Source organism: Pseudonocardia kongjuensis (genome assembly GCF_039526905.1).
GTDB classification, from domain to species: domain Bacteria; phylum Actinomycetota; class Actinomycetes; order Mycobacteriales; family Pseudonocardiaceae; genus Pseudonocardia; species Pseudonocardia kongjuensis.
In genome coordinates, this window is record NZ_BAAAJK010000027.1 from 1 (window position 1) to 57,671 (window position 57,671).

The window sequence follows — 57,671 nt, forward strand, 5'->3', positions numbered from 1 at the left end:
CGCCCGGGTCGTCCGGGTGGCCGGCGGGGCCGACCGGATCGGCGGGGCCCCGCTGTGGTCCGCCGTCCGGCCCGGCCGGTCGGCCGGGCTGCGCCGCGCCGGTGTCGTACGGCGCGCCGCCCGGGCCGGGCGTGACGGGAGGTCCGGGATCCCCCGGGGCCGGGGGTGCGCCCTGCGGGGCCGGCGGGCCGGCGCCGCGGACCGGGGCGCCGGCGGAGGCATCGGCCGCGGGGACACCCGCGGGGCCGGCCGCGGCCGCGGCGACGCCCTCCGGGCCCGCGGTGTGCGGGGGTGCCCCGGCGCCGCTGCCCGGCGGGGCCGGGTGCTCGGCGTGCCGTCCGCGCGGCGCCTCGCCCGGCCACGGATCCGTCCCGGGTGGGAGATCCGCACCGCCCGAACGCGGCTCCGCGCCCGGCGGGAGATCCGCACCCCGGCCCCGCGGGTCGATGCCGGGTGGCGGGCCGGCGCCGGGGCTCCGGGGGTCCGTGCCCGGCGGCGGGGGCTCCTGGGCCGGGTCGCCCGCCGGGGGCCCGCCGGGTTCGCCGGGGACCGGCTCGCGCAGTGGGTCGCCCGGACCGGCCACGCCCGCGTCGCGCTGCGCGGTGACGGCGGCGTCGGTGCCGTCCCAGTCGGCGTCGCGCTCGTCGTCGCTGCGGCCGACGATCCGCTCCTTGATCTCCCCGGCCAGCCTGGCCGCGCGGCTCTCGGGCCGGTGTCCGGAACGGTCGCTCATGCGCTCGTCTCCCGTCGTGTGTCGTGTCCGGTCTGCGGCTGCTGCGGCGGAGGTCCGGCGGGGTCGCGCTGCGGGGCGCGCGGGTCGACCGGGATGCCCTGCGGGTCGGTCCGGCCGGTGCGCGGATCAGCCTGGGCCGTGCGGGGGTCGATCCGGCCGTTGCGGAGATCGGGTCCGGCGGCGCGGGGATCGGGCTGCACTGCCCGCGGGTCCCCCTGCGCGACCCGCGGATCGGCCTGCGCAGCTCGCGGATCCCCCTGCACACCATGCGGATCGGGCTGCGCAGCTCGCGGGTCGGCCTGCGCTGCCCGTGGGTCGGCCTGCGCTGCCCCCGGCCCCGCCGGCGCCGCTGTCCCGGCCACCGTCGCGCCGGTCCCGGCCGCCGGCGCGGCGCTCCCCCGGGCGGCGGCGTCGCCGGGCCCCCCGGCCGTGTCGCCGGGCCCCCGGGCGGCGGCCCCGGCCCCCTGGGCACCCCGGTCGCGCTCGTCGCCGGTGTCGTCGAGCAGCGCGTCGACCAGCGCCCGGTAGCTCGTCACGGCCTGCCGCAGGTCCTCGGTACCGGCCCGCCCCGCGGCGTGCTCACGGGAGATCCCGCGCGCCTCCCGGTAACGCTGGGTCAGCACCGGGTAGGCGACGGACAGGTCATCGGCCTGCTGGTCGAAGTCCTCGACCGGATAGCCACGGGCGGACATCACCTCGGCGACCAGGCGGTCGGCCTCCCGGACCGCGCTCGCCGGGTCGTCGACGAAGCCCTGCTGCACCTGGGTCCAGCGGCCGCGGTAGCCCGCGCGTTCCTGCGGGTCGAGATCGCGCAGCCGCAGCGAGCGGTGCCGCCTGCGCCGCTCCGCGAGGTCCTTCTCGGCGTCCCGCGGGTCGTCGGCGCCGCGCACCGCGCGGTCGTACTCGGGACCGAACTGCTCGCGCAGCGCGGCCGATCGGCGTCGGCGCGCCGCCGCGAGCGCGGCGGCCACGATCGCCACGAGGACGATCACCACCACGGCCACGATGATGATCGTTGTGATGTCGGTCATATCGGTCTGTACCCGTTCGTGCGGCACGAAAACACGCCTGGCCTGCCCGTGATCACGGATCGTGAACACGGAACCCGCTTGACCTGCACCGGGGTGCAGGTCGCAGGCTGGACGCGTGGTGGAGACCGTCCCGGGACGTGGCGCAGGGAACGAGCCGGGTGTCTGGTCATCCGGGCGGGCCCCGACCACCGTCGGCATCCTGCTGCTGATCAGCCTCACCGCCTTCGAGGCGATGGGGGTCGGCACCGCGATGCCGGCCATCGTGGACGACCTCGGCGGGCTCGCGCTCTACGCCTGGCCGTTCGTCGCGTTCCTGGCCGCGGCGGTCTTCGGGACGGCCTTCGGCGGCCGCTGGTGCGACGCCCGCGGGCCGCGGGCCCCGCTCGTCGTCGCACCGACGGTGTTCGGGATCGGCCTGCTCGTCGCCGGCTCGGCGACGACGGCCGCCGAGCTGCTCACCGGCCGGGTGCTGCAGGGCCTCGGCGCCGGCGTGCAGGGCGTCGCGGTGTACGTGCTGGTCGCCGCGGTCTACCCGAGCCGGCAGCGGCCCGCGGTGTTCGGGCTCATCTCGTCGGCGTGGGTGCTGCCCTCGCTCGCCGGCCCGCCGCTGGCGGCGGTCGTCACCGAACGGTTCTCCTGGCACTGGGTGTTCCTCGGGCTGCTCCCGGTCGTCGGCCTCGCCCTCGTCCTGATCATGCCCGCCGTGCGGGGGCTCGGTCCGCCGCGCGAGCGCACGACCGGCGGCGGCACCGGGCTGGTGATCGCCGCGCTCGGCGCCGCACTCGGGGTGGCCGGGCTCAGCTGGGCGCTGGAGAACCTCGACGCCCGCGGCGCGGTGGTCGGCGCGGTCGCGGTGCTCGCGCTCGTCCCCTCGCTGCGCAGGCTGCTGCCCGGCGGGGTCGTCGCGGCACGGCCGGGCATCGCCTCGGTGGTCGCGGCCCGCGGCCTGGTGGCGGGGGCGTTCTTCACGGTGGTGTCGTTCCTGCCGCTGATCCTCACCGCGACGCACGGATGGTCACTGACCGCGGCCGGCGTCCCGCTGATCGTCGCGTCACTGGGGTGGTCGGCGGCCGCCGCCTGGCAGGCCCGCCATCCCGACAGGGACCGGTCGGTGATGTTGCGCGCCGGCTTCGCGACGATCGCCGTCGGCCAGCTCGGGCTGCTGCCGGTCGCCGCGGGATGGCTGCCCGGCTGGCTCGCGATCGGGTTCTGGGGGCTGGCCGGGCTCGGGATGGGCGTCGCGTTCTCCGCGATCGCGTTCCTGACCCTCGCCCACTCGACGGCGACCGACGTCGGATCGCACTCGTCGGCGGCGCAGCTGCTGGACCAGCTGGCGACGGCGGCGTTCGTCGGGCTCGGCGGGGCGCTGCTGGCGATGCTCACCTCGCCCGCCGTCGCGATGCCGGTGCTGCTCGCGGTGGTGGCGGTGCTGGCGCTGACCGGCGCGGCGACGGCGCCGCGCACCCGGCTGCCGGCCTGACCGGCCGAGGTGGGCGAGCCGGTCCGACCGGTCCGCGGGCGGGCCCCGGCGGCCGGTCAGCGCAGCAGCGCCCGCAGGACCCGCGCGTTGCGCTCCGGATCGGGCTCGCCGCCGGTGATCGCCGGCGTGTGCACGAACGACTCGGCGATCCGCACGGTGGCGTAGGCGAGCTCGGCCGGTTCGAGGTCGATGGTCACCCGGCCGGTCTCGACGTCGTGGGTCAGCATCGTGGTGACCAGCCCGATCAGCCGGCTCTGGAACTCGCTCGCCTCCCGGGTGAGCAGCCGGGCGAGCAGCTCGCCCTCGTCGGCCTGCATCCGCCGGAACCCCGGGTGCAGCAGCACGTCGGCCGCCCACCGGCTGAGCGTCTCGGCGGTCAGGCTGTGCGTGGGCCCCTCGTCCCGCACGGTGTCCCACACGGCGGCGAGCGCGCGGTCGGCGGTGAGCCACAGCACCTCGACCAGCAGCTGGTCCCGCGTCCCGACCCAGCGGTGCAGCGTCACCCGGCTGATCCCGAGCTCCTTGGCGAGCGCCTGGATGTCGATCCGGCGGCCCGCGCGGAACCACCGGAGCGCGACCGTCAGCGCGTCCAGCGGGGTCGCCCTGGTGCGCACCGGGACGGCACGCAGCTGCCGCTGCAGCGGGGTCACCGCCGCGGAGCCCGCGCGGGCCGCCGCGCCCCGGTCACCGGTCACCGCTCCTCCGCTCCCCGCCCGGGACGTACCCACGCACCCGACATCGGATGCAACGCGATACCCCGACTGTATCGGACAGGTTTCGCCCGGCTCCGTCCTGCCACGCAGGATATTCGCAGTTCAGGAGCGCTGCATGCCCGAGTCGCGTTCGCCCGAACGGCATTCTTGTGTGACACACGTCGTGCTCTGTAGCTTTTCGGGGGTGCACGTCAGAGGTGCGCGACCGCGCTCAACGAGGAGCAGGACATGACCGACACGACGACCCACCGGCCGGTCGGCCGGCTGGGGGACCCCGCACTCAGCCTGGCGGACGATCCGCGCGCCGATCCCCGGATGATCGCCGTCCTCGGCGCCTTCGGCGTGACCGGGCACGCCGACGACGCGCCGATGGACCGCACCGCGGGCCGCGAGGCACTGCTCGCGTTCGTCGCGGCCGTCGAGGAGGGCTTCGAGGGCTTCTTCACCGCGCTGGCCGAGCCGTGGGCTCCGGTGCCGGGGATCGTGCGGGAGACCCGCGAGCCGGCCCCCGGCGTCACCCTGCACGTGCACCGCCCGGAGGGCGCCGACGGCCCGCTGCCGGTGGTGTACCAGATCCACGGCGGCGGGATGGTCATGCTCGGCGCGACCGGGCAGGCGTACGTGCACTGGCGCGACGAGCTCGCGGCGGCCGGGGCGGTCGTCGTCGGCGTCGAGTACCGCAACGGCGGCGGCCGGCTCGGCGCGCATCCCTTCCCGGCCGGGCTCGACGACTGCGCCACCGGGCTCCGCTGGGTGCTCGACCACCTCGACGAGCTGGGCGGGACGCACGTCGTGGTCACCGGGGACTCCGGCGGGGCGAACCTCGCGCTCGCGGTCGCGATCCGGGCCCGGCGGGAGGGCTGGAGCGACCGGATCGCCGGCATCCACGCGCTGTGCCCGTACGTGCTCGGCACCTGGGACCGGGCCCCCGAGCACCTGCACTCGCTGCGCGAGAACGACCGGTACTGGCTCAACCGGCAGCTCTTCCCGCTGCTCGCCGAGGTCTACGACCCGGGAGCGGGCAACGTCGACGATCCCACCTGCTGGCCGGCCCGGGCAGCCGTCGACGACCTGCGCGGCCTGCCGCCGCACCTCATCTCGTGTGCGGAGCTCGATCCGCTGCGCGACGAGGGCATCGCCTACCACCGGCTGCTCCTGCAGGCCGGTGTGCCGTCGGTCGGGAAGGTCGACCTGGGGCTCTGCCACGTCGGGCAGATCCTGTTCCGGGACGCGATGCCCGACGTGTACGCCGCCGCGGTGCGCGAGGTGGTCGGGTTCGCGGAGTCGGTGCGCCCCTGACGCCGGGCCCGTCCCTGCACGGGCGGTGCGCTCGTGCAGGGACGGGACGGGATCAGATGCCGGCCGGGCTCGCCGGGGGCTCGGCGGCGGCACCGAGCGCGGCGGGCGTCACCGTCGTCCAGCGGCGTCCCGGCCGAACGGGGTCACGAGGACACCGCGCAGCTCCCCCGGTCCTTCCACACCGGTCCGGACGCGGACGGGCGGATGTCGTCGTCGAAGATCGCGGTGGGCAGGTAGAGCGAGCAGCAGGCGTTCGGGATGTCGACGACGCCCGAGACCCGGCCCTCGATCGGTGCCGACCCGAGCAGCAGGTAGGCCTGCGGACCCGAGTAGCCGAACTTCTCCAGGTAGGTGACGGCGTTGAGGCAGGCGTTGCGGTAGGCGACGGTGGCGTCGTTGTAGAGGTTGGTGTCGGTGGTGTGGTCGACGCCGATCCCGATGAAGGTGACGAACTCGGAGTAGCGCGGTTCGACGTTGCCGGGCATCAGGATCGGGTTGGTGGTGACGCCGTAGGTCTCCATCCCGCCCTTGATCAGGTCGACGTGGAAGTCGATGAACCCGCCCATCTCGATCGCGCCGCAGAAGGTGATCTCGCCGTCGCCCTGGGAGAAGTGCAGGTCACCGCCGGAGAACAGGGCGCCCGGCACGTGCACCGGGTAGAAGACGCGGCTGCCGCGGGTGAAGTTCTTGATGTCGTGGTTGCCGCCGTTCTCCCGGGGCGGCACGGTGCGGGCACCGTCCCGGCCGATCCCGGCGAGCGCGTCGCCGGTCGCGGTGCCGCCGAGCACCTCCTCGTCCAGCGGCGGGAGGGCGAGCGCGGGCACCCGGTCCGGGTCGGTGGCGATCAGCGCGCGTTCCCGGGCGTTCCAGCGGGCCAGCAGCTCGGGCGACGGCGCGGTGCCGAACAGTCCGGGATGGGTGATCCCGGTGTAGGAGACGCCGGGGATGTGCCGGGAGGTCGCCTTCTGGCCGGAGAAGTCCCAGATCGCCTTGTACGCGTCGGGGAAGGTGTCGGTGAGGAACCCGCCGCCGTTCTGCTTGGAGAAGATGCCGGTGTAGCCCCAGCCCTGACCGGGTGCGGGACCGGTCTCCTGCGGCACCGGACCGAGATCGAGGATGTCGACGACGAGCAGGTCGCCCGGCTCGGCGCCCTCCACCGCGATCGGGCCGGAGAGCATGTGGGCGCCGCGCAGGTCGACGTCGCGGACGTCGTTCGCGGAGTCGTTGTTGCCGATCTGGCCGTCGGTCCACTCCCGGCACTCGACGCGGATCGAGGTGTCCGGGCGGACGGTGACGGCCGGCGGGATGTCGGGATGCCAGCGGTTGTGGCCGGGGACCGCCTGGTCGCGCATGGACCTGGCCTGGTCGACGGTGAACACGACGTCGGGCACGGTGGCCTCCTGGAGCTCGGTGGGGTGCGGGGATCAGGGCCGGGGCAGCCGGGCGTGCCGCGGGTCCCGGGTGACGGGCGTGGCGCGCCGGGAGCGGCCCGGCACCGACGAGACGACCTGCGGCGCGCCGGCGCTGGCGCCCGAGGCGTCCAGCGCGCGGCGCAGGCCGGGATCGACGCCGCGCAGCGCGGGCGCCCCGAAGATCCGCGACGAGCGCGATCCGCAGTCCGGGCACTGCGCCTCCCGGCCGGCCGCGGACATCGGCCGGACCTGGTCGAACTCGCCGCAGACGGGGCAGCGATGGGTGTAGGTGGGCACGGACACCTCCAAAGTACTGTCATATGAAAATATCTCCACTGACAGTATGGGTGTCAAGCCAGGCGGGCCAGAACGTCGAACGACAGGCCGTCGGCCCGGGCCAGGTAGACGTCCTGCCGCAGGTGCCCGCCGCGCAGCGAGACCGCACCCCGGGGACCGTCGAAGCCGGTGTCCTCGGCGACCGCGAGCAGCGCCGCGGGCTCCACCGATCCCGCCCGGCCGGCCAGCCTGCCGAGCAGCGTGATCGCCTCGAAGCAGGACTCGGCGAGCGCGCCCGGCACCGGGGCGTGCACGCCGAACCGGGCGGCGTAGCGGGCCGAGAAGTCCAGCGACGACGCGGTCGCCAGCGTCTCGAAGTAGCCGGCCGCCGCGTACAGCTCGCGGGTGGCCTCGGCGCCGGTCGCGAGCAGCATGTTCTCCTCCATCAGCGGGGAGAGCCGGACCCGGTGGCGGTCGGCGCCGGACGCCGCGAAGGCACGGTTGAACCGGACCGCGTCCGAGCCGACCAGGAACATCAGCACGCCCTGCGCGCCGGAGCGCTGCACCCGGGTGACGACGGGGCCGAAGTCGTCGGTGCCGAGCGGGACGAACACCTCGTCGAGCACCCGGACGTCCGGGCTGGTCCGCACGAAGCGGCGCACCGCGCGGGCCGAGCCGCGCGGCCACACGTAGTCGTTGCCGACCACGCACCAGGTCCGCACGCCCAGCTCCGCCGACATCCAGCGCAGCGCGGGCAGTACCTGGGTCTCCGGTGTCTCACCGGTCAGGAACACCCCCGGCGTCGTCTCGCCGCCCTCGTAGAGCGGGGCGTAGACGTAGGGCACCCGGCCGGCCACGGCCGGGGCGAGTGCCTGCCGGACCGCGGAGATGTGCCAGCCGCTGACCGCGGCCACCCGGCCCGCGTCGAGCAGGTCCCGGACGGCCGCGGCGACCTCGGACGGCGGCCGGCCGCCGTCCACCGGCAGCAGCCGGACCTCGCGGCCGAGGACCCCGCCCGCGTCGTTCAGCTCGGCGGCGGCCAGGTCACCGCACGCCTCGCAGGCCGGGCCGAGGATCCCGGCCGGGCCGCTGCGGGGCACGACGAAGGCGACGTCGAGCACTGCGGGGGCCGTGGACACGTCACCTCCCGGTCAGTTGAAGGTGACAGTGTTTACGATGACAGCGATCTCGTCACTACCCCGAACGCGCCAGCCCGGAGGATGCCCGTGCCCGCCGCCGAACCCCGCACCGGCGCCCCGGCCGCCGCGGCCGTGCTCGGCCGCGCCGCGCACCGGGTCGAGCGGCGGATCGAGGAGGCCGTCCGGCCACCGGACGGGCCGGGCCTGGACGGCTGGCGGGTGCTCGATCTGCTCGCCGACGGCGCGGGGCACCCGATGTCGGACATCGCGGTCCACGCGATGGTCCCGGCGCCGACCCTGACGAAGATCATCGACCGGATGGTGGACCGGGCACTGGTGTACCGCCGGCCGGACGACGCCGACCGCAGGCGGGTGCTGGTGTTCGGCACCGACCGCGGCCGGGAGCTGCACGCGGCGTTGCAGCCGGGCGTCGCGCGGGTGGAACGGGAGATCCTGGACGCGTTCGGCGCCGACGCCGGGACGGTGCTGGCGGCACTGTCCCGGCTCGGCTGACGGTCGGGGCGGGCTACCCGTCGGCGGCGGGCCGGTCCGGCGCCGCCGGAACGCCCTGCTGCGTGTTCTCGGCCCGGAGCAGATCGAAGTCGTACGCCGTCGCGAGATCGGGCGTCGCTCCCGAGCCGTCCGTCGGTGCGATCGAGTTCTCCAGCGCCTCGGCCGAGGCCAGGCCGTCCGGGCTGACGATGCGGACCATGGTCGGCAGGGCCTCCAGCACGACGTCCTCCTCCGTCCCGGTCGCCTCCGAGATGATCCGTGCGGACTCCTCCGGTTCGGCCGCCATGTGCTCCAGCGCCCGCCGGGTCGCCCGGATCATCGCGGCGATCTGCTCCGGGTCCTCCGCGAGCTTGATGTCCGAGACCCCCAGACCGGTGAACGGGATGAGCAGCTCGTCGGTCGTGTCGTAGAGCCGGGTCAGCCCGCGCCGCTCGGCGATGATGTCGTCGGGCAGGGTCAGCGGGGTCGCCGCCACCTGGTCCGTCTGGATCGCGGTGATCCGGCCCGCCGGGCCGCCGCCGCCGAGCTGGATGATCTCGACGTCGGTCTCCGGATCGAGCCCGGAGGCGCGCAGTGCGTGGCGGAGCGCGACGTCGGTCGAGCTCCCGAAGCCGGACACCCCGACGGCCTGGCCGCGCAGGGCCGCCATGTCCTGGAAGCGGCTGTTCCCCATGATGACGAAGGGGGTGCGGTCGAACCACACCATGGCGACCTTCACCGGCACCCCGGTCGCCGCCTGGCGGGCGACCGAACCGATCGTCGCCACGTAGTCGATCTGGTCGCTGGCGAGGCCGGCGACGGCGACGTCCGGCTTCAGCGTCTGGATGTCGACGGCGAGGCCCTCGTCGGCGAAGTAGCCCATCCCGTCCGCGACGTAGAGCGGGGCGAACGACAGACCGGGATCGGCCTGGGCGACCGTGACGGTCTCGGTCCCGTCCGCGCCGGCACCACCGCCGCACGCGCCCAGCAGGAGCGCGGCGACGACCGTGACACCGGCCGCCAGCACCCGTACGGACCTGCGCTTCATGATGTCCTGCCTCCGTCCGGACCGGTCGGGGCGGCGGCCAGCGGCTCGCGCTCCTCGTGCCGGTCGATGTACGACTTGATCTCGTCGACGAGATCGACGTACCGCGGGTCCCGTTGGAGCGCGTCGGCCGACCGCGGCCGCTCGAAGGGAATGCGGACGTCGTGCTTCACATGGCTGGCCGGCCCCCGGGAGAGCACCAGCACCCGGTCGGCGAGCAGCACCGCCTCCTCGATCTGGTGCGTCACGAAGATCGTCGTCTTGTGCGTCTCCTCCCAGATCCGCAGCAGCTCGGCCTGCATCACCTCCCTGGTCTGGGCGTCCAGGGCGGCGAACGGCTCGTCCAGCAGCAGCAGCTCGGGATCGGCGGCGAGCGCGCGCGCCAGGTTGACCCGTTGCTGCATGCCTCCGGACAGCTCGCGCGGATAGTGGCTCTCCCGGCCCGCCAGGCCGACCAGCTCGATCAGCGGGAGGCACCGTCGCCGGATCTCGTCACGACGGATCTTCCGGAGCTCCAGGCCGTAGCCGACGTTCCCCAGGACCGTCCGCCAGGGCAGCAGCGCCGGGGACTGGAACACCATCGCCCGGTCGTGTCCGGGGCCCCGCAGCTCCCGGCCGGCGAGCCGCAGGCTGCCGCCCGCGATCGGGAGCAGCCCGGCCACCGAGCGCAGCAGCGTCGACTTGCCGCAACCGCTGGGTCCCACGACGCAGATGAACTCGTCGGCACCGATCCGGAAGCTGACGTCGTCGACGGCGCGATAGCGCCGGTGCGATCCCGCCCTCCGGTACTCGATGGAGACGTGCTCGGCCACCAGCACGTCGGAATCGGTCATCGCACTCATCACCACACCCTGTTCCTGAGCAGTTCTGCCTGGTCCTGGTTCAGCCGCGCAGCGAGGGTCGCCAGCGCTCGGCGCGGCGCTCCAGCAGCCGCAGCAACTGCGAGAAGGCGATTCCGAAGAGACCCAGGATGATGGTCCCGAGGAACACCCGGTCGGTCTGGAACGCCGCGCTGGACTGGGCGATCATGTGTCCGATCCCGGCGCGCGAGGAGAACAGCTCCCCCACCGCGACGCCGATCAGCCCGAGACCGACCGCGACCCGGATGCCCGCCAGGATCGACGGCGTCGCGCTAGGCAGCACCACCGTCCGGAACAGGCCGAGACCGGTGGCGGTGAACGAACGCGCCATGTCCAGCAGGTCCCGGTCGACCGACCGGACACCGGTGGTGGTGTTGATGATGATCGGGAAGACCGCCATCACGAAGATGAGCGCGACCTTCGACGAGACCCCGATCCCGAACCAGATGATGAACAGCGGGATGAACGCGATCCGCGGGAGCGAGTACAGGAAGCTGGTGAGCGGGTCGAGCAGCTGGAACAGCCAGTCGTACCAGCCCATGAGCAGCCCGACCGTCAGGCCGACCGCGATGGCGAGGCCCAGCCCGCCGAACAGCCCGGCTGCGCTGACCGCGAGGTCCTCGGCGAACTGGGCGGTCGGCAGGTAGTCCGCCGCAGCGGCCAGCACGCCCAGCGGCGAGCTGGTGAACAGGGGATTGACCAGACCGGTCGACGCGGCCAGCTGCCAGGCCCCGAACAACAGGACGAATCCGCCCACCCCGAGCAGCGCCCGGGAGCGCTCGGCCACCGTCCGGCCGACACCACCACGCCGCTCGACGGGTGGGTCCGACGCCGGGTCACGCCCGGCTCCGCCCTCGGGTTCGATCCGATGATCGACCGTCACATCCGCCTCCTCGACCACGGTGTCCACGAGTGCTTTCGTTATGCGAATTACATTCGCATCGCACAGTAGGTCGCCCTTACCGCGCGGTCAAGGCCGTTCCCCCCTGCCGCCGCAGCCGCGCACCGACCCGGTCCGGATGCACCGCGGCAGCGGGCTGCTCGGCCGGGTGCGGCTCGACGGGTACGGCGACCACCTGCCCGGACGGTGGTCCGGCGGCATGCGCAAGCGGGTCGCGGTGGCCCGGGTGCTCGCCGCAGATCCGGACCAGTTCCTGATGGACGAGCCGTTCGGCCCGCTGGACGCGCTCACCCGGCGTGCTGTGGGCGATCCGCGGCGGTGCGCTTCACCGAGCCGTTCCGCGAGCTGCCTGCCCGACGCGGTCTCGGGCACCGTCGGCACCCGGGGCGTCGCCACGAGCCCCGCCGCGAAACCTAGAACCCCATGAGGTCCGGCAGCCAGTTCGACAGCACCGGCAGGTAGGTGACGGCCAGCAGCACCACCAGCCCGGCGAGGAAGAACGGCCGGATCCCGCGGAACGCCTCGTTCAGCGAGGTCCGGGCGATCCCGGCAGCGACGAACAGGTTCACCCCCACCGGCGGGGTGATCAGCCCCAGCGCGAGGCCGACGGCCATCATCACACCGATGGTCGTCGGGTCCACGCCGACGGCGAGCAGGACCGGCGCCACGATCGGCACCAGCAGGTACAACGCCGAGATGGCGTCGACGAACGCGCCGACGAGCAGCAGCAGGACGACCACCAGCAGCAGGATGAGGGCCGGGTTCCCGGTGACGCCGAGCAGCGCGTCGGCGAGCGTCGCCGCGATCCCGTTCACGGTGACGACGTAGGCGAACACCGACGCCATCCCGACGATCAGCATGATCACCGCGGACTGTGCGGCCGCGGTGACCAGGACCCGGAAGAGCATCGACGGGCGGAGCTCGCGGTAGACGAGCAGGCCGATCAGCAGCGCGCAGAACGCGGCGACCACGGCCGACTCGGTGGGCGTCACGATCCCGCCGTAGATGCCTCCCAGGATGATCACCGGGAGCAGCAGCCCCGGCAGCGCCCCCAGGAAGGCGCGGCCGAACCCGGTCCACGACGTCCCGGCGGCGAGCGGCGCGGGGTCCGCGCCGGCACCGGCGGGCGGTGGTGCGCCGGCGGTCACCGGCTCCCGGACCGGGGCGGTGCGCGGCAGGAACAGACAGGCCACCATCAGGGCGGCCGCCAGCAGGATCCCGGGCACGATCCCGGCCACGAACAACCGGGCGATCGACACCCCGGCGAAGTCGCTGACCACGACCGCGAACACGATGAACACCACGCTCGGCGGGATCACCAGCCCCATCGAGCCCGAGCTCGCGACCATCGAGGCCGCATGTCGGCGGGTGTAGCCGGCGCGGACCAGCGCGGGGATCAGAATGGTGCCGATCGCGGCGACCGTCGCCGGGCCGGAGCCGGAGATGGCGGAGAAGAAGAACGCGGCGAGCACCACCACCGCGGCCAGTCCGTGCGTGCGCCGGCCGACGCAGGCGCTCGCGAAGTCGATCAGTCGCCGGGAGATCCCGGCGTACTCCATGATCACCCCGGCCAGGATGAAGAACGGGATCGCCAGCAGCGTCTCCGACGACACCGACGCGGTGAACACGCTCGGCAGCACCGCGAGATCGGCCGGCCCGCCCGAGGCGAGCAGGCCGACCGCTGCGGCGAGACCGAGCGCGAACGCAACCGGGACACCGAGCAGCAGCAGCGCGAAGAACGATCCGAACAACACCAGTGCGATCACCGGCCCACCCCCGTCAGCCGGTCGGACGCCGAGCCCTCGGTCCGCAGGGCGGTGCGCGCGGCCTGGACGGTGCGCACGATCCCGAGCGTCGCCCCGACCGGGACCGCGAGGGTGAACAGCCACTGCGGTACGCCGATCGACGGTGTCGCGCGGCCCCGGTGGTGCTGCGCGAGGGTCATGTCCAGCCCCTGCACGAACAGCACCCCCAGCGTGACGAGGACGGCTCCGGCGACGAGCACCGTGTGCACCTGCCGGGCCCGGCCGCGAGTCCGCTCGGCGAGCGCGGTGAACCCGAGGTGCGCGCCCTCCCGGATGCCGATCACGGCCCCGATCATCACCGTCCAGACCACCAGGTTGACGGTCAGCTCGGTGGTGAAGGCGAGCGAGAGGTTGAAGAAGTAGCGGGTCAGGACGTTGACGAAGGCGATCACCGCGACGATCGCGAAGGGCACCGCGGCGAGCGTGTTCTCCACTGCCGTCAGGACCGACCCGGCCCGCCCACCGGGGTGTGCGGCGCTCATCGGGCGGTGCCCGGGGCGAGCAGCCCGGAGAGCTCGGCGCCCCACACGTGCTGCTCGTAGTGGTCGTGCAGCGGGTCCACCGCCGCCCGGAACCGGTCGATCTCGTCGGGCGCCAGGACCACCGTGTCCATCAGCTCGAGCTGCTCGGCCTGCTGACGGGTCTCGCGCTCACGGTTGAGGGCGATCTGCAGCTCGTTCGTCTCGGCCGCGGCCTCCCGAACGAGATCCTGGTCGCCGGGGTCGAGCCCGTCGAACAGCTCCTTGTTGATGCCCAGGATCAGCGGGTCGTACACGAAGTTCCAGACGGTCAGGTACTGCTGGACCTCGGCGAGCCCGGCCGAGGAGATCACATCGATCGGGTTCTCCTGACCCTCGATGGTGCCCTGCTGCAGGGAGGTGAAGACCTCGGCGAAGTTCATCGTGGTGGGGTTGGCGCCCAGCTCGCGGAAGACGTCGGTGAACAGCCCGATGCCGGGGATCCGGACCTTGATGCCGGCGAGGTCGTCGGGCGTCCGGACCGGCCGCTCGTTGTTGGTGAGCTGTCGGAACCCGCTCTCGCCGAAGCCGAGCAGCTCGATACCGAACTCGGCGGCCATCACCCTGTACGCCTCCTGCGCCGGTCCGTCGAGTCCGGCCTCCGCCTCGGCGTAGCCGGTGTAGCGGAACGGGGCGTTCACGGCACCGAACCGCGGGTCGATCCCGGCGTAGATGATCGTCGAGTTGTAGGACAGATCCTTGGTGCCCGACATCAGCTGCTCGACGCCGGCCGCGGGATCGCCCGCGGAGAGCCGCTCGCCGCTGAACAGGTCGATCCGGATCCGGCCGTCCGTCCGGTCCTCGACGACCTCGGCGAAGTGCTCGGCCGCGGCGTACCAGGACGACGACTCGCCGGGCGTCACCGTCATCCGCCAGGTCGTCGGTTCCGGCTCGGCCGGTGCAGGCGGCGTGCCGCAGGCGGTCAGCGCGACGCAGACGAGCACGGCGAGTGCTGTCACGGACCGCGTCGCAGGTGGTGTCGACGTCATCGTCTACTCCTCGGGCCGCCGTCCACGTCGGACAGGCGGAAGGGCCGCACGGGCCGGACTGATGTCCGAATGCTCCGGAATCACGGACCGCACTGTCAACGATCGGCCGGAATCTCTGTTCCATCATGCGGACCATTGTCATCGGCCGGTCGGTCCATGATCCTGGTGTTCGTGGCCGGTGAAGCGGAGCAGCATCCGTCCTACGACCGGATCGACCTGGCCCGTCGTTCCGCATCCTGGAACGTCGTGCACGCCGCTGATCCCCGGGACGATCCACCCGGCACGCAGAGCGTGCTGCGCGCGCTGACGCTGCTCGACCTGGTGGCGGTGATGGCCAGGGACCGGCCCGGCGGGGTGTCGTTGTCCGAGCTGGTCCGCACCAGTTCGCGCCCCAAACCGAGCGTGCATCGTGCCCTCGCGGCGCTGGTGCACGCCGGCTACGTGGAGCAGGAGCAGCCCTCCGGGCGGTACCGGCTGGGGTTGCAGGCCGCGGTGCTCGGTGAGCTCGCGGACCGTGGCGCCGACCGGCTCGGCGATGCCGCGACCGACTCGCTGATCCGGCTCGCCGAGACGTCCGGGGACACCGCGTTCCTGACCGTCCGGCAGGGCAGCTACGCGCTGTGCACCCGGACCCAGGAAGGCCCCGGGCCGATCCGGAACAGCGCGCTCGCCGTCGGGGACCGGCATCCGCTCGGGATCGGGGCCGGCAGCCTTGCCGTCCTCTCAGCGCTGGACGACGACGAGGTGGCGGCGGTGCTCCGGGCGCATGCCGGCGCCCGGATCCGCTACCCCCGCTACGACGACACGACCCTGCTCCGGCTGGTGGCACGCACCCGCACCGACGGCCACGCGCTCAACGACGGGCTGTACGTGCCCGGCTCGTGGGCGGTCGGCGTCGTGCTGCGCGACCGGTCCGGCCGCCCGGTCGCCGGCCTGAGCATCGCGAGCATCGAGCAGCGGATGGGACCCGCGCCGACGTGCGGAGCTGGCCGACGAGCTGCACCGGTGCGCCCGGGAGATCGAGGACCGGTGAGCGGTGCCGCGGTCGCGGCACCGCCCACGGTCGGCTACTCGCCCTCCAGGTCACCCTCCGACTCCAGGTACGCCTGCCGCAGCGCGTCCAGCGTGGACGCCTCCGGCGACTCCCACAGCCCCCGGTCGACGGCCTCCAGCAGCCGCTCCGCCATCCCGTGCAGCGCCCACGGGTTGGACTCGGTCAGGAACTTGCGGTTGTCCGGATCCAGCACGTACTCCGCGGTCAGCGTCTCGTACTGCCAGTCGGCGATGACGCCGGTGGTGGCGTCCCAGCCGAACAGGTAGTCGACCGTCGCCGCCATCTCGAACGCGCCCTTGTACCCGTGCCTGCGCATCGCGGCGATCCAGCGCGGATTGACCACCCGGGCCCGGAACACCCGGGCGGTCTCCTCGTGCAGGGTGCGGGTGCGGACGGCCTCGGGGCGGGTCGAGTCGCCGACGTAGGCCTCCGGCGAGCTGCCGGTCAGCGCGCGGACGGTGGCGACCATGCCGCCGTGGTACTGGTAGTAGTCGTCGGAGTCGGCGATGTCGTGCTCGCGGGTGTCGATGTTCTTCGCCGCCACCGCGATCCGCCGGTAGGCGTTCTCCATGTCGTCCCGGGCGGGCACGCCGTCCAGGCCGCGGCCGTAGGCGTAGCCGCCCCAGGTGGAGTAGACCTCGGCGAGATCGGCGTCGCCGCGCCAGTCGCGCGAGTCGACCAGCTGCAGCAGCCCGGCGCCGTAGGTGCCCGGCTTGGACCCGAAGATCCGGGTGCGGGCCCGGCGGTCGTCGCCGTGCCGCTCGCGGTCGGCGAGCACGTGCGCGCGGACGAAGTTCTGCTCCGGCGTCTCGTCCAGCTCGGCGACCAGCTTCACCGCGTCGTCGAGCAGGGCCAGGACGTGCGGGAACGCGTCCCGGAAGAACCCGGAGATGCGCACGGTGACGTCGACCCGGGGCCGCCCCAGCTCGTCGAGCCCGATCACCTCGAGATCGCGGACCCGGCGGCTCGCGTCGTCCCACACCGGGCGGACGCCGAGCAGCGCGAACACCTCGGCGACGTCGTCGCCGGAGGTCCGCATCGCGCTGGTCCCCCACACCGACAGGCCGACCGAGCGCGGGTACTCGCCGTGGTCGCTGCGGTAGCGCTCGACCAGGGACTCGGCCATCGCCTGCCCGGTCTCCCAGGCCAGCTTGGACGGGACGGCCTTCGGGTCGACCGAGTAGAAGTTCCGGCCGGTCGGCAGCACGTTCACCAGGCCGCGCAGCGGCGAGCCGGACGGGCCGGCCGGGATGAAGCCGCCGTCCAGGGCGTGCAGCACCCGGTCCAGCTCGTGCGCGGTGGCGTCCAGCCGGGGCACCACCTCGACGGCGGCGAAGCGCAGCACTGCACGCACCGCGCCGTCGTCGACGCCGGGGAGCGCCGCCGCCGCAGCGGGCCGGACGGCCGTACCGGCAGCACCGCCAGTACCGCCAGTACCGCCAGTACCGGCGGTACCGCAGTGCTCGTCGACGATGTCGTCGACCGCTGCCGGATCCCAGTCCCGGGCCTCCATCCCGGCGACCAGCGCGCGGGCGACGGTCTCGACGGCGTCGGTGCGGGCCCCGGTCTCGGAACCGTCCTCGACCAGCCCGAGCGCCTGCCGCAGCCCGGGCACGGACTGCTCGCCGCCCCACATCTGCCGGGCCCGCAGCACGGCGAGCACCAGGTCGATCCGCTGCTCACCGGCCGGGGCGAGGGCGAGCACGTGCAGGCCGTCCCGGATCTGCACGTCCTTGATCTCGCAGAGCCAGCCGTCGACGTGCATCAGCATGTCGTCGAAGACGTCCTCGTCCGGGCGCTCCTCCAGGCCCAGGTCGTGGTGCATCTTCGCGGCCGTCATCAGCGTCCAGATCTGCTGGCGGATGGCGGGCAGCTTCGCCGGGTCGAGCGCGGAGATGTTGGCGTGCTCGTCGAGCAGCTGCTCCAGCCGGGCGATGTCGCCGTAGCTCTCGGCCCGGGCCATCGGCGGGATGAGGTGGTCGACCAGGGTGGCGTGCGCCCGGCGCTTGGCCTGGGTGCCCTCCCCCGGGTCGTTCACCAGGAACGGGTAGATCAGCGGCAGGTCGCCGAGCACGGCGTCGGTGCCGCAGGACGCCGACATGCCCAGCGTCTTGCCCGGCAGCCACTCCAGGTTCCCGTGCTTGCCGATGTGCACGATCGCGTGCGCGCCGAACCCGCCGTCGGACTCCGGCGCCGCCAGCCAGCGGTAGGCGGCCAGGTAGTGGTGCGACGGCGGCAGGTCCGGATCGTGGTAGATCGCGACCGGGTTCTCCCCGAACCCGCGCGGCGGCTGCACGATCAGCGTGACGTTCCCGCTGCGCAGCGCGGCGACGACGATGTGGTCGTCGTGCACGTACAGCTCGCCCGGCGGCTCGCCCCAGTGCTCGACGACGCCGTCGCGGAGGTCCTGCGGAAGCGTGTCGAACCAGCTGCGGTAGGTCGAGGCGGAGATCCGGATCGGGTTCCCGGCGAGCTTCTCCTCGGTGAGCCAGTCCGGGTCCTGCCCGCCGGCCTCGATCAGCGCGTGCATCAGCGCGTCGCCGTCGCCTGCCTCGACGCCCGGGAACCCGCCCGTCTCGTACCCGGCGGCGGCCATCGTGCGCAGCAGCGCGACCGTCGAGGCCGGGGTGTCCAGACCGACCGCGTTCCCGATCCGGGCGTGCTTGGTCGGGTACGCCGACAGCATCAGCACGATCTTCTTCTCGGCGTTCGGGATCCGGCCGAGGTTGGCGTGGTTCACCGCGATCCCGGCGACCCGGGCGGCCCGCTCGTGGTCCGGGACGTAGACGGACAGGCCGTCGTCGTCGGTCTCCTTGAACGAGAACGGGACGGTGATCAGCCGGCCGTCGAACTCGGGGACGGCGACCTGGGTGGCGACGTCGAGCGGGGACAGGCCGTCGTCGTTGGACTCCCAGGTCTCCCGGGACGAGGTCAGGCACAGGCCCTGCAGGATCGGCACGTCGAGCGCGGCGAGCTCGGTGACGTCCCACTCCTCGTCCTCGCCGCCGGCCTGCGCGGACGCCGGCTTGGTGCCGCCCGCGGCGAGCACCGTGACGACCATCGCGTCGGCGCCGCGCAGCGTGTCCAGCAGCCCGGCCGGGGCCTGGCGCAGCGAGGCGCACCAGATCGGCAGCGGTGTCGCGCCCTTCGCGGTGATCGCGTCGCAGAGCGCCTCGACGTACGCGGTGTTCCCGGCCAGGAACTGCGCCCGGTAGAAGAGCACCGCCACGGTGGGTCCGGTCCCGGCGCCGGTGTCGGTGCCGGGGCGGTCCAGCACGCCCCACTCGGGCAGCTCCACCGGCGGCGCGAAGCCCTCACCGGTCAGCAGCACCGTGTCGGACAGGAACGCGTGCAGCTGCCGCAGGTTCTCGGTGCCGCCCTGGGCCAGGTAGGTGTGCGCCTCCGCGGCGACGCCGGCGGGCACGGTGGAGAGCTCCATCATCTCCGCGTCCGGCGCCATCTCACCGCCCAGGCAGACCAGCGGCGTGGACCGGGCCCGCAGCAGGTCCAGGCCCTCCTCGAAGTAGCGGTAGCCGCCGAGCACCCGGACGACGACGATGTCGGCCGCGTCGGCCATCGCGGCCAGCTCGTCGAGCAGCACCCGGTTCGGGTTCGCGAGGCGGTAGTCCGCCCCGCCGGCACGGGCGGAGAGCAGGTCGGTGTCCGAGGTGGACAGGAGCAGGATCACCGGGCGGTCCCGGTGCGGGGCGTGCGGGCGCGCGTCATCGGCGTACCTTCCTCGGGATCCTCGTCCCGGACGGAGGTGGCGCGGCGGATGGGGCCAGTGTCTGGCTGCCCCGGCGGTCCACGAGGGTCCGCCGGGATCACAGTGGCGGGACCGCGCCGGACTCGCACCGGCTTCCTGATCCCACCCGCCGTCTTCGGTTGTCCGATCACCTTCCGCAACGGGCCGGTCCCCCGTCAAGGAACCGTGCACCGCCGTGGCGCTCGGCACCCGGTGCCGCCGGTCACCCGGCACCCTCGGTCCGGTCCCCCCGGCCCGGCCCGCCGACGGCCCGGCCGAGGTCGCGGGCGCGCAGCGCCAGCCACAGCTCGTGCCGGTCCTGCGCGGTGTCCAGCCGCCGCCCGGTGACCTGCTCGGCGGCCGCGATCCGGTTCCGGACGGTGTGCCGGTGCACGCCGAGCGCGGACGCGGCGGCCGCCCAGTGCCCGTTGTGTTCCAGGTGCGCGGCGATCGCCCGCAGCAGCTCCGGGCCCCGCGGGTCGGCGTCCAGCGGGCCGAGCACGGCGTCGGCGAAGGCCCGCAACCGGTCGTGGTCGAGCAGGGCGAGCAGCATCCGGCTGGACGCCACGTCGTCGGCGTGCGCGGGCCGCCCGGTCAGCCGGGCCACCGGGAGCGCGGAGCGGGCCTGCCGCAGCGACACCGCGAGCGCCCCCGGCCGGACGGCGATGCCGATCCCGGCCGGCCGGCGGGCGGCGAGCGCGGCCAGCACCGCCACCAGGTCGACCGACTCGGCGACCGCCAGCTCGACGGTGCCGTCGGCCTCCCCCGGCTCCGGCGCGGTCGTGCGGACCAGCGCGTCGGGCAGCACCGCGGCCAGATCGGCGGCCAGCTCCTCGGGGCGCGGCGCCGCGACCACGGCGGCGCGCAGCCGGGTCTCCGGCAGGCCGGCGGCGGCGAGCCTGCGGCCGGCGCCGTCGTCGTCGACGACGCCGCGGTCCAGCGCGGCCAGCAGCCGGGCCCGGCCGCGGCGGGCGGCGGCGTCCAGGCCGAGCCGGCGTTCCAGCTCCAGCGACAGCAGCGACACCAGGTCGCCGGTGACCTGGTTGGAGTGCGGCCCGGCGGCCGGCCCGTCGATCAGCAGCAACGCCCGGATCCGCCGCGAACCCAGCGGATGGACCTCCCGGCGGCGGCCGTCGGCGACCTCGACGGCGGCGCCCAGCAGGCCCTGCCCGCGCACCTCCCCGATCGTCGTCGCGAGCCCGGCGGCCAGTTCCACGGCCCCCTCGACGGGTGCCGCGGCCAGCACCCGGCCGAGCAGGTCCACCACCACGCCGGTGCGCCCGGTCGCGCCGGCGTGCGCGGCCAGCACCGCCTCGATGCCGCCCGGCGAGACCGCCGCGGCGGTCAGCGCGCGCTGGGTGCGCAGCGCCCACTGCAGCCGGGCCCGCTCGGCCGCGTCCCGGTGCGCGAACACCGCCTTGGTGACGGCGATGAACGGCACCCCGTCGGGCACCGAGAGCAGCGGCAGCCCGGCCCGGCGGGCCGCGGTGACCAGCGCCGGCGGGGTGCTGCGGTGCGGCAGGTCGGAGCCCAGGCCGACGCCGAGCGCGACCACGCCGTGCGCGCGCAGGTGCCGGGCGTAGCGGGTGAGGCCGTCGACGTCGGCGGACAGCAGGAACCCGACGGTCAGCAGCAGCTCGCCGCCCTGCAGCCAGCCGCCCGGCTCGGCCAGCTCGGACACCGCGGCGGCGACCACGATCCGATCGAGATCGCCGTCGTCGATCGACTCCCGGCCCAGCCGCAGCTCCGGGTCGCCGAGCAGCTCACGCAGCGGCACCCCACCGGGCGGGATCGACACCATGGCGAACATGATCTCCGAGGATTCGACGTTCTGTCACTTCTGTCGTCGTCGGGGGAACGAGCACGGTGGGCGGGACCCGGGTCGCGCCCAGAGGAGGAACCCATGCCGATCGGACCGGTCGACGCCGGCACCGTCCCCCGCTTCGCGGGCCCGCCCACGTTCGCCCGGCTGCCCCGGCTGGACGAGGTGGAGCACGCCGACGTGGCCGTGCTGGGGCTCCCGTTCGACGGCGGGGTGTCCTACCGGCCCGGCGCCCGGTTCGGCCCGGCGCACGTGCGGGCGTCGTCGAAGCTGCTGCGGCCCTACCACCCGCCGCTGGGGGTCTCCCCGTTCGGCGACCAGCAGGTGGCCGACGCCGGGGACCTGGGGATCGACCCGTTCGACATCGACCACGCGGTGCGCACCGTCGAGCAGGCCGCGGACCGGTTGCGGGCCGGCGGGACGACGCTGCTCGCGCTCGGCGGCGACCACACGCTCGCGCTGCCGCTGCTGCGCTCGGTGGCGCGCACCCACGGACCGGTCGCCGTCGTGCACTTCGACGCGCACCTCGACACCTGGGGCCCGTACTTCGGCGCGGACGTCACGCACGGCACCCCGTTCCGCAACGCCGCCGAGGAGGGCCTGCTCGATCCGCGGCGCTGCCTGCACGTCGGCATCCGGGGCCCGCTCTACTCCGAGCAGGACCTGACGAACGACGAGGTCCTCGGCTTCCAGGTGATCCACACCGACGCCTACCAGACCGAGGGTCTGCCCGCCGTCGTCGAGCGGATGCGGCGGCGGCTGGGCACCGGGCCGGTGTACGTGTCGGTCGACATCGATGTGCTGGACCCGGCGCACGCGCCCGGCACCGGCACCCCGGAGGCGGGCGGGCTGACCAGCCGCGAGCTGCTGCACACGCTGCGCGCGCTGGCCGGCACCGACGTCGTCGGCGCCGACGTCGTCGAGGTCGCCCCGGCCTACGACCACGCCGAGATCACCGGCATCGCCGCCGCCCACGTCGCCTACGAGCTGCTGTCCGTGCTCGCGGCCAACCGGACCTGAGGAGCACCCCGTGGATCTCGCCGTCGTCGTCGTCTACCTGGTCGCGATGATCGCCTTCGGTTTCTGGGGGCGGCACCGCACCCGGGACCGCAGCGACTTCCTGGTCGCCGGGCGCCGCCTCGGTCCGTGGCTGTACTCGGGCACGATGGCCGCCGTCGTGCTCGGCGGGGCGTCCACGATCGGCGGGGTCGGGCTCGGCTACGAGTACGGCATCTCCGGGATGTGGCTGGTCGTCGCGATCGGCACCGGCATCCTGGCGCTGTCGCTGCTGTTCGCCGGCCGGATCCAGCGGCTCGGGGTGTACACCGTCGGGCAGATGCTGGAGCTGCGCTACGGCACCGGGCTCGGCGCGCCGTCCGGCATCGTCATGTGGGCCTACACCCTGATGCTCGCGGTCACCTCGACGATCGCCTACGCGACGATCTTCGGGGTGCTGCTCGACATCGGCCGGGTCCCGGCGATCGTGCTCGGCGGCGCGGTGGTCGTCGTCTACTCGACGCTCGGCGGGATGTGGTCGGTGACGCTCACCGACTTCGTCCAGTTCCTGATCAAGACGGTCGGGATCTTCCTGGTGCTGCTCCCGATCGTGCTGTGGCGGGCGGGCGGCTGGGACGGGCTGGTCGCGGCCGTCCCGGCGGACGCGCTGTCGCTGACCTCGATCGGCGGCGGCACGATCCTCACCTACTTCGTCACCTACGGCTTCGGCCTGCTGATCGGGCAGGACATCTGGCAGCGGGTGTTCACCGCCCGCTCCCCCGGCGTCGCCCGCTGGGCCGGGGTCGGCGCCGGGCTGTACTGCCTGGCCTACGGCGTCGCCGGCGCGCTGATCGGGACCGCCGCGCAGGTGATCGTGCCCGGCCTCGCCGAGCGGGACGACGCGTTCGCCGCGATCGTGTCCGAGGCGATGCCGCCGGTCGCCGCCGGGCTCGTCCTCGCCGCCGCGCTGGCCGCGGTGATGTCGACCTCCAGCGGCGCGCTGCTGGCAACCGCGACGGTGTTCAACCAGGACCTGATGTCCCGGTTCCGGCGGGCCCCCGCCGCCGACGACGAGCTGTCCGGCAACCGGTGGGCGGTCGCCGGGTTCGGCCTCATCATGATCGTGATCTCGTCGCTGCTGCAGGACGTCGTCGCCGCGCTGACCCTGGCCTACGGGATCCTGGTGGGCGGGCTGCTGGTGCCCATCCTGGGCGGTCTGTTCTGGCGGCGCGCCACCCGGGCCGGGGCGCTCGCCGCGATGGGCGTCGGCACCGTCGCCACCCTCGGCACCATGCTCGTGCTCGGCGACCTCTACGCGAACGAACCGGTGTTCGCCGGGATCGGCTCCGGGCTGGTGGTGTTCGTGGTGGTGTCGCTGCTGACCACCCCGACCGGTGACGACGTCCGCGCCGAGTGGGACCGGCGCAGCGGCCGGGCGGGCTCCGCCGCCCGCTGACCCCGGACGGGGGACGGCCCCGGTGCGCCTGCTTGCCCGGACCGCTCCCCCGGTCGACGCTCTCCCGGCACGACCCACACCGGACCGGCGGGAGAGCCACCGTGACCCGACGCATCCTCACCGTGCTGCTCGGCACGGTGCTGGTCACGGCGCTCACCCTGCCCGCGGCGCACGCGACGGCGGTGCAGGACCCGCTCGCCGAGCGGGCGTACGTCGGCGTCTCGGTCGCCACCGTGTGGACCTCCCCCACCAGCCCGCGCGCGCTGGACCGCTCCGCCGTCGCCGCGCCCGCCGATCCGGCGGGCTGGCTCGGTGCGATGACGGCGGCCGACCGGCGCGAGCTGACAACCGCGTCCCGCACCCAGACCCAGGTCCTCTACGGCGCCCCGGTGCAGGTGCTGGAGCGCCGGGACGACTGGACCCGGGTCGCGGTCCCCGGCCAGCCCAGCGCGAAGGACGACCGCGGCTACCCCGGCTGGATCCCGTCCGCCCAGCTGACCACCGGTGTCGCGTTCGCCGGGCTCACCGCGGCGCTGCCCGCGGGCACCGTCGACGGGGTCGCCACCACCTGGCTCTACGCCGAGGAGACGCGCACCGAGCGGCTCCGCGAGATCAGCGCGGGCACCCGGCTGCCGGTGCTCTCCGGCGACTCCGGCGGCGTGCAGGTGTCGCTGCCCGACGGCGGCACCGCCTGGATCGACGCGGCGCACCTGCGGATCGGCGGGCCGGAACCGGCGACCGGGGAGGACCTGGTCGGCACCGCCCGGCTGTTCCTGGACCGGCCCTACCTGTGGGGCGGCCGCTCCGGGTTCGCGCCGGACTGCTCCGGGCTGACCGGGCTGGTGCACGAGCTGCACGGGATCACGATCGGCCGGGACGCGTCCGACCAGGCGACCGGCGGCCGGGCCGTCGCGAAGGACGACCTGCGGCCCGGCGACCTGCTGTTCTGGAACTCGCCCGCCACGCACGTCGCGATCTACGCCGGCGACGGGCAGATGATCGAGGCGTTCGACGCGTCCACCCCGGTGCGGGTCACCCCGGTCCGGTTCGACGACAGCTACGCCGGGGCACGCCGGCACCTGCCCGACCCGGCCTGACCTGGTCCGCGCCCAGCGTGTGACCGATGCCGCCGCCCCGCGCGGGCGCCCCGCGGGTCCCGGTGTGCCTACAGTGACCGGCGTGCCGACGACCGCCCGTACCCGCGCCGACGCCTGCCCGGGCGTCGTGTCGCCGCATCTCGCGGCGGACGGCGCGCTGGCCAGGGTCCGGCTGCCCGGCGGGGTGGTCCCCGCGCCGGCGCTGCGCGCGGTCGGGGCGCTCGCCGCCCGGGCCGGTGACGGATCGGTGCACCTCACCTCCCGCGGGAACCTGCAGCTGCGCGGCCTCGATCCGGCCGATCCGCGGCCGGTCCGGGAGCTCGCCGAGGCCGGGCTGCTGCCCTCGACCACCCACGAGCGGGTCCGGAACATCCTGGCCTCCCCGCTGTCCGGGATCACCGGCGGACTCGCCGACGTGCGCGGGCTGGCCGCCGCGCTGGACCGCGGGCTGTGCGCCCGGCCGGGGCTCGCCCGGCTGTCCGGCCGGTTCCTGTTCGCCCTCGACGACGGCCGCGGCGACGTCGCCGGGGAGCGTCCCGACCTGTGCTGGCGGGCGACCTCCCCGGACGACGGCGAGCTCGTCGTCGCCGGGACCGGGACCGGCCTGGTCAGCCCCCGGGCCGGCGCCCCCGCCCTGCTGCTGGACGCCGCGCAGGCGTTCCTGACCCTGGACACCGGCACCTGGCGCACCGCCGAGCTCGACGACGCCCCCGACCGGATCGCCGCGCTGCTGGGAACCGGCGGCCGAGCCTTGCGAGACGGCTCCGGCGACGACCATCTCGCAACGCTCGACGGCGCGCCGCCCGGCGTCGGGGACCTCGGCGGCGGCGCGGTGGGGGCGGCCCCGGTGCTCGGGGAGCTGTCCGCCGGGCAGCTGGAGGTGCTCGCCGGCACCGCACCGGAGCTGGTGGTGACGCCGTGGCGGACGCTGGTCCTCCCCCGCCCGGTGCCCGGCGCCGCCGCCCGGCTGGGCGCGGCCGGGCTGGTGACCGATCCGGACCATCCCGCGCTGCGGGTCAGCGCCTGCGCCGGCACCCCCGGCTGCGCGAAGTCGCTCGCCGACGTCCGGGGCGACGCCCGGGCGCTGATCCGGCGCGGCCCCGGGCGGCCGGTGCACGTCGTCGGCTGCGCCCGGCGCTGCGGCGCCCCGCACACCCCGCACGCCGACGCCGTCGCCACCGGGCCCGGCGCCTACCTGATCGACGGCGCGCCCGGCGCGCTCACCGCCCCACCGCACGACCGACCGAGGAGCACCCGCTGAGCGGCCACGACTACATCACCGACGGCGCCGAGATCTACCGGCGCTCGTTCGCGACGATCCGCGCCGAGGCGGACCTGACCGGCCTGCCACCGGGGATGGCCGACGTCGCGGTGCGGATGATCCACGCCTGCGGCCAGGTCGACCTGACCGCCGACATCGCCGCCTCGGACGGCCTGGTCGACGCCGCCCGGCGGGCGCTGAAGGGGGGCGCGCCGATCCTGTGCGACGCGATGATGGTCGCCTCCGGGGTGACCGCGGCCCGGCTCCCGGCCGGCAACGAGGTGCTCTGCCTGCTCCGCGACCCGCGCGTGCCGGAGCTGGCGCAGCGGATCGGCAACACCCGCTCGGCGGCCGCGCTGGAGCTGCTCGCCGACCGGTTCGACGGTGCCGTGGTCGCCGTCGGCAACGCCCCGACCGCGCTGTTCCACCTGCTCGACCTGATCGACCGGGGCGCGCCGCGACCGGCCGCCGTGCTCGGCATCCCGGTCGGGTTCATCGGCGCCGCCGAGTCCAAGCAGGCCCTCGCCGCCCGCACCGACCTGGAGCACCTGGTGGTGCACGGCCGCCGCGGCGGCTCGGCGATCACCGCCGCCGCGCTGAACGCGCTGGCCCACGAGCAGGAGATCATCGCGTGAGCAGCGCCCTCCCCGCCGGGACCCTCTACGGCGTCGGCCTCGGCCCCGGCGATCCCGAGCTGACCACGATCAAGGCGGCCCGCCTGGTCCGCGACGCCGACGTGATCGCCTACCACTCCGCCCGGCACGGCCGGTCCATCGCGCGCCGGATCGCCGAGCCGCACCTGTCCGGCACCGCGATCGAGGAGGCGCTGGTCTACCCGGTCACCACCGAGACCACCGACCATCCCGGCGGCTACCAGGGCGCCATCGACGAGTTCTACACCGAGGCCGCCGCGCGGCTCGCCGCGCACCTCGACGCCGGGCGCGACGTCGTCCTGCTCGCCGAGGGCGATCCGCTCTTCTACGGCTCCTACATGCACATGCACAAGCGGCTCGCCGGCCGCTACCGCACCGAGGTGGTGCCCGGCGTCACCTCGATCAGCGGGGCCGCCGCCGCGCTCGGCCGCCCGCTCGTCGAGCGGGACGAGGTGCTCACCGTGCTGCCCGGCACGCTGCCCCGCGACGAGCTGGCCCGCCGGCTCGCCGACACCGACTCGGCCGCCGTGATGAAGCTCGGCCGGACCTTCGGCACCGTGCGCGATGCGCTCGCCGACGCCGGGAAGCTGGACCGCGCGCACTACGTGGAGCGGGCCACCATGGAGGGCCAGCGCACCGGCGCCGTCGGCGACGTCGACGCCGGCGGGGTGCCCTACTTCGCCATCGCGCTGGTGCCCGGCGACATCGCCTCGTCGGTGCCCGACCAGGAGAACGACGACCACCGGGTCGCCCCCGATCCGGCCGATCCGGCGTCGGTGCGCGGGCCGGGCGAGGTCGTCGTCGTCGGGACCGGGCCCGCCGGGCGGGACTGGCTGACCCCGCAGGTCGCGGCCGCGCTGTCGGTCGCCGACGATCTCGTCGGGTACGGGCCCTACCTGGACCGGGTGCCGCCCAACCCGCGGCAGAACCGGTACCCGTCGGACAACCGGGTGGAGTCCGAGCGGGCCGCGCACGCGCTGGACCTGGCCGCGTCCGGGCGGCGGGTCGCGGTCGTCTCGGCCGGCGACCCGGGCGTGTTCGCGATGGCCGCCGCGGTGCTGGAGGTCGCGTCCGGGCCGAAGTACCGCGACGTGCCGGTCCGGGTGCTGCCCGGGCTGTCCGCGGCGCAGGCGGTGTCCGCGGCGGTCGGCGCCCCGCTCGGGCACGACCACGCGATGATCTCGCTGTCCGACCGGCTCAAGCCGTGGGACGTGGTCGCCGCCCGGCTGCGCGCCGCGGCCTCCGCGGACCTGGCGATCGCGATCTACAACCCGCGGTCGAAGGCCCGGCCGTGGCAGGTCGGCGCGGCCCGCGAGGTGCTGCTGGAGCACCGCTCCCCGGACACCCCGGTGGTGCTCGGCCGCGACGTCGGCGGCGCCGGGCAGCGGATCACCGTCACCACGCTCGGGGAGCTGGACCCGGAGCTGGTGGACATGCGCACCCTGGTGATCGTCGGCTCGTCGACCACCCGGGTCGTCGACCGCGACGGCGGCCCGGTCGTCTTCACCCCCCGGCACTACGAGACCGGGACGACCACCGGCTGAGCCGCTACCGTCACCGCCGACGGCAGGCGGGGAGGGCTCGGGCGATGACGACGACGGTGCACCGCCTGTGCCCTGACGACTGGGCGCTGGCCCGGGAGGTCCGGCTCGCCTCGGTCCGGGAGTCGTTCGGACCCGACAGCGACTTCCTGCACGAGCAGGCCGGCCTGGACGAGGCCGCCTGGCGGGGCGTGCTCACCCGGCACGCGCGGTTCGTCGCGCACCGGGACGGGCGGCCCGCCGGGACGGCCTGCTGGCGCCCCTCCGCCGCCGACGACGAGGGATACCTCTACGGCATGTGGGTCGCCGCGGAGGCCCGCGGGACCGGGGTGGCCGGTGCGCTGGTCGACGCCGTGGTGACGGTCTCCCTCGAGCAGGGCCGGTCCCGGCTGACGCTGAAGGTGGAGCCGGGCAACGCCCGCGCGCTGGCCTTCTACGCGAAGACCGGCTTCCGGACGGTCCCCGGCGACGACGGCCCGGCCGCGCTGATGCTGATGACCCGGGACCTGCGCCCGGGGTGAGCCGCCCGATGCGACGATCACCGCGATGCGCACCGAGGATCTCGACACCCCGTTCCTCGCCGTCGACGCCGGCGTGCTGGAACGCAACCTGACCGACGGCGCGGACCGGGCCCGCCGGCGCGGCCTCGCCTGGCGGCCGCACGCCAAGACGCACAAGAGCGTCGCGGTGGCCCGCCGCCAGCTCGCGCACGGCGCGGCCGGCCTGACCCTGGCGACGGTCGCCGAGGCCGAGGTGTTCGCCGCCGCCGGCGTCGACGATCTGTTCCTCGCCTACCCGGTGTGGGCGGCGGGCGGCCGGGCGGACCGGTTGCGCGCGCTGGCCGGGCGGGTCCGGCTGCGGATCGGCGTCGACTCGGTCGCCGGCGCGGACCGGCTGGCCGCGGCCCTGCGCGGGGCGCCGGCGCAGGTGCTGGTGGAGGTCGACTCCGGGCACCACCGGACCGGGGTCGACCCCGGCGACGCGGGCGGCCTCGCCGCGCGGGCCCGGGCCGCCGGGCTGGCGGTGGCCGGGGTGTTCACCTTCCCCGGGCACGCCTACGCCCCCGGCGCCCGCGCCGCCGCGGCCGCCGACGAGGTCGCCGCGCTGTCCGCGGCCGCCGCCGGGCTGGCCGCCGCCGGGATCGAGCCGCTGGTCCGCAGCGGCGGGTCCAGCCCGACCGAGGACCTCTCCCCCGATCTCCCCGACCGGTGGGCGCCGACCGAGTCCCGGCCCGGGGTGTCGGTGTTCGGCGACGCCCAGCAGGTCGAGCTGGACGCGGCCGGGTTCGACCGGTGCGCGCTGACCGCCGTCGCCACCGTGGTGCACGCCCGCCCCGGGCACGCCGTGCTGGACGCGGGCAGCAAGACCCTCGGCGCCGACCGGGCACCGTGGGCCTCCGGGTACGGGCGGCTGCCCGGGCACCCGGACGCCCGGGTCACCGCGCTGTCCGAGCACCACGCCACCGTCGCGTTCGGCGACGAGCCGGTCCCGGAACCGGGCAGCCGCGTGCGGGTGGTCCCCAACCACGTGTGCTCGGCGGTGAACCTGGCCGACCACCTGGTCGTCCTCAGCGGCGACGGGGCGGGCGGGGACACCGTCGTCGACCGCTGGCCGGTCGACGCGCGCGGGGCGAACACCTGATGCGGGCGGTCCGGGTCACCGCCTTCGGCGCCACGCCGGAGCTCGTCGAGCTGCCCGATCCGGTGCCCGCACCGGACGGTGCCGTCGTCCGGGTGGAGGCGACCGGGCTGTGCGCCAGCGACCGGTTCGCCTGGCTCGGCCACGACGACGGCGTCCCGCTGCCGTTCGTGCCCGGCCACGAGCTCGCCGGCCGGGTGGTGGCGACCGGGCGGGACGTGCGCCGGGTGCGGATCGGCGACCGGGTCACGACCCCGTTCGTGTGCGGCTGCGGGACCTGCGCGCAGTGCCGGGCCGGTCGGTCCCAGGTCTGCCCGCACCAGCAGCAGCCCGGCTTCACCCACGACGGCGCGTTCGCCGAGCTGGTCGCGCTGCGGCACGCCGACCACAATCTGGTGCCGCTGCCGGACGGGACCGACGCCGCCGGAGCCGCGCTCCTCGGCTGCCGGGTCGCCACCGCCAACCGGGCGCTCACCGGGCGCGGCGGGATCGTCCCCGGCGACACGGTGCTGGTGATCGGCGCGGGCGGGGTCGGGCTGGCCGCGGTGCTGGTGGCCGGGACGCTGGGCGCCGACGTGGTGGTCGCCGATCCAGCACCGGCGGCGCGGGCCAGGGCGGAACGGCTGGGCGCGGTCGCGACGCTCGATCCGGCGGCCGGCCCGGACCGGGTGCGTGAGCTGATCGGCGACGGCGGCGCCCGGGTCGCCGTGGAGGCCGCCGGGCGGGCCGAGGCGCTGGCCCTCGGGATCCGGGCGCTGCGCCCGCAGGGTGTGCTGGTGCAGGTCGGGCTGCTGAGCGGGGACCCGGCCGTCCCGGTCCCCGAGATGATCGCCAAGGAGCTGGTGCTGACCGGCAGCCACGGGATGGCCGCCGCCGACTACCCGGCGCTGATGGAGCTGGTCGCCACCGGGCGGCTCGATCCGGCCCGGCTGGTCACCCACCGGATCCCGCTGGCCGCCGCCCCGGCGGCGCTGGCCGCGCAGCCGGAGCCGGGCTCGCTCACCGTCGTCGTGGCGTGATCACCGGTTGTGGAGCGCGGCGGCCGCCGGGTGGGTGCGGCGCTCCACGACCGGTGATCAGCAAGGTCGATCAGCAGGGGAGATCAGCAGGGGAGCCGGGCGAGGGCCGCGGCGACCGTGTCCGCCACCGGCACCCCGGGCGGCACCCCGGGCCGGTCCACCACGACGACGCCGATCCCGCGCTCGCGCGCGGCCACCAGCTTCGCCGCGGTGGCGTCCCCGCCGGAGTCCTTGGTCACCAGCACGTGCGGGCGCACCCGGTCCAGCAGCGCCCGCTCGGCGTCGAGGGTGAACGGGCCGCGGTCGAGCAGCAGCGTGTGCCGTTCAGGGAGCGGCCCGTCCGGCGGGTCGACGGCCCGGATCCAGAACTCGGCGTCGACACCGGCGAACTCGGCCAACCCGCCGCGCCCGGTGGTGAGCAGCACCCGCCCGCGCTCCCCGGGCGGCAGGGCGGGCAGCGCGGGCAGGACCGCGGCGGCGGCCGCGGCGACCGAGCCGACCCGGTGCCAGCGGTCCCCCGGGACCGGCGTCCAGCCGGGCCGGCGCAGCACCACCAGCGGGGTCCCGGTGGCGGTGCAGGCGGCGGCGGCGTTGGCGGTCATCGTCGCGGCGAACGGGTGCGTGGCGTCGAGCACCGCGGACACCCGCTCGGCGTGCAGGAAGCGGGCGAGCCCGCCGGGTCCGCCGAAGCCGCCGATCCGCACCTCGCCGTCGGGCAGCCGGGGGCTGCGCACCGCCCCGGCCAGCGAGGAGATCACCCGGACGCCGCCCCGGGCGGCCAGCTCCGCCGCGGCCGCCCGGCCCTCGGTGGTGCCGCCGAGGACGAGCACCGTGCGCGGACCGGTCACGGCGCCCAGGCTAGGCGGCGGCGCGCTCAGGAGTGCAGGACGTCCAGCAGCTCGGCCTCCACGGCGGCGATCCGCGGATCGGTGAGCATCGCGCGGGTGCGCGGGCGGGGCAGGTCCACCGGCACCACCCGGCGGACGGCGGCCGGGCGCGGTGAGAACACCACGACCCGGTCGGAGAGGAAGGCGGCCTCCCGCACGTCGTGCGTGATCAGCAGGGTGGTCCAGCCGTAGCGCCCGCGCATCGCGTCCAGCCACTCCTGCATGCCGGTGCGGGTGAGCGCGTCCAGCGCGCCGAACGGCTCGTCGAGCAGCAGCACCTCGCGCCCGCCGACGACGGTGCGCAGCAGCGCCGCGCGCTGCCGCATCCCGCCGGAGAGCTCGCCCGGCCGGGACTGCTCGAACCCGGCCAGGCCGAACGGCTCGAACAGCTCCCCGGCCCGCGCCCTGGCCTCGCGGCGGGACACCCCGGCGACCTCCAGGCCGAGCGTGGTGTTGTCGAGCACGGTCCGCCACGGGAACAGCAGGTCCTGCTGCGGCATGTAGCCGAACGGCGCCCCGCGCACCGGGCCGCCGTCCACCGTGATCGTGCCGGTCGTCGTCGCGCCGTCCAGGATCCCGGTCAGCGCCCCGAACAGGGTGGACTTGCCGCAGCCGGACGGGCCGACCACCGAGACGAACTCGCCGGCCGCGACGTCCAGCGAGACGTCGGACAGCACCGGCCGATCGCCGTAGGACACCGACAGGTCCCGCACCGACACCTTCACCGGTGGTCCCCCCGGTACCACGGCGTGACCAGGCGCTGCACCAGGTAGGTCAGGCCGAACAGGGTCACCGACAGCGCGGCCGTCACGGCGACCGCGGCCAGCACCAGGTCGGTGCGGAACTGGTTGCGCTGCAGCTGCATGAAGATCCCCAGCCCGGCCCGGGCGCCGACGTACTCGGCGAAGATCGCGCCGGTCACGGCGTAGGTGATGGCGATCCGCAGCGAGGTGAAGAACGACGGCATCGCCCCGGGCAGCCGGACGTACCGGAACCGCTGCCAGCGGCCCGCGCCCATGCTGCGCAGCAGCGCCGTCGCCGACCGGTCGGTGGCCGCGAAGCCCTCGATCAGGCCGACCGTCACCGGGAAGAACGTCACCAGCGCGATGACCAGCACCTTCGGCAGCAGCCCGAAGCCGAACCAGATGATCAGCAACGGGGCGATCGCGATCACCGGCAGGGTCTGCGAGGCGACCAGCAGCGGGGTCAGCGCGCGGCGCAGCCACGGCGAGAAGTCCACCGCCACCGCGACCGACCAGGCCACCACCAGCGACACCGCGAAGCCGATCGCCGTCACCTGGACCGTCGGCAGGGTGTTCGCCCACAGCGCGTCGCGGAACGCCCAGCCCTGTTCGAGCACCCGGGCCGGCGAGGGCAGCACCTGTGGGGCGACGCCGGACACGGTCACCGCGACCTGCCAGGCCGCCAGCAGCAGCCCGACGACCAGCAGGGCCGGCCCGAGCCTGCGGATCACGGCGTCAGGTAGTCGTTGGTGAACCAGGTGGCGAAGTCCGGCAGCTCGGTGACCGGTGCGCCGTCCGGGCCGGTGACCGAGCCGGTGGAGTACAGGAAGCCGGAGAACCCGGACCAGCGCTCGGCCGTCTGGAAGCCGACCCGGCCCTGCTCGTCGCGCAGGAAGCGCTCGGCGAGCATCGCGGCGCCGCGGTCGACCAGCTCGTCGGAGGTGAAGGCACCCGGGTTGGCCTCCTTCAGCATCCGGGCCGCCCCGGCCGGGTCGTCGGCGGCGAGCCGGTAGCCGCGCTGCACCGCGCCGACGAACGCGCGGGCCCGCTCCGGGTCCTCCGCGAGCCGGGTGGAGTTGCCGATGAGCAGCACGTTGTAGGCGTCCGGGAAGCCGTAGTCGGTGTAGCGGAACGTCCGGATCGGCTCGCCGCGCAGCTCGGCCTCGATGCCCTCGACGTTGACGAACGGCTCGGTGAAGTCGGCCCGTCCGGCGTAGAGCGCCTCGTAGGCGGCGGTGTTGAGCACCTCGGTGGTGAACTCGCCGCGGCCGCCGTCGGCCCGGATGACGGCCTGCATCTTCGGGATCTCGCCCGGCCCGCCGAACCCGGCGTAGACCTTGCCGTCGAGGTCGCGCGGGGAGCGGATGTCGTCGCGGTCGGCGCGCACCGCGACCTCGGTGGCCCAGTGCTGCAGGATCGCCATCACCGAGGTGATGTCGGCGCCGGCGGCCCTGGAGAAGGTGAACGAGTCCTGGAAGCTGATGCCGAAGTCGGCGGCGCCGGTGCCGACCAGGGTGTCCGGCGAGGTGGCGTTCCAGGGCAGGAACTCCACGTCCAGGCCGGCCTCGTCGAAGTAGCCCGCCTGCTGGGCGACGAACAGCCCGAGGTGGTTGGTGTTGGGTGTCCAGTCCAGCGCCACCCGCACCGGCCCGGACGCCGGGGCGCCGCCGGAGCAGCCGGTGAGGACGAGCAGCAGCAGTGCCCCGAACAGGGACAGCACACGAGCGCGCACGGGGGCGGCCTCCCTACGCCGGTGTCAACCGGATCAGGTTCGAACGGTCGGCGGCCGGTCCTGCCGCCCTCTCAGCCTCGGTGCGCGGGCTCCCGCGGTACGTCCGGACGATATCCCAGCCGCGCCACCGCCCGGCGCCGTCACCCGGTCGATATCCTCGGGCCGACCACGGCGGTACACGGAAGGACGAGATGGCGGCCTCGCTCTGGCCCCCGGGCGCTCCCGGGCGGCCCGCACCCGATCCCGGCCCGGCGCTCGTGCGGGTGGCGCTGCAGGCCGGCGCGACCTCCGTCGCACACGTCGACGTCGCGGCGATGCTGTCCGGGATCTGCGTGGCGCTGGTGCCCGCGGCCGGGGTCGCCGGCGCGGTGCTGGTCCTGCACGAGCCGGCCGACCCGCGCGATCCGGAGCGGCGGCGGGTGTTCGGCTCGGACACCGCGGCCACCCGGATCGGCCAGCTGCAGGCCCGTTCCGGCGCCGGTCCCGCGCTGCGCACCGCGCACGACGGCCGGGTGCTGGTCACGCCCGATCTCGCCCGGGCCGATCCGCCGGGCCTGGCCGCGGTCGCGGCCGGCTGCGGGCTGGTGCGGTCGCTGACCGTGCCGGTGCTCGTCGGCGCGCACGCCGCGGGTGCGCTGCAGCTGCTCGACCGCCGGGACTCCGCGGCCCGGCCGGCCGATCGGCTCGCCGGCGCGCTGCAGGTGGTGACGACGGCACTCGCCGCCCGGATCCGCGACGTCCGCGAGCTGGCCCGGCTGGAGCAGCGCGCCGCCGCCCCGCGCGGCACCGGCCCCCGGCCGTCGTCCGGTGAGCGACCCCCGGACCGCACGGCGCTGATTCCGGCCGCCCGCCGCCCCGGGGTACCGCCCGCCGGGCCGCGGGTCCCCGCCCAGCGGCGGGCCCGGCACCGGCGCGACGACGCCTGAGCGGCGGCCGGGTCAGCGCTCCGAGGGCGCGTGATCGGCCTCGGCGGCGGCGCGCAGCGCCTGCAGCTGGACGTGCTCCTGCAGGTAGGCCGACACCCGCTGCCTGCTGACCCCGAACAACCGGCCGATGCCGGCGATCGTCTCCCCCTCGGCGTGCAGGGCGACCGCCTCCTCACGACGGAAGCGTCCCCCTATCGCGCCGAGACCGTCCAACGCTCGGGTGACGGTCTCGACGATCAACGGCCGCTCCTCGCGCGGTACGATCTCCCTCCAACCGAGGCCTCGGGCACGCAGTTCCTGCAGTTCGCGGACCCGTCGTCGGGCGAACTCCAGATCGGCGACGGAGGCGTCGAGTTGGGCGCCCAGCGCGGCCAGCGCCCTGTCCGCGTCGTCGGCGCTCTCAGCGTTGCCGGCACTGCCGGCGCCGCCAGGGTCGTCAGCGTTGTCCCCCGCCGTGGTCACACGAGTGAGGGTACGGGCCGGTGAGCCCGGCCCGGGGGCACGGCGTACCGTGAGAGCCCGCAAGGGGGGTTGCTCACTCGAATGGGTCAATCCGTGCAGGTGAGTGCCAACAGTGCCAACTTCGGAAACGGGAGAATCGGTATGGCGCGGTACGACGTCGTCATCGTCGGCGGTGGGTCGGCCGGTGCCGTGCTCGCCCATCGCCTGAGCGAGGATCCGTCGCGCACGGTGCTGATGCTGGAGGCCGGTCAGCCCGACCACCGCTGGGACCCGGTCATCCGGATGCCCGCGGCGCTCTCCCACGCCTGGGGCAACCCGCGGTACGACTGGTGCTACACCTCCGAGCCGGAGCCCGGCCTCGCCGGGCGCCGGGTCGCCGTCCCCCGGGGCAAGGTGCTCGGCGGGAGCAGCAGCATCAACGGGATGGTCTACCAGCGCGGCAACCCGGGCGACTACGACCGCTGGGCGACCGGTCCGGGCCTGCAGGAGTGGAGCTCGGCGCACTGCCTGCCGTACTACCGGCGGCTGGAGCGCAGGCTCTCCGAGCACCGCATCGCGCTCGACGCCGACGGGTCGGGTCCGCAGATCCTGGAGCGCGCCCCCGCCGCGGGCCCGCTGAACGACGCGTTCCTGATCGCCGCGGGCCAGGCCGGGCACGCGGTCGTCGACAACGTCAACGGGCCGCGCCAGGAGGGCTTCTCCCGGACCGAGCGGACCATCTTCCGCGGCCGCCGGTACTCCGCGACCGACGCCTACCTGCACCCGGTGTCGGCGTCCCGGCCGAACCTGCAGGTCCGGACCGGCGTGAACGTCCGCCAGCTGCGGTTCGGCCACACCGGCACCCGGGTGATCGGGGTCCGGTACCGGGCCGGCGACGGCACCTTCCGCGACGTCGACGCCGGGGACACGATCCTCGCCGCCGGCGCGATCGCGACCCCGCAGCTGCTGCAGGTGTCCGGCGTCGGTGACCCGGAGCACCTGGCGTCGATCGGGGTGGACGTGCGCGCCGAGCTGCCCGGTGTCGGCGCCGACCTGCAGGACCATCTCGCGATCCACCTGCAGCACGCCTGCGTCCGCCCGGTCTCGCTGGCGACCCACCGGCGGGTGCACAAGCTCCCCGGTGCCGCGGCCCGCTGGCTCGTCTCCGGCACCGGCATCGGCGCGAGCAACCACTTCGAGATCGGCGGCTTCGCCTCGACCTCGCTGGCCGGCGGCATCCCGGACGTGATGATCCTGTTCGCGCCGGTCGCGATGCGGTTCGCGCCGGACGTGCGGCCCGCCGGGCACGGCTACGAGATGCACGTGAGCGTGATGACGTCGGACGCCCGCGGGACCGTCCGCGCCACCTCCCGCGACATCGGCGTGCCGCCCGAGATCCGGCTGAACTACCTCGGCAGCGAGCGGGACCGCAGGCGCTGGGTGGAGGCCATCCAGATCGCCCGGACGCTGCTGGACCAGCCCGCGTTCGCCGGGCTGGACGGCGGCGAGACCTTCCCCGGGCCGAGCGTCCGCACCCCGGAGCAGGTGCTCGACTGGATCGGCCGCCGGGCCCAGAACGGGCTGCACCCGACCAGCACCTGCCGGATGGGGACCGACCGGGGCGCGGTCGTCGATCCGGCCACGATGCGGGTGCACGGGGTCGACGGGCTGCGGGTGGTCGACGCCTCGGTGTTCCCGGACGTCCCGAACTCCAACACCTACGGGCCGGTCGTGATGGTCGCGGAGCGGGCCGCGGACCTGATCCTCGGCAACACGCCGCTGCCGCCCGACCCGAAGCCGGCCGCGACGGCGTCGCGCAACGGCAACCACGTCGTCACCGGGCGGCTCGTCGAGGCCTGAGCAGCAGCACCGTCCACGACGCCGCCGGGGCCCATCGGGTCCCGGCGGCGTTTCGTCGTCCAGCACCCGGCATCGGGCCCGGGCCGGGGTGACCCCCTCGGGACCGGCGCCGCGGACCGCTCAGCGCATCTCAGGCGCCGGAACGGGGCATCGCACACGCGAGCGGGGCGGGGATCCTGGTCGGATCCCCGCCCCGCTCGGTCGAGTCTGATGGGCGCGACGAGTCACGCCCGCGGGCAATCACTCCCCGCCCTGCACCTCCACACCGGACTCACGCAGCTTCTCGGCGTGTGCACGGCCGTGGTGGTTGCAGAAGAGGAGCTCCCCACCGGAGGGAAGGATCGCGCGAACCTTCGCCGCCGCACCGCAACGGTCACAGCGGTCGGTGAGGGTCAGTTCGGGCCGGGTCAGCGTTTCGGGCTGCATAGCGGTCTCCCTCCGTCGCGGCGGTGGGCCTCGGGCGACCCTCCGCCGTATCACTGTGACGACCGCACCAGGCGGGTCGCCCACACTAAAGCAGACGCTCGAAGCCCCTGCACGTGTTCCCGGGGCGAGTCGCGACGCCCGTCACGTCCGGACCGGGTCCGGATCGAGCAGGTGACGCCGCGATGTACCCGCGGTGACCGATTGCGTATGAAGTTGACTGCGTGTGAATCATGCGGGGACGGGAGCCACCCGTGCAAGCGGGCGTCGGTAAACAGGGTGTGTCGGGGGCTACCGTGCTCCGGTGAGTGCACGACCGTTCGGCGAACGCGTACCCGCCCCGCTGCTGTTCCTCGCCGGCGGCACGTCGATGTACGTCGGCGCGGCGCTCGCCGTCGGCCTGTTCGACCGGCTGGCGCCGTCCGCGGTCGCCGAGCTGCGGCTGATCGGCGCGGCACTGGTCCTGCTCGCCTGGCGGCGCCCCGGGCGCGCCGCCTGGCGGGGCGTCCGGCTGCTGCGCGCCGGGCTGTTCGGCCTGGCCACGGCCCTGATGAACGTCGCGTACTACGAGGCGATCGCCCGGCTCCCGCTGGGCACCACGGTGGCCATCGAGTTCACCGGGCCGGTGCTGGTCGCCGCGCTGGCGTCGCGCCGCCTGCGCGACTTCGGCGCCGTCGGGCTGGCCGCCGCCGGGGTGCTGCTGATCGCCGACGTCCGGTGGTCCGGCAGCCCGGCCGGCGTGCTGTGGGCGCTCGCCGCCGCGGCCATGTGGGCCGCCTACATCCTGCTCGGCAAGCGGGTCGCCCGGGCCGGGACCGGGATCGACGATCTCGCCACCGGCTTCACCGTGGCCGCGGTCGTGCTGCTGCCGCTGCTGCTGGTCGGCCCCGACGGATCCGCCGGTGTGGCGAATCTCGCACCGCTGCTGGACCCGGGTGTGCTCGCCCTGTCCGTCGGGCTGGGTGTGCTGTCGTCGGTGGTGCCCTACGTCCTGGACCAGGTCGTGCTCCGCCGGGTCGGGCAGGCCCGGTTCGCGGTGCTGCTGGCGCTGCTCCCGGCGACGGCGACCGGGATCGGGGTGGTCATGCTCGGGCAGCTGCCGGGCGGGCTGGAGGCGGTGGGCATCCTGCTGGTGGTGCTCGCCGTCGCGCTCCGGTCCCGGGACGGCGACGAGCCCGCCCCCGGCGACGTCGGCAGCGGCGGGGCGCTCCCGGAACGGCCCGGACGCGCTCCCTGATCCGCTCCCCCGCCGGCCGTCAGCGCCAGGAGCGCAGGGTCGCGATCCGCTCCTCGAGCTGCTCGATGGTGGCCATCGCCACCGGCGGCCCGCCGCAGTGCGCCCGCAGCTCGTTGTGGATCTTCCCGTGCGGCTTGCGGGTCTTGTGGTTGTGCAGCGCGACCAGCGTGTTCAGCTCCTTGCGCAGGGTCTGCAGCCGTTCCCGGACGCTCTGCCCGCGCTGCGCCTGCGGGGGCGGCGGCGGCTCGGTCGCCGGGGTCGCCCGGGCCTGGGCGCCGGTGCGCGGCGACCCCTTCTTGATCCAGTCCGCCTGCCGCTGGGACAGCAGCGTCCGCACCTGGTCGGGCTCCAGCAGCCCGGGCAGGCCGAGGTAGTCCTCCTCGTCGGCGGAGTAGGTCGCCCCCTCGTAGATCAGCTGGTCCAGCTCGGCGTCCGCGCCGAGCGAGGTGAACGCCTTGTCGTCGTCGGGCTCGTCGCGCTGCTTGTTCGCCTCGTTCAGCTCGGCGTCGTTCCAGATCTCCTCCGGACGCTGCGGCTTCCCGATGACGTGGTCGCGCTGCGCCTCCAGCTCGCTGGCCAGGCCGAGCAGCACCGGCACGCTCGGGACGAACACCGACGCCGTCTCCCCCGGCCGCCGCGACCGCACGAAGCGGCCGATCGCCTGGGCGAAGAACAGCGGCGTGGACGCCGAGGTCGCGTAGACCCCGACCGCGAGGCGCGGCACGTCGACGCCCTCGGACACCATCCGGACGGCGACCATCCAGCGTTCCTGCGAGCGGGCGAACTCGGCGATCCGGTCCGAGGCGCCCGCCTCGTCGGACAGCACCACGGCGGGCTGGTCGCCGGTGATCCGGCGCAGCAGCCCGGCGTAGGCGCGCGCCGTCGCCTGGTCGGAGGCGATGACCAGGCCGCCCGCGTCGGGCATGCCGCCGTCGCGGTGGCTCTGCAGCCGCCGGTCGGCGGCGGCGAGCACCGACGGCATCCAGTCGCCCGCCGGGTCCAGCGCGGTCCGCCACGCCATCGCGGTCTGCTCGCGGGTGAGCGGCTCGCCGAGCCGGGCGGAGATCTCCTCGCCGGCGCTGGTGCGCCAGTTCGAGGTGCCCGAGTAGGCGAGGAACACCACCGGCCGGACGACGTTGTCGGCGAGCGCCTCGGCGTAGCCGTACTGGTGGTCGGCCCGGCTGCGGGGCGCGCCGTCGGAGTCGGGCACGTACTCGACGAACGGGATCGGGTTGTCGTCGGAGCGGAACGGGGTACCGGTCAGCGCCAGCCTGCGGGTGGCCGGCTCGAACGCCTCGTAGACGGCGTCGCCCCAGCTGCGGGCGTCGCCGGCGTGGTGGATCTCGTCGAGGATCACCAGCATCCGGCGGTTCTCGGTGCGGTTGCGGTGCAGCATCGGGTGCGCGGCGACGCCGGCGTAGGTCACGGCGATGCCGTGGTAGTCCCGCGAGGTGCCGCCCGCGGAGTTGCGGAACTCCGGGTCGATCGCGATGCCCGCGGCGACCGCCGCCTCGGCCCACTGGAACTTCAGGTGCTCGGTCGGGGTGACGACCGTCACCGCGTCGATCACCCGGTCGCGCAGCAGCTCGGAGGCGACCCGCAGCGCGAACGTCGTCTTGCCGGCGCCGGGCGTCGCGACCGCGAGGAAGTCCTGCGGCGAGGTGGCGAGGTAGCGGGCGAGCGCGCTGCGTTGCCATGCCCGCAGCGGGCGGGTCTCCGGCGACACGAGCTGGGTCTCCGACACACGTCTCCCCTGGTCCGTGGGTCGTTCCCGGGCGGGAACCTGCGAACTCCCGCGGGCGTCTCGGTCGGCGGCGACCCGGCCGCGGGGCGCCGATCAGGGTAGCCCGGCGCCCGCCCGCCGATCCGGGGTGGGCGCTGCCCGCCGTCGGTCCAGGTCAGGGGTGGCGGGGCAGGCGGGCGGTCAGGACGAAGGCGGGCGGCAGGTTCGCCCACACCGTCGGGCCGCAGGTGACGTCGGCGAACGCGGCGGCCAGCTGGCGGCGCAGCCGGCGGGCCGGCGGCAGCGAGCGGGTGCAGGTGTAACCGAACTGGGTGAGCACGCCGTGCGGGTGCAGCGAGCCGGCGAGCACCGCGGACAGCGTCCGGCCGGTCGCCGGGTGGGCGGCCCAGGGCAGCCCGGAGACGACGACGTCGGCCCGGCCGAGCCCGCGCTCGGCCAGCAGTGCGGGCAGCGCGAGCGCGTCGGCGACGGCGACGTCGAGCCCGGGATGGGCGCGCTCCAGGAGCCCGGCCAGCCGCGGGTTCAGCTCGACCGCCAGGTGGTGCCCGCGCCCGCCGAGCCGCTCGGCGATCGCCCCGGTGAAGGCGCCGGTGCCGGGCCCCAGCTCGACGACGACCGGTTCGCCGGTGCCGGGCACCGGTCCGCTCGCCGCGGCGGCCAGCGGGCGGGAGCTGGGCAGCAGCGACGCGGTGTGCAGCGGGTCGCGCAGGAACTCCCGCAGGAACGCGCCGGGCCGGGCGGTACGCGGACCGGTCGGCGGCGCGGGCGCCGGGGACGGTGTCGGCATCGGGGCTCCCGGGGTGCGGGTCGGGGTGGGCCGGGTTGGGGCTCGGGCGGGGTGGGCCGGTTACGGCTCGGGTGGGGTGGGCCGGGTTGCCAGGCGGGCGGGCGGGCCGGGTTACGGGGCGGGCCGGGTTACGGGGCAGGCGGGGCGGGCCGGGTTACGGGGCAGGCGGGGCGGGGCGGGTTGCGGGCCCACCCTGCCGGGCCGGCCTGACCGGGCGACGGACGCGGGGTGAACGCGCCCCGACGGCCGGTAGTGGGGATGATGGAGCCGATGACGACGGGTGAGGGACGCGCGGACGGTGCCGGCGGGCCGGCAGCGGGTGGACCGCTGGCGCTGCCCGCCGCCGGGCTGCGGCTGGCGGCGGCGCTGACCGCGCGGCCGTCGCTGCTGCTGCGCCGCGGCGCCGGCTGGGTGATCGAGCTCGGCCGGGTCGGGATCGGGATGTCCGGCTCCCCGCCCGGCGACGGTGTGCCCGGAGACGGTGTGCCCGGTGACCGGGCCGGTGATCCGGTCCGCCGCCGGCTGGCGCAGCTGCAGCAGGTCACAGCCGACGCGCTGTCCGGGCTCCTCGACGACGCCGCCGCCGACGGGTCCCCGCTGCCCGCCGCCGACGCGGCCCGGCTGCGCGCGCTGCTGCTCGGCACCGGGACCCCGGCGGGCCCGGCCGGCCCGGTCGGCAGTGCCGATCCCGAGGCCGATCCCGAGGCCGATCCCGAGGCCGATCCCGAGGCCGATCACGATCACGAGCCCGGGCCCGACTCCTCCGAGCCCGGACCCGACGCTTCACGGCCCGACGCCACCGGACCCGCCGCCGCAGGGCCCGACGCCACCGGACCCGCCGCCTCAGGGCCCGACGCCACCGGACCCGACGATTCAGGCCCCGATGCCTCCGGTCCCGACCCGGACGCTCCCGGCCCCGGCGCGGCCGGGCGGGTGTTCACCGCCCCCGAACCCGGCGGCCCGGACGTGCCGTTCGACACCGGTGCCCGGGACGCCCGCGGCGGCCCGGTCGTCGGCCGGGACGTCGCCGCCACCCCCGGCGCCGTCGTGCTGCGCACCCCGGTGTTCGAGCTCCTGCAGTACCTGCCGGTCACCGAACGGGTGCACGACGCGCCGGTGCTGGTCGTGCCGCCGCTCGTCCACCGGTACTGGCTGGCCGATCTCGCCCCCGGCTTCTCGCTCGTCGAGCACCTGGTCGGGCGCGGGCTGCAGGTGTTCGCGCTGTCCTGGCGCCCGGCCGGACCGGCCGACGCGGGCCGGGACCTCGACGCGCACGCCGCCGCCGTCCTGGACGCCCTGGAGGCGTGCACCCGGATCGCCCGCGCACCCCGGGTCTCGCTGCTCGGCGTCCGCACCGGCGGGCTGCTGGCCGCGGCCGTGCAGGCGCACCAGGCCGCGATCGGCCTGGACGACCGGGTCGCCGGCGTCGGTTACCTGGCGACCGTGCTCGACCAGTCGGACGCGCTGCCGGGGTTCCGGCCGGATCCCGCGGTCACCCGGGCCGCAGCCGAGCGGGCCGCCCGGGACGGGGTGCTGGACGGCCCCACCGCCGTCGCCGCCTGGGCGTGGCGGCGCGGGCCGGACCGGGTGCTGCCGTGGGCGGTCCCGGACGCGACCGGCGGGGCGGCCCCCGGCCGCGCGGCCCGAGCGATGCGGGCCTGGGCCGCCGATCTGCTGCCGCTGCCCGCGGCCCTGCACACCGATCTCGCGGCGCTCGCCGACTCCGCCTTCGACGCGGACGACGACGGCGGCGGCAGTGGCGGCGGCGGGGTCAGGGTGCTGGGCACCCCGGTCCGTCCCGCCGAGCTCCGCCGCGACGGCTACCTGGTGGCGGCCGCCGACGATCCGGTCCAGCCGTGGACCGGCGGCCACCGCACGGCCCGCATGCTGGGCGGGTCCTGCCGCCTGGTGCTCGCGCCCGGCGACCAGGCGGGCGCGCTGATCGCCCCGCCCCGGCCCGGCGCCTCGTTCCGGGCGGCGAGCTGCGGGACCGGCGACGGCGACCCGCAGTCCTGGCTGGCCGCCGCGAGCCGGATCGAGGGCTCCTGGTGGGACGACCTGGCCGGCTGGCTCGCCGAGCGGTCCGGCGCGCTGCGGGACGCGCCGCCCGAGCTGGGCGGGCGCAGGCTCCGGCCGCTGTTCCCGGCGCCGGGCACCTATCTGACGGGTCACTCTCACACCGTCGGTGGCGCCGCCAAGGCTTACGCTCGCCCGTGATGTCCGGATCAGCTCCCCGCCCCGCGCCGCTCGAGGAACACGACGTCCTCGTCGGCGGTCGTTCACTGCGCGTCGTGCGCCGGCCCGCGTCCGGCCCCGGGGCGCGGCGCACCCCGCTGCTGCTGTGCAACGGGATCGGCGCCGCCACCGACGTCCTCGATCCGCTGGTCGCCGCGCTGCCCGCGGACCTGGACATCATCCGGTTCGATCCGCCCGGGATCGGCGGCTCGCCCGCCCCCCGGATGCCGTACCACCTGTCGTGGATGGCGCACCGGGTCGGCCAGGTGCTGACGAAGCTGGGCATCGGCGAGGCCGACGTGCTCGGCTTCTCCTGGGGCGGGATGCTCGCCCAGCAGCTCGCGATCAGCCGCCGCCGGCGGGTCCGGAAGCTCGTGCTGGTCGCGACCGGCCCCGGCGCGCTGATGGTGCCCGCGTCACCCCGGGTGATGGCGGTGCTGACCTCGCCGAAACGCCACCAGGACCCGTCCTACGTCGACGCGGTGGCCTCGAAGATCTACGGCGGGTCGCTGCGGCACCACCCGGAACGCGCCGCCGAGGCGCTCGGGTCGGGCTCCCGGCGGGGCCCGCTGCGCGGGTACTACTACCAGCTGCTCGCGCTGTCCGGCTGGACCAGCCTGCCGCTGCTGCCCGCGATCACCGCGGACACCCTGATCATCGCCGGCGACGACGACCCGATCGTGCCGCGCGGCAACGCCACGATGCTCAGCCGCGGGATCCGCCGGTCCCGGGTGCACCGCTATCCCGGCGGTCACCTGGAGATGCTGCTGGACCCGGAGCCGTTCGCCGCGGAGATCGACCGCTTCCTGTCGTCCTGACCGCGCGGCCCGAGCGCGACGACGAGCAGGCCGAGCACCAGGAAGCCGACGCCCAGCCCGACGACGTTCAGGACCAGCCCGGTCGAGCCGAGCACGCGGACGTCGAGGAAGTAGTAGGGGGCGCCGTCCAGCACCAGCTGCACCAGCGCCAGGTACCCGGCCGGGTACAGCAGCCACGGCAGCGGATGCCACCAGCGCGCCCCGGGCCGGTCCCGGCCGGTCAGCAGCCAGTCGGCGAGCGCCAGCGCCGGGACGACCAGGTGCAGCAGCACGTTCGCCGGGGTGAACCCCGTGCTCCGGTCGATGAGGAACACCAGCCACACCAGACCGGCGCCGAGCAGGTACAGCACGACGGCGCCGCGCAGCCCGGGGCGGGCGTCGAGCCTGCGGGTCAGCAGCGTGCCGGCGTAGAACACGGCGGCGAGCACGTTGGCCTGGTAGGTGAACGTCGTCAGCCGCCAGCCGACGCCCGAGCGGGAGGTCAGCTCGACCGCGACCAGCGCGGCCACGACACACAGCACGATCGCGGCGCGCAGCAGCACCGCGAGCGCCGGACGGGGTGGGACGGTCACGCCCGGTCAACTCCCGGGACCGGCCGGCGGGTTCCCGGCGCGGGATGGCTGCGGCGGTGATCACGGATCGGGCACCGGAACGCCCGGCGGGCGACCGTCCGGGTTCCCGATCCGTGATCAGTGGGTGATCCCGGTCCGGACGAGGCCGGCGACGATCTCGCCGACCGCGGGCGCGCACTTGAAGCCCTGCCCGGAGAAGCCGCCGAGCACGACGACCCGGGGGCCGGTGTCGGACAGCTCGACCGTCCCGCGCCGGTCCACCGTGTACCCCTCCACGTAGGACTCGATCCGCACCGGGTGTTCCCGCATGCCGGCGATCCGGTCCGCCACCGCCGCGGCCCAGGGCAGCGCGTACCCGGGCTCCACGTAGGGATGGTGGTCGTCGGGATCGAACACCCGGGGCTGCGGCTGCTGAAAATTGATCTTGATGGTGCGGCCGTCGACGCTCGGGAAGAAGGTGTGCACCGGCCCGCCGGAGCGCAGCCCCGGCGGGAACCCGGCCGCGGCGAACCGTTCCGGCGCCTCGACCGGGAACCAGGTCAGCACCACCCGGCGCTGTTCGATGCCCGGTGCCGGGCCGAGCAGCGGGCGCCCGTGCCCGGTGGCGAGCACCGCGGCCCCGGCGACCGTCTCCCCGTCGGCGGTGCGCAGCACGATCCGGCCGTGGCGGCGGGTCATGCCCAGCACGGTGACGCCGTCGCGCACCACCGCGCCGGCCCGGCGGGCCTCGTCGACCAGCGCCCGGGTCGCCCCGGCCGCCTCGAGCAGGCCGCCGCGCGGGTCGAGCACCGCGAGCTCCCCGCGGCCGGTGCGGTGCGCGGGCCAGCGTTCGGCCGTCGCGTCCGGGCCGAGCACCTCGGTGCCCGCGACCGCGGCGGCGCCCCGCACCCGGCGATCGCCCGCCGGGCCGAGGGTGAGCGCGCCGCAGCGGGTGAGCAGGCCGCCGGGGAGGCCGGTCCACAGCTCGCGGCTGCGGTCCAGCAGCCGCCGGTGCTCCGGGCCCTCCGGGACGGCGGTGCGGAAGATCCGGGTCTCGCCGCCGCCGGACGCACCACCGGCGTGCCCGACGCCCGCCGACTCGAAGCCGACGCAGTCGATCCCGGCCCGGGCCATGGCCAGCAGCGCCGCGCCGCCGAGCACACCGAGCCCGACGACGGCGACGCGGCGGGTCACGGATCCGCCCGGGTCCGGGCGTCGGCGGGCAGCGGCGTCCGGGCCGGGTCCCGCGGCAGCCGACCCGGCCACACCAGGCACAGCACCGGCGGGGCGCCGACCGCGCGCAGGGCCGCGACGGTCGCCACCACCTCCTCGGCGCGGGTGCCCGCGGTCTGCACGGCCAGCACCGTCGGACCGCCGTCACGCAGGACGCACAGGTCCTCGTGGGTGGGCCTGCGCACCCGCAGCGCCCGCACCACCGGCGCGCCGGGGGCGACGCCGGCGGGAGCCGCACCGGGGGTCAGATCCGCGTACTCCCGCCGGTCCCCGACCAGCGCGGCCGCCTTGACCAGCTCGGAGGCGATGTCGCAGGCCGGTTCCGCGGTCAGCTGCAGCACGGTGAGCACCGGCATCTCCCGCAGCGACGCCCGGTACGCGGCGGCCAGCGCCGGGATCGCGTCCGGTGCCGGGCCGGGGGCGAGCACCGGGACGTCGAGCACCCCGGCGAGCGCCCCGGCCGGATCGGACTCGGGCAGCAGCCGCCTGCCCCGGCGGACCGCCGGGATCGCGATCGCGGCACCCAGCAGCACGGCGAGACCGCCCAGGACGGCGGCCACCGCCGCACGCCCGGCGGGCGGCTCCCCCGGCAGCACGACCGGGTCCGGTCCGGGCAGCACGACGGTGGCCTGCCCGATCCGGTCGGCCAGCGCGCGGCCGAGCTGCTCGGACACCGGATCGGGCTCGGACCGGCTGCTGCTGCTCCGCTGGTCCGGTGGTGCGGCGGCGATCCGGTCCAGCTCCGCGCGCAGCGGATCGGTCCCGGCCGTGCCGACGGCCGAGTCCAGCACCGCGACCCGCTCGCGCAGCGCGGTGACGGCGTCGTCGGCGACGGCCGTGGCGGTCGCGGTGTCCGGTCCGGTGACCCGCACGTCGAGCACGCCCGGGACCGGGGCGGTGACCGCCAGCCGGTCCGCGACGTCGGCGGCCGGGCGGCCGGACAGCGCGGCGACCCGGTCGGTGAAGGCGGCCGAGGTCGCCGCGGCGAGCCCGCGGGCGGTGGCCGGGCCGGGATCGGTCACGCCCACGGCGCCGATCTGGACCGACGTCGACACCACGACCGGGGGCGGGAACAGCAGCGCGAGCGCCGCCGCCCCGGCGGCGGCGGCCGCCGCGAGCAGGGCGACCGGGCCGCGCCGCCGGGCCAGCGCGGTGCCGGCCTCCCGGAGCGGTCCGGCCGGCCGCCGGGGCGCCGGTGCCACGAGCGGTGGTGCGGCGACCGCGGCGGGGTGCGCCCGGGGGCCGTCCGGCGATGGCGCCGCGGCCAGGGCGGTGTCCGGCAGGGCGGTGCGATCCGGGGCAGTGCGATCCGGGGCAGTGCGGTCCGGGGCAGTGCGATCCGGGGCGGGCAGGAACGCGGTGGCGGGGGCCGCGTCCGGCGGGGCGGCGTGCTGCACACCGGGCAGCAGCGCGGTGGCCGCGGCGCCGGCCGCATCCTGCGCCGGGGCGGTCGCCCCGGGCGCCGGTCCCCCGGCGCGGCGTCCGCGCGGTGGGCGCGGCAACATCGGGACACCGCTCCCCGCAGCCGCGGCGCCGGTCGCCCCCGGCGGCTGCGGCACCGCCGCGGCACCGCCGGCCGGCTCCGGCGCACCCGGCACCGGGGCCTCGCCGGACACCCCCGGCGGCCGTAGCACCGACGGGGCACCGCCGGACCCCTCCGCCGGACGTGGCACCCGGGCCTCGCCGGCCGGCCCCGGCGCACCCGGCGCGCCCGGCACACTGCCCGGCGCGCCCGGCACGAGCCCGGTGTCCGGCGTCCGCGGCCGCGGGCTGGGCCGCCACGACCCGCTCCCGGCGGGCCCCGGCGCCGGGCCCGGGCCGTCGACACCGGCCGGCGCCGGCGGGACCAGCGGCGCCCGGACGGCGCGGGCCATCAGGACCGCTCCGCGGGCAGCGGGCCGTCGACCCCGGTGCCGTCGCCGGGGACCTCGAACCGGGGCAGCGGCAGCCGCGGATCGGGCGCGCCCGCCCCGGCCCCGGCGGCGACGTCGTCGCCGAAGTGTTCCCGCAGCCAGGCCGGCCGGTAGACCGTGTCCAGGTAGCGTTCGCCCAGGTCGGGGGCGAGCGCGACGGCCGTCGTCGCCGGATCGCCGTACCGGGCGAGCCAGGCCAGCGCGCCCGCGACGACGGTGCCGGTGGAGCCGCCGAACAGGAACCCGCGCCGGGCCAGCCGATGGCACACCGCCAGGGTGTCCGGTTCGGACACGTGCACGACGTCGTCGACGTAGGTCTCGTCGAGCAGCGGCGGCCGGACGCTGGTGCCCAGCCCCGGGATCAGCCGCGGCGTCGGCCGGTCGCCGAAGGTGACCGAGCCGGCCGAGTCGACCGCGACCACCCGCACCGGACGCGGCCGGTCGTGGAAGTACCGGGCGCAGCCCATCAGGGTGCCGGTCGTCCCGGCGCCGACGAACAGCACGTCGAGCTCCGGGAACGCGGCCTCCACCTGTGGTCCGGTCAGGCTCACGTGCGACGCCCAGTTGGCCGGGTTGGCGTACTGGTTGAGCCAGACGTAGCGGTCGTCGGCCTCGGTCAGCGACCGGACCAGTGCGATCCGGGTGGCGAGGAACCCGCCGGCGGCGTCGGGTACGTCGACCACCCGCACCTGGGCTCCGAGCGCCTCCATCAACCGGTGTGTCGTCGGGTTGCACCGGGGATCGGTGACGCAGACGAACCGGTAGCCGCGGCTCGCCGCGATCATCGCGAGCGCGACGCCGAGGTTCCCGGACGACGACTCGACCAGCACCGACCAGGGGTGCAACCGGCCGGCCCGCTCGGCCTCGGTGACCATGCCGAGCGCGGCCTTCAGCTTGACCGATCCGGCGAAGTTGAACCCCTCGCACTTGAGATAGAGCGACCGGCCGAGTGTCCCGGCCAGGTCGACGTACAGGTCGTCGGTGTTGAACTGTTCGGGGGCGGAGATGACGGTCATCGTCGACCTCTCTGGGCGTTCCGCTCAGCCGTGCCGGCTCAGCTCGTGGAAGAAGTCGTCGACGGTGTGCAGCTCACCGGAGCGGGCGACGTGCGCGTACACGTACCGCCCGACGGCGAGGTCCAGCACACCGAGGCCGAACGGGGAGAAGACGACGGTGCGGTCCGCGGGCACCGTCAGCGTGCCGGCCAGCACCTCGTCGAGGGTCCCGGCGACGAAGTCCCGGTTGCCGGTGCGCTGCTCGGCCAGGTGCGGCGAGGTGTCCGCCTTGAGGCAGTGCTCGACGTCGTCGAGCACGTTGAACGCGTCCAGCACGATCTCCGCGGACAGGTCCCGCAGCGACACGTTCAGCACCAGCGGATGGTGGGCGAACCAGTCCGGGTCGTGCACGTGCGGCGATCCGGCGACGGTCGCGAACACCACCAGATCGCACGCCCGGACCAGTGACCCGACGTCGTCGAACAGCCGCACCGCGGCACCGGGAACGGTGCGCGAGGCGTGCGCGGCGAACCCGCGGGCCGAATCGGCCGACAGGTCGAACACCGCGACGTCGTCGGCGGGCCAGCCGGTGCCGACCAGGAAGGTGTGGATGTAGCGCGCGATCAGACCGGTGCCGACGAACCCGATCCGGCGCGGCCGCCCGCGGTCCCGGGAGAGCCGGTCGGCCGCGGACGCGGCCGATGCCGCGGTGCGGGTCGCGGAGATGATGGAGCTCTCCAGGCAGGCGTACGGGTACCCGGTGTCCGGGTCGTTGAGGATGAGCACGGCGGAGGCGCGCGGGATCCCCCGGTCGACGTTCGCCGGGAAGCTGGAGATCCACTTTATCCCGTCGACGCCGGTCGTCCCGCCGGTGCCGGCCAGCGAGGCGGGCAACGCGATGATCCGCGACGACGGCCGGTCCGGGAACCGCAGGAAGTACGACGGCGGGTTCACCGTCCCGCCGGACCCGTGCACCCGGTAGGTCCGCTCGACCAGCTCGACGAGCTCCTTCTCCCGCCCGGCCAGCGCCCGCGCGACCTGGGCGCCCGGGACGACCGCGAACGGCGGCACCGCGGCCGCCATCAGGCGTCCCCCGGGACGGGCACGACGACGCCGTCGGTCAGCGCGACCACGACGTCCCGCTCGCCGGTGTAGGGGTCCCGGCCGTGCGCGACGCGCAGGTTGTCGACGACGAGCAGATCGCCGTCGTGCCACGGCTCGCGCACCGCGTGCCGCTCGTGCGCCTCGTTGATCAGGTCCACCACGTCGGCCGGGACGGGTGTCCCGTCGCCGAACCGGGTCGAGAACGGCAGCCCGTCCGGGCCGTGCAGCTCCACCAGGAACTCGCGGACCTCGGGATCCATCGCGTGCTCGGAGAGGAAGGCGATCTGGTTGAACCAGACCTTCTCCCCCGTCCCCGGGTGCACCAGCACGCCGTGCCGGCGCTGCCGGGTGCGCAGTCCGCCGCCGGGCAGCCACTCGGTGGCGATCGCGGCCGCCCGGCAGTAGCGCTCGACGGCCGCCGGATCGTCGGTGCCGAACGCCTCCTCCCAGGACGCCCCGATCTCGGCGCCGTAGCTGCGGACCAGCAGCCAGCCGTCCCGCTCGACCCGCTCGACGAGCCCGGCGGGCAGCTCGTCGACGACCCGGGCGGTGTCGACCAGCGGCGTCACGCCGCCGGTCGCCGGCGCGCGCAGGCAGGCGAACAGCAGCGTCGCCGGCGTCTCGTGCACGTAGGACAGCTCGTGATGGGCGCACATCGGCTGCCGGGCGGGCCACGGCGTCGTCGAGTACACGCCGTCGGAGCGCACGGTGCGGGCGGCGAACGCCTCCCGTTCCACGTAGCCGCCGGTGCCGAGGCGGGCGGCGACGCCGGCCACGTCGGCCACCGTGCGCAGGCCGAGCCCGCGCACCAGGACGGCGCCGTGCGCGTCGACGAGATCGTGCAGCGCGTCGCCGTGCCGGTCGGCCCAGCCGGCCGGGTCGGCGCCGGGACCGGTGTCGAGCACCGGTGGTCGTCCGGGGTCCACGCGCACCCCGAGCAGTGATCCGGTCATCGTTCTCTCCCCCTGGTGGTGGTCAGTCCGGGAGCAACCCGGCGAGGTCGGTCAGGACGGGATGGTCGAGCACGTCGCGCACGGTGACGGCGCGGTCCAGCGCGATCACCAGCTTCACCGCGGACAGCGAGGTGCCGCCGAGCCCGGTGAAGTGGTCGGACGGCGAGACGGCGCCGGCGGGCAGGTCCAGCACGGCGGCGACGGCGTCGACCACCCGCCGCTGGTTCGCGGTGACGGCGCCGGCCGGGGTGCCCGCGGCGCCGCCCCCGGCGGCCGCCCGTGCGGTGAGCGCGGCCCGGTCGGTCTTGCCGTTCGGGGTGACCGGCAGCCGGTCGAGCCGGTGCACGGCCGCGGGCACCAGGTAGGCGGGCAGCACCTCGGCGAGCCGGGCCCTGACCTGCTCGGGTCCCGGCCCGTCGCCGGTGCGGTAGGCGACCAGCTGCGGTCCGCCGGGCAGCTCACCGACGACGACGCAGGCGTCCCGCACCCCGGGCACGCCCAGCAGCGCGTTCTCGATCTCGCCGATCTCGATCCGGAAACCGCGCAGCTTGACCTGGTTGTCCCGGCGGCCGAGGAACTCCAGCTGCCCGTCCGGCCGCCAGCGCCCGTGGTCGCCGCTGCGGTAGAGCCGCTCGCCGGGCCGGTGCGGGTCGGTCCCGAACGCGGCCGCGGTGCGCTCGGGATCGTTGACGTAGCCGCGCCCGACGCAGACGCCGGAGAAGACGATCTCGCCGGGCGCCCCGAGCGGGACCGGCGCCAGGTCGTCGTCGACGACGTAGACCCGGACGCCGGGCACCGGCCCGCCCAGCGGGACCCGGTCGCCGTCGGGGGCGGAGCGGAGCACGGCGTGGTTGGTGTCGTCCGAGGTCTCGGTGAGCCCGTAGGCGTTGACCAGCGGAACGCCGGGGAAGGTCCGGAACCAGCGTTGCACCAGCTCCTTCTTCAGCGCCTCGCCGGTCGCCGAGACCATCCGCAGGTCCGGCAGCGGGGCCGGGTGCCGCTCCAGGTAGGCCAGGACGACCTCCAGGTAGCCGGGCACCAGCTGGACGACGGTCACCCGGTGCGCGACGAGCGTGTCGAGGAACCGGCGGACGTCGAGGATGGCGTCCTGCTCGACGAGCAGCGTGCGGCCGCCGGCGAGCGGCCCGGCGACGAGCTGCCACAGCGAGATGTCGAAGCACTGCGGCGCGGTCTGGGCGACCACGCTGCCCGGGCCCAGCCGCAGGTCCTCGATCTTGGCGAGCAGGTGGTTGAGCATCCCCGCGTGCTCGCACATCGCGCCCTTGGGCTCGCCGGTGGAGCCGGAGGTGAAGTACAGGTAGGCCAGCCCGTCGGCCGGGACGTCCGGGAGCGGGCCGGGCCCGTCCTCGTCGACCGCCGCGGCGACGGTGAGCACGGTGCCCGGCACGCCGGCCGCGTCCAGGTGGGCCCGCGCGCCGGGGGTGGTGAGCGCCCAGCGGCAGTCCGCCCGGCGCAGCGTGCGGGCGATCCGGGCGGCCGGGAAGTGCGGCTCCACCGGCAGGTAGGCCCCGCCGGCGCGGAACACCGCGAGCACCGCGACCAGCCAGTCCAGGTCCCGTTCGGCGACGACGGCGACGACGTCCTCGGCGGCCAGGCCGCGGGCGAGCAGGGCGCGGGCCACGCGGCCGGAGCGGCGGTCCAGCTCGGCCCGGGTCAGCGTCGCGCCGGCGTGCTCGGCGACGATCTCGTCCGGCGCGGCGGCCGCGGCGTCGGCGAGCAGCTCGTGCACCCGCCGGTCCGGCAGCGCGCGGGGCCGGCCGGCCAGCTCGCCGAGCTGGTGCGCCCGCTCGGCGGCCCCGACCAGCGCCGAGGGACGCACCGGGGTGTCCGGCCCGGCGGCGGCCAGCGCGAGCGCGGTGGCGTGGTAGCCGCCGATCCGGGCGGCGGCGTCGGCGTCGAGATGGTCGCGCCGGTAGGCCAGGTGCAGTCCGCCCGGGTCGGCGGAGACCCGCAGCGCGGCCGGGGCCGGATCGGTCTGCGGGTCCGTTCCGCGCGGCCCGGTCCGGCCCAGTGCGCCGGGCTGCACCTCGACCACGCCGTGCGCGGCGGGCCGCGGATCGAGCACGGTGCCGAACCCGGGCACGGCGGTGCCCAGCGCGGCGGCGAGCGCGGGCAGGTCCGGGACCGGCCGGGCGGCCGTCGCGGCGAGCGCCGCGGCCGCGTCCCGGACCAGCGCCGCCCAGGTGCCGGTGACCCGCAGCGGCACCGGCACCGGTGTCCCGTCCGGTCCGGCCGGGACGCCCGTCGTCACCTCGGGATCGCCGGACAGCGCGGCGAGGACGGCGGCGTGCGCGGCGAGCAGCACCGCGTCCGGTCCGGCGCCGGTCACCGCACCGACCCGGTCCACGGTGCCCCGGGCGAGCGGCTCGTCGTGCACCGCGGTGCCGGGCCGTGGGCGGCCGGTCCAGACCGGTGCGGCGGTGGCGCCGCCGCCGCGCAGCACCCGCTCCCAGTGCCCGTCCGGGTCCGGATCGGCCCGGTCCGCCGGGAGGCCGGTCCGGGAGGTGGGGATGCTCGTCATCGTGCGGTCGCTCCGTTCGCTCGGACGTGGTGGGTGGCGCGCGCCGGGTTGCCCTCCCAGACCGCACCGGCCGGGACCTCCTCGCCCTTCATGAGGAAGGCGTCGCAGCCGATCCGGGCGCCGTCGCCGACGACGGCTCCGTAGTGCACGAAGGCGCCGACGTCGAGGCAGGCCCCGGCGCCGACGGTGATGCCGGCGGACTTGAACGTGCCGTCCTCCTGCGAGTGGCACTGGATGACCGATCCGGCGTTGAGGACGGCGTCGTCGCCGATGGTGACCAGGGTGCGGTCGGTCATGGCGCCGCCGTCGTCGAACACCCGCCTGCCGATCCGGACGCCCAGCGCCCGGGAGGCGACGTTCTTGAAGGGGGTCCCGGCGAGCATCCGGTCCCAGCCCTGCACGACGAGCTTCCAGTAGCGCTCGTGCCACCAGAAGTACGGGTCGTACACCGAGCAGAACCGGGGCCGCAGCGGCCGCCACAGGGTCGCCAGCCGCTCCACCGCGACCGTGTAGACCATCGTGAACAGCAGCGACACCAGCAGCTGGATCCCCACCGCGACCGGCCCCAGCGGGACCAGCACGTCGGCGAGCAGCAACGTCAGCAGGACCACCCCGACCGTGCCGCCCCAGCGCAACAGCAGCGCCAGCCCGATGGTGCGCCGGTTGTACCGGTTCTTGGCGCGCAGCCGCCGGTGCAGGTCCAGGCCGGTCTCCAGGTGGGCGAACCGGCCGTCCCGGGCGACCGAGCGGGGGATCTCGAACGGCGGCGAGCCGAGCAGGCCGACCCGGCTGCGGACCGGGCCGTCGGTGGGCACCAGCGTCTTGGTGGCGAGCAGGCAGTCGTCCCCGACCCGGGCGCCCGCGGGATAGGCGATCCGGTTGCCGAAGAACGAGTTCGACCCGATCCGGGTCCGGTTGATCACGAATGCCGTGTCCGAATAGTCGGCATTCATGATCGACAGGCCGTCGGCCACCATTGTCCCGGTCCCGATCGAACTCGCGAACGGGGTCTCGTGCTTCACCGCGGTACCGAAATTCGTTCCCGTCTGCGGGACCAGCCGAAGATCGTGTCCGATCATCCGGAGATATCCGACGATGTAGGAACTGTCCCCCAGCAGGTACGTGAAGAACTTGATGTTCGTGATGCGCAGGATCGTCCGGTGCAGGGTGTAGCGGAACCCGAAGAGCGGATACGCCCGCCCCTCGACGAGCCCGCGGCCGAGGATCCGGGCGAGCACGGCCGCCGACAGCAGACCGGCGACGATCCCCAGCACCAGCAGCGCGGCGGCCAGCGCCATCGCGTCCAGGTAGAGCAGCGGCGATCCCGGATCGGCGGTGGCGGTGCCGAGCACCGTCTCCAGCTGCGGCACCCGCAGCAGCACCGCATCGGCGACGCCGGTGCCCAGCGGCAGCCACACCAGCAGCAGCACCAGCAGCTGCCCGAGTCCGTAGCCGGCCCGGCGGGCCGGCCCGCACGGGGCCGCGGCGGGCGAGCCCGGATCGCCGCCGCCGGGCCGGGCGGGCGTGCCCCACCAGGTCTCCCCCGCCCCGATCCGCTGCCCGGTGTGCAGCGAGGACGCGTGCGCGAGCCGGCCGCCGTCGCCGATCTCGGTGCCGATGTCGACCACGGTGGCCTCGCCGACGACGACGTCCGCACCGATCGTGACCGGGCCGGTCCGCACCCGGCCCGGCTCGGCCCGGTAGCAGGCCAGCAGCGAGTCCTTGCGGAGCACCGTGCGGGCCCCGACGGTCAGCAGATCGGGGCAGGCCGGCAGGGTTCGGGACAGCATCACCACGCCCGGCCCGATCCGGGCGCCGAGCGCCCGCAGGTAGAGCGGGAGCACCGGCGACCCGGTGCCGACCAGCATCAGCGGGTTGGTCCGCACCAGCGTCCTGGCCAGCCAGAACCGGTAGTAGGCCGGCGACCACAGCGGGATCTCGCGGGCGGTCCAGCGCCCGACCAGGAGCCACTTCGCGGCGATCGGGAGGACCGTGAAGACGGCGAACGCCAGCGACACCGCGGCCAGCGAGCGCAGGTAGAAGTCGAGCAGGCCGGAGCCGCGGGCGACCCAGAGGTACACGGTGCCGAGCAGTGCCCCGTAGCCGAGGGTGAAGGCGACGAAGGTGGCGAGCTGGGCGGCGCCGCAGAGCAGGTAGGCCCGGGTGGACGCGCGCGGCGGCACGGCAAGGGCCGCGGCGGGCACCGCGCCCGGCGCAGGGGCGGGGCCGAGCGCCGCGGCCAGACCGGCCGGCGTGGGATGGGCGTAGACGTCGGTCATCGCCACGTCGGGCAGGTCGTCGCGGCGGCGGACCCGGGCGCAGAAGCGGGCCAGCACCATCGAGTCGGCACCCGCGTCGTCGAAGAAATGATCCGTCGGCCGGACCGGCAGCCCGACCATTTCCCCGAGGATCGCGCAGAATTCACCGGCCACGCCGGGTGCGTCGACCGCCACGGAATGCGACACGGATCTTCTCCCCCGGGGACCATGATTTCCGGCCGCCGACCGGATCGGCCGGCATCTTCGTTGATCGGGATCGTTTCACGTTTCAATGCTGTTACGGGAGCTGTTTTCCCGCCACCCGTCCGGCCCAGTGCCGGGCATTCGTCCACAATTGTCGGACGCAGCATTCGGTCCGCGGCGTTCATGTCGCCGCGGTCGACGGGGACACGGTGTCGCGTGTCCCGCATCACTACCTTCGGGGGTCGTTGCGCGGCGGTTCACCGTGAGTCCGTTTGTGATACAGCTCACACGTTCCGTCCGGGTTCACCCGCACGGGCGGCCCGCCCCGGCGCGTGCACCGGGACGGCGGCGGGCCCGCCGCACATGATGGGCGGGCCCCACCGATCCGAGGAGATGACGTGCCCGGCCCGACCCGCCGCACCGTGCTCACCGGCATCGTCGGGACCGCGCTGGGCGGCCTCCTCCCGGAGCTCCCGGCGGCCCCCGCGCCGTCGCGGCGGACCGGGGACCCGTTCACCCTCGGCGTCGCGTCCGGCGATCCCGCACCGGACGGGATGGTGCTCTGGACCCGGCTCGCGCCGCGCCCGGACGCCGGGGACGGGCTCGGCGGGATGGCCGGACGGCCCGCCGTCGTCGAGTGGGAGATCGCCGAGGACGAGCGGTTCACCCGGGTCGTCGGCCGCGGCAGCGAGACCGCGGTGCCCGAGCTCGCCTACAGCGTGCACGCCGAGCCGGCCGGGCTGCTGCCGGGCCGCGACTACTTCTACCGGTTCCGCTCCGACGGGCACCTGTCCCCCGCGGCCCGCACCCGCACCACCCCGGCCGCCGGGGCCGCGGTGCCCGCGCTGACGGTGGCCGCCGCGTCCTGCGCGAAGTTCGGCGCCGGGCACTTCACCGCCTACCGGGCGCTGGCCGCCGACGAGCCCGAGCTCGTGCTGCACCTGGGCGACTACATCTACGAGACCGACGAGGGCGAGGTCCGCGATCCCGGCGGGCCCGAGCCGACCGACCTCGCCGGCTACCGGCGCACGCACGCCCACCAGAAGACCGACGCCGACCTGCAGGCCGCGCACGCCGTCGCCCCCTGGCTGGTGGTCTGGGACGACCACG

Annotated in this window: 48 protein-coding genes, 2 pseudogenes and 1 riboswitch (1 of these 51 running past the window's edge); of the genes and pseudogenes, 20 read left to right on the forward strand and 30 right to left on the reverse strand. The window is 75.6% G+C overall.

Annotated features, from left to right (window positions below; all coding sequences use genetic code 11):
• Both ABD160_RS21305 and ABD160_RS21310 read right to left on the reverse strand, forming a co-directional pair.
• Nucleotides 1-733 (reverse strand): annotated as a pseudogene (locus ABD160_RS21305) (hypothetical protein); the annotation flags it as partial.
• Entirely contained in the window at nt 730-1,764 is a 1,035-nt protein-coding gene (locus ABD160_RS21310; RefSeq protein WP_344025190.1) for a hypothetical protein, read from the reverse strand. The gene ABD160_RS21310 and the pseudogene ABD160_RS21305, both read right to left, overlap by 4 nt.
• Before the next feature lie 115 nt (nt 1,765-1,879).
• Between ABD160_RS21310 and ABD160_RS21315 the strand changes: the two genes are divergently transcribed.
• Nucleotides 1,880-3,244, forward strand: a complete 1,365-nt coding sequence (locus ABD160_RS21315) for an MFS transporter (protein ID WP_344025193.1) — start codon at nt 1,880-1,882, stop codon at nt 3,242-3,244.
• Between the two features lie 56 nt (nt 3,245-3,300).
• Here ABD160_RS21315 and ABD160_RS21320 read toward each other — a convergent pair whose 3' ends face one another.
• A complete protein-coding gene (locus ABD160_RS21320; RefSeq protein WP_344025195.1) occupies nt 3,301-3,939 on the reverse strand; it encodes a TetR/AcrR family transcriptional regulator in 639 nt (212 codons plus the stop codon).
• Between the two features lie 246 nt (nt 3,940-4,185).
• Here ABD160_RS21320 and ABD160_RS21325 point away from each other — a divergent pair, with 246 nt between their 5' ends.
• Nucleotides 4,186-5,256, forward strand: coding sequence for an alpha/beta hydrolase fold domain-containing protein (locus ABD160_RS21325; RefSeq protein WP_344025197.1), 1,071 nt, complete (start codon nt 4,186-4,188; stop codon nt 5,254-5,256).
• 143 nt (nt 5,257-5,399) lie between these two features.
• Here ABD160_RS21325 and fmdA read toward each other — a convergent pair whose 3' ends face one another.
• The 3 genes from fmdA to ABD160_RS21340 are packed head-to-tail and all read right to left on the reverse strand — an operon-like array spanning nt 5,400 to nt 8,083.
• Nucleotides 5,400-6,647, reverse strand: coding sequence for a formamidase (gene fmdA, locus ABD160_RS21330; RefSeq protein WP_344025199.1), 1,248 nt, complete (start codon nt 6,645-6,647; stop codon nt 5,400-5,402).
• A 33-nt stretch (nt 6,648-6,680) separates the two neighbouring features.
• Complete coding sequence (locus tag ABD160_RS21335; protein ID WP_344025201.1) at nt 6,681-6,965, reverse strand: FmdB family zinc ribbon protein; 285 nt, start codon at nt 6,963-6,965, stop codon at nt 6,681-6,683.
• Nucleotides 6,966-7,018: 53 nt separating this feature from the next.
• The gene (locus tag ABD160_RS21340; protein WP_344025203.1) at nt 7,019-8,083 is read right to left on the reverse strand and encodes a substrate-binding domain-containing protein; all 1,065 of its coding nucleotides are present in this window, start codon (nt 8,081-8,083) and stop codon (nt 7,019-7,021) included.
• A gap of 87 nt (nt 8,084-8,170) precedes the next feature.
• On the opposite strand from ABD160_RS21340, the gene ABD160_RS21345 reads away from it, so the two are divergent.
• Nucleotides 8,171-8,596 carry a MarR family transcriptional regulator gene (locus ABD160_RS21345; RefSeq protein WP_344025205.1) on the forward strand — a complete coding sequence of 142 codons (426 nt, stop codon included), beginning with the start codon at nt 8,171-8,173 and terminating at the stop codon, nt 8,594-8,596.
• Between the two features lie 13 nt (nt 8,597-8,609).
• Here the strand turns inward: ABD160_RS21345 and ABD160_RS21350 are convergent, their stop codons facing one another.
• Genes ABD160_RS21350 through ABD160_RS21360 form a run of 3 tightly spaced genes read right to left on the reverse strand, consistent with a single transcriptional unit; the run spans nt 8,610 to nt 11,363 of the window.
• Nucleotides 8,610-9,623 (reverse strand): ABC transporter substrate-binding protein, encoded by a 1,014-nt coding sequence (locus ABD160_RS21350; RefSeq protein WP_344025207.1) that lies wholly within the window; start codon nt 9,621-9,623, stop codon nt 8,610-8,612.
• The gene (locus ABD160_RS21355; protein ID WP_344025209.1) at nt 9,620-10,453 is read right to left on the reverse strand and encodes an ABC transporter ATP-binding protein; all 834 of its coding nucleotides are present in this window, start codon (nt 10,451-10,453) and stop codon (nt 9,620-9,622) included. The genes ABD160_RS21350 and ABD160_RS21355 overlap by 4 nt, the downstream gene beginning before the upstream one ends.
• 49 nt (nt 10,454-10,502) lie before the next feature.
• Complete coding sequence (locus ABD160_RS21360) at nt 10,503-11,363, reverse strand: ABC transporter permease (RefSeq protein WP_344025211.1); 861 nt, start codon at nt 11,361-11,363, stop codon at nt 10,503-10,505.
• A 136-nt stretch (nt 11,364-11,499) separates the two neighbouring features.
• Here ABD160_RS21360 and ABD160_RS21365 point away from each other — a divergent pair, with 136 nt between their 5' ends.
• On the forward strand, nt 11,500-11,808 hold the full coding sequence (locus tag ABD160_RS21365) for an ATP-binding cassette domain-containing protein (protein ID WP_344025213.1): 309 nt from the start codon (nt 11,500-11,502) through the stop codon (nt 11,806-11,808).
• On the opposite strand, the gene ABD160_RS21370 is transcribed toward ABD160_RS21365, so the two are convergent.
• From ABD160_RS21370 to ABD160_RS21380, 3 genes are read right to left on the reverse strand one after another with little or no spacing between them, the layout of a single operon-like run.
• Entirely contained in the window at nt 11,795-13,147 is a 1,353-nt protein-coding gene (locus tag ABD160_RS21370) for a TRAP transporter large permease (RefSeq protein WP_344025215.1), read from the reverse strand. The genes ABD160_RS21365 and ABD160_RS21370 overlap by 14 nt on opposite strands.
• On the reverse strand, nt 13,144-13,668 hold the full coding sequence (locus ABD160_RS21375; RefSeq protein WP_344025217.1) for a TRAP transporter small permease: 525 nt from the start codon (nt 13,666-13,668) through the stop codon (nt 13,144-13,146). Before ABD160_RS21375 ends, ABD160_RS21370 begins: the two co-directional genes overlap by 4 nt.
• Nucleotides 13,665-14,663 (reverse strand): DctP family TRAP transporter solute-binding subunit, encoded by a 999-nt coding sequence (locus ABD160_RS21380; RefSeq protein WP_344025219.1) that lies wholly within the window; start codon nt 14,661-14,663, stop codon nt 13,665-13,667. The genes ABD160_RS21375 and ABD160_RS21380 overlap by 4 nt, the downstream gene beginning before the upstream one ends.
• Nucleotides 14,664-14,849: 186 nt before the next feature.
• Between ABD160_RS21380 and ABD160_RS21385 the strand changes: the two are divergent.
• Nucleotides 14,850-15,644: pseudogene (locus ABD160_RS21385) on the forward strand (IclR family transcriptional regulator); the annotation flags it as partial.
• A 116-nt stretch (nt 15,645-15,760) separates the two neighbouring features.
• On the opposite strand, the gene cobN reads toward ABD160_RS21385, so the two are convergent.
• Nucleotides 15,761-19,435 carry a cobaltochelatase subunit CobN gene (gene cobN, locus ABD160_RS21390; protein WP_344025221.1) on the reverse strand — a complete coding sequence of 1,225 codons (3,675 nt, stop codon included), beginning with the start codon at nt 19,433-19,435 and terminating at the stop codon, nt 15,761-15,763.
• A 74-nt stretch (nt 19,436-19,509) separates the two neighbouring features.
• Nucleotides 19,510-19,655: riboswitch (cobalamin riboswitch) on the reverse strand.
• Between the two features lie 60 nt (nt 19,656-19,715).
• Nucleotides 19,716-21,302: a PucR family transcriptional regulator ligand-binding domain-containing protein gene (locus ABD160_RS21395; RefSeq protein WP_344025223.1), complete on the reverse strand. Its 1,587-nt coding sequence runs from the start codon at nt 21,300-21,302 to the stop codon at nt 19,716-19,718.
• 93 nt (nt 21,303-21,395) lie between these two features.
• Between ABD160_RS21395 and speB the strand changes: the two genes are divergently transcribed.
• The 9 genes from speB to ABD160_RS21440 all read left to right on the forward strand — a co-directional run bounded on the left by speB (nt 21,396) and on the right by ABD160_RS21440 (nt 30,975).
• Nucleotides 21,396-22,334: an agmatinase gene (speB, locus tag ABD160_RS21400; protein ID WP_344025225.1), complete on the forward strand. Its 939-nt coding sequence runs from the start codon at nt 21,396-21,398 to the stop codon at nt 22,332-22,334.
• A gap of 10 nt (nt 22,335-22,344) precedes the next feature.
• Nucleotides 22,345-23,766 (forward strand): sodium:solute symporter family protein, encoded by a 1,422-nt coding sequence (locus tag ABD160_RS21405; protein ID WP_344025227.1) that lies wholly within the window; start codon nt 22,345-22,347, stop codon nt 23,764-23,766.
• A 101-nt stretch (nt 23,767-23,867) separates the two neighbouring features.
• Nucleotides 23,868-24,863 carry a C40 family peptidase gene (locus ABD160_RS21410; protein WP_344025229.1) on the forward strand — a complete coding sequence of 332 codons (996 nt, stop codon included), beginning with the start codon at nt 23,868-23,870 and terminating at the stop codon, nt 24,861-24,863.
• Between the two features lie 82 nt (nt 24,864-24,945).
• A complete protein-coding gene (locus ABD160_RS21415; RefSeq protein WP_344025231.1) occupies nt 24,946-26,124 on the forward strand; it encodes a precorrin-3B synthase in 1,179 nt (392 codons plus the stop codon).
• Entirely contained in the window at nt 26,121-26,759 is a 639-nt protein-coding gene (locus ABD160_RS21420) for a precorrin-8X methylmutase (protein WP_344025593.1), read from the forward strand. The genes ABD160_RS21415 and ABD160_RS21420 overlap by 4 nt, the downstream gene beginning before the upstream one ends.
• Nucleotides 26,756-28,321 (forward strand): precorrin-2 C(20)-methyltransferase, encoded by a 1,566-nt coding sequence (locus ABD160_RS21425; RefSeq protein WP_344025233.1) that lies wholly within the window; start codon nt 26,756-26,758, stop codon nt 28,319-28,321. Before ABD160_RS21420 ends, ABD160_RS21425 begins: the two co-directional genes overlap by 4 nt.
• A 44-nt stretch (nt 28,322-28,365) precedes the next feature.
• Nucleotides 28,366-28,839 carry a GNAT family N-acetyltransferase gene (locus ABD160_RS21430; RefSeq protein WP_344025235.1) on the forward strand — a complete coding sequence of 158 codons (474 nt, stop codon included), beginning with the start codon at nt 28,366-28,368 and terminating at the stop codon, nt 28,837-28,839.
• A gap of 25 nt (nt 28,840-28,864) precedes the next feature.
• On the forward strand, nt 28,865-29,959 hold the full coding sequence (locus ABD160_RS21435; RefSeq protein ID WP_344025237.1) for an alanine racemase: 1,095 nt from the start codon (nt 28,865-28,867) through the stop codon (nt 29,957-29,959).
• Nucleotides 29,959-30,975 (forward strand): alcohol dehydrogenase catalytic domain-containing protein, encoded by a 1,017-nt coding sequence (locus tag ABD160_RS21440; protein WP_344025239.1) that lies wholly within the window; start codon nt 29,959-29,961, stop codon nt 30,973-30,975. The genes ABD160_RS21435 and ABD160_RS21440 overlap by 1 nt, the downstream gene beginning before the upstream one ends.
• An 83-nt stretch (nt 30,976-31,058) precedes the next feature.
• Here the strand turns inward: ABD160_RS21440 and ABD160_RS21445 are convergent, their stop codons facing one another.
• The 4 genes from ABD160_RS21445 to ABD160_RS21460 are packed head-to-tail and all read right to left on the reverse strand — an operon-like array spanning nt 31,059 to nt 34,337.
• Nucleotides 31,059-31,823, reverse strand: a complete 765-nt coding sequence (locus ABD160_RS21445) for a cobalt-precorrin-6A reductase (RefSeq protein ID WP_344025241.1) — start codon at nt 31,821-31,823, stop codon at nt 31,059-31,061.
• 26 nt (nt 31,824-31,849) lie between these two features.
• Nucleotides 31,850-32,587 carry an ABC transporter ATP-binding protein gene (locus ABD160_RS21450; protein WP_344025243.1) on the reverse strand — a complete coding sequence of 246 codons (738 nt, stop codon included), beginning with the start codon at nt 32,585-32,587 and terminating at the stop codon, nt 31,850-31,852.
• Nucleotides 32,584-33,336, reverse strand: coding sequence for an ABC transporter permease (locus tag ABD160_RS21455; protein WP_344025245.1), 753 nt, complete (start codon nt 33,334-33,336; stop codon nt 32,584-32,586). Before ABD160_RS21455 ends, ABD160_RS21450 begins: the two co-directional genes overlap by 4 nt.
• Entirely contained in the window at nt 33,333-34,337 is a 1,005-nt protein-coding gene (locus tag ABD160_RS21460; RefSeq protein WP_344025247.1) for an ABC transporter substrate-binding protein, read from the reverse strand. Before ABD160_RS21460 ends, ABD160_RS21455 begins: the two co-directional genes overlap by 4 nt.
• Before the next feature lie 191 nt (nt 34,338-34,528).
• On the opposite strand from ABD160_RS21460, the gene ABD160_RS21465 reads away from it, so the two are divergent.
• Entirely contained in the window at nt 34,529-35,263 is a 735-nt protein-coding gene (locus ABD160_RS21465) for a GAF domain-containing protein (RefSeq protein WP_344025249.1), read from the forward strand.
• A 12-nt stretch (nt 35,264-35,275) separates the two neighbouring features.
• Here ABD160_RS21465 and ABD160_RS21470 read toward each other — a convergent pair whose 3' ends face one another.
• Complete coding sequence (locus tag ABD160_RS21470) at nt 35,276-35,725, reverse strand: hypothetical protein (RefSeq protein ID WP_344025251.1); 450 nt, start codon at nt 35,723-35,725, stop codon at nt 35,276-35,278.
• Nucleotides 35,726-35,866: 141 nt separating this feature from the next.
• Between ABD160_RS21470 and ABD160_RS21475 the strand changes: the two genes are divergently transcribed.
• Entirely contained in the window at nt 35,867-37,564 is a 1,698-nt protein-coding gene (locus ABD160_RS21475) for a choline dehydrogenase (RefSeq protein WP_344025253.1), read from the forward strand.
• 240 nt (nt 37,565-37,804) lie between these two features.
• Here the strand turns inward: ABD160_RS21475 and ABD160_RS21480 are convergent, their stop codons facing one another.
• A complete protein-coding gene (locus ABD160_RS21480; RefSeq protein WP_085911435.1) occupies nt 37,805-37,990 on the reverse strand; it encodes a DUF7455 domain-containing protein in 186 nt (61 codons plus the stop codon).
• A gap of 367 nt (nt 37,991-38,357) precedes the next feature.
• Between ABD160_RS21480 and ABD160_RS21485 the strand changes: the two genes are divergently transcribed.
• Entirely contained in the window at nt 38,358-39,224 is an 867-nt protein-coding gene (locus ABD160_RS21485; RefSeq protein WP_344025595.1) for an EamA family transporter, read from the forward strand.
• Between the two features lie 19 nt (nt 39,225-39,243).
• Here ABD160_RS21485 and ABD160_RS21490 read toward each other — a convergent pair whose 3' ends face one another.
• Together ABD160_RS21490 and ABD160_RS21495 are read right to left on the reverse strand one after the other, a co-directional pair.
• Nucleotides 39,244-40,968 carry a DEAD/DEAH box helicase gene (locus ABD160_RS21490; protein WP_344025259.1) on the reverse strand — a complete coding sequence of 575 codons (1,725 nt, stop codon included), beginning with the start codon at nt 40,966-40,968 and terminating at the stop codon, nt 39,244-39,246.
• 154 nt (nt 40,969-41,122) lie between these two features.
• On the reverse strand, nt 41,123-41,755 hold the full coding sequence (locus tag ABD160_RS21495) for a class I SAM-dependent methyltransferase (protein ID WP_344025261.1): 633 nt from the start codon (nt 41,753-41,755) through the stop codon (nt 41,123-41,125).
• 270 nt (nt 41,756-42,025) lie between these two features.
• On the opposite strand from ABD160_RS21495, the gene ABD160_RS21500 reads away from it, so the two are divergent.
• Together ABD160_RS21500 and ABD160_RS21505 are read left to right on the forward strand one after the other, a co-directional pair.
• Nucleotides 42,026-43,972, forward strand: a complete 1,947-nt coding sequence (locus ABD160_RS21500) for a hypothetical protein (RefSeq protein ID WP_344025264.1) — start codon at nt 42,026-42,028, stop codon at nt 43,970-43,972.
• Nucleotides 43,972-44,808: an alpha/beta fold hydrolase gene (locus ABD160_RS21505; protein ID WP_344025269.1), complete on the forward strand. Its 837-nt coding sequence runs from the start codon at nt 43,972-43,974 to the stop codon at nt 44,806-44,808. Before ABD160_RS21500 ends, ABD160_RS21505 begins: the two co-directional genes overlap by 1 nt.
• Here ABD160_RS21505 and ABD160_RS21510 read toward each other — a convergent pair.
• From ABD160_RS21510 to ABD160_RS21545, 8 genes are all read right to left on the reverse strand, one after another.
• Nucleotides 44,742-45,380: a Pr6Pr family membrane protein gene (locus tag ABD160_RS21510; protein WP_344025271.1), complete on the reverse strand. Its 639-nt coding sequence runs from the start codon at nt 45,378-45,380 to the stop codon at nt 44,742-44,744. The two genes, ABD160_RS21505 and ABD160_RS21510, sit on opposite strands and share 67 nt — an antisense overlap.
• 117 nt (nt 45,381-45,497) lie before the next feature.
• The gene (locus ABD160_RS21515) at nt 45,498-46,553 is read right to left on the reverse strand and encodes an FAD-dependent oxidoreductase (RefSeq protein ID WP_344025273.1); all 1,056 of its coding nucleotides are present in this window, start codon (nt 46,551-46,553) and stop codon (nt 45,498-45,500) included.
• On the reverse strand, nt 46,550-48,097 hold the full coding sequence (locus tag ABD160_RS21520) for a hypothetical protein (RefSeq protein WP_344025275.1): 1,548 nt from the start codon (nt 48,095-48,097) through the stop codon (nt 46,550-46,552). Before ABD160_RS21520 ends, ABD160_RS21515 begins: the two co-directional genes overlap by 4 nt.
• 368 nt (nt 48,098-48,465) lie before the next feature.
• Nucleotides 48,466-49,521 carry a 2,3-diaminopropionate biosynthesis protein SbnA gene (gene sbnA, locus ABD160_RS21525; RefSeq protein ID WP_344025277.1) on the reverse strand — a complete coding sequence of 352 codons (1,056 nt, stop codon included), beginning with the start codon at nt 49,519-49,521 and terminating at the stop codon, nt 48,466-48,468.
• A gap of 24 nt (nt 49,522-49,545) precedes the next feature.
• On the reverse strand, nt 49,546-50,583 hold the full coding sequence (gene sbnB / locus ABD160_RS21530; RefSeq protein WP_344025279.1) for a 2,3-diaminopropionate biosynthesis protein SbnB: 1,038 nt from the start codon (nt 50,581-50,583) through the stop codon (nt 49,546-49,548).
• A complete protein-coding gene (locus tag ABD160_RS21535; protein ID WP_344025281.1) occupies nt 50,583-51,557 on the reverse strand; it encodes a TauD/TfdA family dioxygenase in 975 nt (324 codons plus the stop codon). The genes sbnB and ABD160_RS21535 overlap by 1 nt, the downstream gene beginning before the upstream one ends.
• A gap of 22 nt (nt 51,558-51,579) precedes the next feature.
• Nucleotides 51,580-54,099 (reverse strand): non-ribosomal peptide synthetase, encoded by a 2,520-nt coding sequence (locus tag ABD160_RS21540; protein WP_344025282.1) that lies wholly within the window; start codon nt 54,097-54,099, stop codon nt 51,580-51,582.
• Nucleotides 54,096-56,564, reverse strand: coding sequence for a Pls/PosA family non-ribosomal peptide synthetase (locus ABD160_RS21545; protein WP_344025283.1), 2,469 nt, complete (start codon nt 56,562-56,564; stop codon nt 54,096-54,098). Before ABD160_RS21545 ends, ABD160_RS21540 begins: the two co-directional genes overlap by 4 nt.
• 395 nt (nt 56,565-56,959) lie before the next feature.
• Here ABD160_RS21545 and ABD160_RS21550 point away from each other — a divergent pair, with 395 nt between their 5' ends.
• Nucleotides 56,960-57,671 carry the 5' portion of an alkaline phosphatase D family protein gene (locus ABD160_RS21550; protein ID WP_425563645.1) on the forward strand. The gene runs 731 nt beyond the window's last position, so 712 of the gene's 1,443 nt are visible here — the first part of the coding sequence; its start codon is at nt 56,960-56,962; the stop codon falls past the right edge of the window.

Coding starts and splice junctions, on each gene's coding strand:
- ABD160_RS21310 (WP_344025190.1), bottom strand. CDS start 1,764: ATGACCGACATCACAACGATCATCATCGTGGCCGTGGTGGTGATCGTC.
- ABD160_RS21325 (WP_344025197.1), top strand. CDS start 4,186: ATGACCGACACGACGACCCACCGGCCGGTCGGCCGGCTGGGGGACCCC.
- ABD160_RS21350 (WP_344025207.1), bottom strand. CDS start 9,623: ATGAAGCGCAGGTCCGTACGGGTGCTGGCGGCCGGTGTCACGGTCGTC.
- ABD160_RS21355 (WP_344025209.1), bottom strand. CDS start 10,453: ATGACCGATTCCGACGTGCTGGTGGCCGAGCACGTCTCCATCGAGTAC.
- ABD160_RS21365 (WP_344025213.1), top strand. CDS start 11,500: ATGCACCGCGGCAGCGGGCTGCTCGGCCGGGTGCGGCTCGACGGGTAC.
- ABD160_RS21375 (WP_344025217.1), bottom strand. CDS start 13,668: ATGAGCGCCGCACACCCCGGTGGGCGGGCCGGGTCGGTCCTGACGGCA.
- ABD160_RS21395 (WP_344025223.1), bottom strand. CDS start 21,302: ATGTTCGCCATGGTGTCGATCCCGCCCGGTGGGGTGCCGCTGCGTGAG.
- speB (WP_344025225.1), top strand. CDS start 21,396: ATGCCGATCGGACCGGTCGACGCCGGCACCGTCCCCCGCTTCGCGGGC.
- ABD160_RS21430 (WP_344025235.1), top strand. CDS start 28,366: ATGACGACGACGGTGCACCGCCTGTGCCCTGACGACTGGGCGCTGGCC.
- ABD160_RS21435 (WP_344025237.1), top strand. CDS start 28,865: ATGCGCACCGAGGATCTCGACACCCCGTTCCTCGCCGTCGACGCCGGC.
- ABD160_RS21440 (WP_344025239.1), top strand. CDS start 29,959: ATGCGGGCGGTCCGGGTCACCGCCTTCGGCGCCACGCCGGAGCTCGTC.
- ABD160_RS21465 (WP_344025249.1), top strand. CDS start 34,529: ATGGCGGCCTCGCTCTGGCCCCCGGGCGCTCCCGGGCGGCCCGCACCC.
- ABD160_RS21475 (WP_344025253.1), top strand. CDS start 35,867: ATGGCGCGGTACGACGTCGTCATCGTCGGCGGTGGGTCGGCCGGTGCC.
- ABD160_RS21480 (WP_085911435.1), bottom strand. CDS start 37,990: ATGCAGCCCGAAACGCTGACCCGGCCCGAACTGACCCTCACCGACCGC.
- ABD160_RS21485 (WP_344025595.1), top strand. CDS start 38,358: ATGTACGTCGGCGCGGCGCTCGCCGTCGGCCTGTTCGACCGGCTGGCG.
- ABD160_RS21495 (WP_344025261.1), bottom strand. CDS start 41,755: ATGCCGACACCGTCCCCGGCGCCCGCGCCGCCGACCGGTCCGCGTACC.
- ABD160_RS21500 (WP_344025264.1), top strand. CDS start 42,026: ATGACGACGGGTGAGGGACGCGCGGACGGTGCCGGCGGGCCGGCAGCG.
- ABD160_RS21505 (WP_344025269.1), top strand. CDS start 43,972: ATGTCCGGATCAGCTCCCCGCCCCGCGCCGCTCGAGGAACACGACGTC.
- ABD160_RS21520 (WP_344025275.1), bottom strand. CDS start 48,097: ATGTTGCCGCGCCCACCGCGCGGACGCCGCGCCGGGGGACCGGCGCCC.
- sbnA (WP_344025277.1), bottom strand. CDS start 49,521: ATGACCGTCATCTCCGCCCCCGAACAGTTCAACACCGACGACCTGTAC.
- sbnB (WP_344025279.1), bottom strand. CDS start 50,583: ATGGCGGCCGCGGTGCCGCCGTTCGCGGTCGTCCCGGGCGCCCAGGTC.
- ABD160_RS21535 (WP_344025281.1), bottom strand. CDS start 51,557: ATGACCGGATCACTGCTCGGGGTGCGCGTGGACCCCGGACGACCACCG.
- ABD160_RS21540 (WP_344025282.1), bottom strand. CDS start 54,099: ATGACGAGCATCCCCACCTCCCGGACCGGCCTCCCGGCGGACCGGGCC.